The organism is Furfurilactobacillus sp. W61-4, from assembly GCF_057545565.1.
Map to the genome: position 1 here is coordinate 230,687 of NZ_BAAJNZ010000003.1, position 57,671 is coordinate 288,357.

Genomic DNA, 57,671 nt, shown 5'->3' on the forward strand with positions numbered 1-57,671 from the left:
AATAGATTAAAAAACTACCCGATCAGGGTTACTTTCCATACCCCATCTGAGTAGCTTTTCACAGTTCTTTCACTTAACTTGTGCTAAGGCAGTGTCGATTGATTCATCACCACTCGCCATTTCGATCACGCGCTTAATTGTTTGATCATACGTTGGCAGCGCAGCTAAGACCGCCGCCACATCGGCAATTGGATTGGTGGTTGCCGATAATTTTCCAATCGAAATTTTCCCTGTCCCTGTCGCTTCAGTCAACGTGGCCGGCTGTAAAATCGTGTAATCTAAGGTAGTCTGATTAACTAAATAATTATCTGCAAAAAACTTTGCGACATTGTAATCCATGATATTAGCTAAACCACCTTCATGCCATTTATCAGGTTCTAAGGCATGCAGCGAACTAAGCATGATGTATCGTTTAATCCCGTTTTTCTCCGCTGCTTGCATTGTCTTGACTGCCCCAAACGCATCCGTTTGCAGTAAATCTCGACCTCGTGAACCAGCGGCGAAATAGACGACATCCACCTGGCCGATCACTTCGGCAATATCGTTCATGTCTGCCTGTAAATCTAACTTCACGGCGGTGACCAACTCATTTTCCCTTAACACCACATTTTCCGGATGTCGGGCTCCCGCGATAACCTCATGTCCATCGGCAACTAGCTTTTGAATTAATGCAGACGCCACCCGTCCAGTTCCACCAGCAATAAATATTTTCATAATTCGTTATCCTTTCAATTACTAAGTGCTACTACACCAATCGACGAACTTCATTCGGATAAGTGAGCTTTAACAGCCAACCTGTCGATGCTTCAACGCCGCCATTATAAACCTTTTTCAGCTAACTCACTTTCTTATGCATCATGAACCACTTTACCCATCCAAGTCTAGTCATCTGCATTCCGATTAACTAGACGGCTTCATATTGGCCCTTTATCGCATCCCGATGCTACTGTTTTTACCTTCAGTTGACGAATAAAACTGATAAAATAATGCCATCAATACATGTGGGAGTCGCCTAACTTATGAAACTTATTATTTCGCCAGCCAAGAAAATGGTTATCAATACCGATGACTTTGCACCCCGTAGCACACCAACCTTTCTAGTTGAAGCACGACAGTTACACAAGCAACTTCAATCATTATCTTATGCTGAATTAAAGTCATTGTGGCATTGCAGTGACAACGTAGCTCAGACTAACTACCGCTTATTACAGCAAGCCGATTTGGACCAAGCCTTAACACCAGCCATCATGGCTTTCTCTGGCATTCAATACCAATATATGGCCCCCGACTTGTTCACGGCACCGGCATTATCTTATATCCAAACGCACCTACGAATTTTATCTGGACTATACGGTATTTTACGACCCTTTGATGGTGTCGTTCCATATCGATTAGAAATGCAAGCCCCGCTACAGACGGCACAAACACATAATCTATACGATTTTTGGGGTGATCGTTTATACACCGCCTTGCAACCCGCGTCAGAACCCATTATTAATCTTGCTTCCAATGAATATGTCAAGTCAATTCGGCCCTATTTACGCCCTAACGACCAACTGGTAGATATTAAATTCGCTCATCTAGTTGACGGTAAATTGAAAACGCGGGCTACTTTGGCCAAAATGGCACGCGGCTCAATGGTACGTTTTATCGCGGAAAATCAGCTGGAAAGCGTCGCCGATTTGACAACTTTTAATGATCCAAATTATCAATACGATCCCGTAAGATCCACCGATTCAACATTGGTCTTTATTGCCACCAAAGGTAATTAACGAGCGGACCAGCTGCTATCACGGCGGGAATTTCTGTGGGACCTCCCATGTTGTGCAGTGCACGGCGCCACCTATCCTTATACTATTTCGCTGGCTGATTGTACTAAAGCACCCTTCCCAAAAGTCAAATACGCCTTAGCTCACCACTATTCAAAAATGCCGGGTTGAAGAAGTCTTAACAGCTTCTCCAACCCGGCTATTCGTTTCTAATAAACATTACTGGTCAATACTGACTTTTAACCACAATAATCATCGCTGAGTTCTACGGGCAATGTCACTTTGATGTAACCGGACGGGTTCGTTTTAACACAAAATTTCCCGTCGCTAACGCTAAGCTAATGCCGACGCCTAGGGGAAGAAACGCCGAATAATTCAAATGACACACCTCAAAGACCATAAATAACGCCATTAATGGCGCTTGCTGTGAAGTCGCCAGCAAGGACGCCGCGCCGATGACCGCATACTGCCAGATTTGAATACCAGGAATAAATAAGCTAGCAATAAAACCAACTAACATCCCTAAAACTGCGCCTAAAGAAATCGATGGCGTTAACGTCCCACCTGAGGCCCCTGACTTAAGGGTAAACACAGTGACAAAAGCTTTTGCTAACGCCCCCATCAGCAAGAGGCTTGTCATCGCGCTAGTTTGACTATGAAAAGCTGTTTCGGCCAATGCCCGGCCATTCCCCATGATCTGTGGAAAATACATCGCAATCAACCCGGTCACCAAACTGATGACTGGCAATTGCCATAAGATTCGTTGCTTAGTCGCCCGTGTCCGTCCGGCCCACTGAAAGGCCTGACGAAAATAGGCACCCGTAATCCCACAGAGTGGTGCCAAAATAATCACAACTGGCAATGATGCCACGGCAAACTTTGTGCGACCGACTAAGTAATATGGACCAAACCCACGCAATAGCGATCCCATCAACATGGCAACTGTCGACATGGTTAAACTTACCACCACGGTTCGTTTAGTCACCTTTTTCAATAAAATTTCTACGCAAAAGAACATCCCGGTTATGGGGGCTATGTAAATACCGGCAAAGCCAGCTCCGGCAGCCGACGCAATCAGTAGTTGTCGATCATCTTCGCTCACTTGGATGTGCCGAAACTTTTTTAGCCCATCGATCCAAGTCTGTGCGATCAACGCCCCTAATTGCCGCGGTGCCACTTCTCGTCCAACTGGTGCGCCCGTAGCGACGTAAAAGATTTGAGTAAAAATATCAATGAGTGTCGCCGGAATTGGCATCCGTTTGCCGGCAACGCCATCACTAATCCCCACGACTGGTTTCAAATGAACGCTACTGTACCACCACAACATCGCGGCAATTCCCCCACCCAACACGAGCGAGATCAGTCGGTGCACGGGCGAAATAAAGATCGCCGCCGGATGAAGCGCGTTTTCCTCAAAGCTCAAAAAAACATGTTCAATGAGATCTAAAAAAGAACCCAATGTTAATGCACCAATCCCAATTAGCAGCCCTAATCCTAAGGTCGAAATGGCGATGATGCCTTGTTCTCGTTGTTTATTCATTCGTACAGGTACTTCCTTTCACCATCGCCTAATCAGGCCTTGAGGCTAACATAGGGGTATGTAGACCACATAATTGCGAACTTTCTAAAATAGAATACCACGCCATCTGATCTACATCACCAAAAGCATCATACTGATTAATAATGCTTGATAACTCGTTAACCCACTCATTTTACTTGACCGCCAACTTGGCAATCACGTTCAACGTCCACCGTCGATACTGAAGATATAGCGCCGTGAAACGACCATCACTATTTTGCTCCCACGGCTTCGGCCGGCCAGAAAAATGTAACACCACCGTATTAGCCATCACCCACTGTAAATCATGATCGCCACGGCTACGCAACTGATAGGTCGTAAATTTGCGCGTGTCATAATTCCATATTTCCTCTGGCACCTCTAAAATATGGGACCCATATAAGAAATTTAATACATCTTGATCTGGTAAAAGTAGCTGACCACGATATCGGTCAATCGTCTGTTGAATGTCTGCGGCTTTAATTATTTTTCGTGTTTGACTCAAATCCATCAATAGGAGACCCGTATTAAAATACTTCGTCGCCGTGTTTAAGCGCAAATTATTGAGCGGCGTAACGGCGTCAATTAATCCGGTATGCGCCGCGGCCGCCATCATGGCAGTACCAAGATCCAGTTGCCACAATTTTGTTAAGTCATTAATAATCAACGTGTCTGGATCAATGTAAATGACCCGTGTGACTGATTGTGGCAACAAGTCGCCTGCCAATAAGCGAAAGTACATTTCCTGTGGATAGTTATGAATCGTGTCAATCGCTTGTGTGCCGAACACCTGATCAACTTGAATGGCTGAAAATGTCCAATCTAAATGAGTAACGAACTGCGATAGTTGCGTTAATTCATTTTTGGTAATTGATTGATGCAATAACCACACATGGCAAGTGATATCCGGATTATTATCCGCTAGAGAAAGTAAGGCTGTCTTGAGTGGTAACAGATACTGTGTGTTCAGTGTGACTAATAAATTAATTTCCATCATGATTATCCTTAAAATCGCTTTATCGATATGATCTTCGGTCAATGTTAACCATTTCTTAGCGTCTGATACTGCCTGCTGTCATTTTAAAAGGCGGCCGTGAAAACCGCCAAATCGGTTAGTTGCTGAAAACCAGTTTTCTCATAAAATTTTTGCGCACCACTATGCGGACGAGTCATCAACATCATCGAATGAATGTCTTGTTTAACTAGCGCGCTTTGAATCTCGTTAATCAGCTGTTGCCCAAGTCCCTGTTGTTGATAATTTGGCGCAATAAAAAATTCTTCAATATAGTATTCAAATCCTTCATACCATGGTTTGATAAAGCCATAACTCACTGCAATGACGTGCTCGTTCTCAATCCCTAAGTAGCCCATAAAATAGTTATTGGCGACATGCTTTCTAAGCATCGCGGCCACCCGTGTTACATCAAAAGTTTCTGACCACGGCGCTTGTGAAAACACTTGGACGTATAGTTGAACGATTTCATCAAAATAACGTGGTTCATACCTGATCACTTTCATTTACGGCCTCTTTACGCTTCATTAATCGAGATAACTTAGACCCATTTAACTACACTTCATCTGATTTCTCCAGACGTTTCACGTGAAACAAATCAATTTAAAAATCGAGACTCAGAGCGAAACAAGCCGGTGATGTCGAGCACTAGCTGGGACTGAGTGGTTGGCGCTCTTTGCCAATTAGGCAGGGCTTGTGCAGCTCGACAAAGAAAAAACGCATCTACCATTGCGTTGATGCGTTTACTAGCCTACTGTGAGCTTCAAGGAATCGGCAGTTGGTCAAAATCATACTGAGAGGACTTAACTATGTTAGCTGACACTTTAATCATTATTGATTTGCAGAATGGCATCGTTGGTAATCATTCTGATCTACCAGCCTTTTTGACTAGAATTAACCAACGCATCCTTGAATATCGAAGGGCTGGAAAACCAATTCTATTTATTCAACATAACGATCAAGCAGTTAAATATGGCACCGCCGCTTGGCAATTAGTCACCGGATTAGACCGCCAGCAAACAGACATCGTGATTGAGAAATGTCATCCCAATGCCTTCCTACAAACGGACCTTCTCTTTCAACTTAACACTCGCCAACTGCACACCATCGAAATATGCGGGGCACAAACTGAGTACTGCGTGGATGCCACAATAAAAGGCGCTCACACCCTTGGATATCAAGTTTACATGCAACATCAGATGAATACCACCGATGACAACACCTACACGACCGCGACTCAAACGGTTGCTTTTTATGAGCATATCTGGGAGCAGCGGTTTGTGACGTTTATAGAATGAGTTCTCTTTCAATAAAAGCATTGATTAAATCTATTATACTGTGATCATTTCCTGCCACTCATCAAAACATGATTATTAATTCTCGCGACGCTTCAATCACTGAATGCTTACTGTCAACATCGCCGCATTCCATACATATAAGCAGATGCCTTCACTTATGATACGGACTTCCCGCATTAATCATAAACGCACGGTAGATTTGCTCCGTCAACACGAGCCGCATTAATTGATGCGGTAGCGTAAACCGCCCAAATGAAATCTGTGTATCGGCACGCTTCAAAACAGCTGAGGTTAGTCCTAGCGAGCCACCGATAACAAATGTAATATTTGAGTGACCATACGTACTCAACTCATCAATTTCTTTCGCAAAGGCTTCGGAAGTTCGTTCTTGGCCTTTAATCGCGAGGGCATAAACATACTCACGATCTTTGATATGTTCCAAAATTCGGGCCCCTTCCTTAGCCATCACTTGTTCCATTTCTGATTGACTCAAGGTTTCAGGGGCTTTTTCGTCGGGCACTTCAACAATCTCAAATGTACAGAACTTGCTGAGCCGTTTGGTATATTCCTCAATGCCTTGTTTAAAATACTTTTCTTTTAATTTCCCCACACCAATAATCTTAATTTTCACAAGAATCCTCCCACCGAAAAGCAACTAACAGTTTGACAAGCTAATAGATTGCTTTAGATTTCCTTAATCTTTGTAACCAAAAGTTTAAACATTTCGTGCAATTCTAACGGGCGTGCTTAGTCACAATGAATAAAAGTTATCCACAGTTTTCCACAAGGGCTCTCGGAGCGAACACGTTCGTTTAAAGTACTGATATAACAGCTTTTTTAAATCGAACAAACCTAAAACGCGAAAGTTATCCACCGCGTTTTTCGAGGGTGTGGATAACTTTTTCCACGGAAAACAAATCCCGATTTTTCGGCGTTTATTTCAGATTCACAAACTTATCCACAGTTTTCCACATACTTTTCCACTTCTGTGCAAAACAATTTTATCATTGCAATTTAGTACCCGAACCCCTTTATTTTTCCATTTCGTCTTTGTTCGGTTTATGCATTGATTTCATTAGTCAATAAGTGAAAAAAGTGTTCATGTAAAAAAATAACATTCGGATTTGTAATCCTACTATTCAAAAATTAAACACAGCTCAAATGACATGTTTACTTAATCAGCTCATTTACCTTTTGTCTAATTGCATATTACCAAAAAAAATTGCATAAAGTGTGTTAAATTTCGCCACATTACGTTATCTTACACAACAAAGCGTGGTTGCATAATTATTTGTATTCTTCAAGGAAACTAAGTGTGGCGCCGTTCAAAAACCCTCTTGATCCCCGGCCTAAGGCATCTTATCAGGATTTTTAACCCTCCCAAAATTCATATTGTTTAAACAATTTCGTTGAGAAATCATCGAATTCACAAAGTAATCCAGCCCCGTCCCATGATTTACCGCATAGAAAAAGGCCATCCATCGATGACCTTTTTGTTTTACTTTGTTTGATTGGTTAAATCACTTGTACTCTCACTTAATGTCACCGTGCCAGTTTTAAGACTGCCATCACGGTAATATTCCACCGAAACTTTGTCGCCAATTTTATGGTCATAGAGCACATCGCGTAAATCAGCCTGTGAGGTGATCTTCTTACCATCCATCTTGGTAATCACATCATACTTCTTCAAGCCTGATTTCTCCGCAGCTGAACCACTGTAAACCTTCATGATGACCACACCACCAGTTACACTGTTTGGTAGTTTTAGAGTGCTAGATTGGCTGTTGCTGTCCACATTAGAGAGATCTACCAGACCGACACCTAATGCTGGTCGCACAACTTTACCATTCGTAATGAGTTGATTGATTATAGAAACCACTTCATTAGATGGAATCGCAAAGCCGATCCCTTCAACTGACGTGCCACTAGAAGACGAGGCTAACTTCATTGAGTTAATGCCAATCACCTGTCCGGCTAAGTTCACCAAGGCGCCCCCGGAGTTACCAGGGTTAATCGCCGCATCCGTCTGAATAACCGTTGCATCACCAGTTTGGTTCCCAGATTCATTTTCGACAGGCACCGTCCGTTTTGTCGCGGAGATAATCCCTTCGGTGACTGATGTCGCATATTGCGATCCCAATGGCGAACCAATTGCGAGCACCGATTGTCCAGCTTGAATAGCCGTCGAGTCACCAAATTGAGCAACCGTTGAAACTTCATCTGCTTTAACGCGAATCACGGCTAAATCAGTCGTTGAGTCCGTTCCGACTAACTTACCTGATATCTTCTTTCCGTTACTCAAAATGATCTCTAGGGCACTAGATCCGGACACGACATGATTATTCGTCACGATATAAGCATCGCTCCCGGACTTCTTATAAACAACGCCTGAGCCTTCGCTAGCTGCCTCTAAAGAGTTGTCAGAACTACTGCTACTACTGCTGCCAGAGTTAGACGAAGAACCACCGCCAAAAATACCATACAGTCCACTTTCACTATTGGAAGATTGTTTCTGCAGGTTAACTACCGAAACAACCGCATTTTTGACTTTGCTAAAGGCTTTAGTCGCGTCAGAGTTCGTCTTAACTGTGACATTAGCCACCTTGGTTGTCCCATTTTTATAAGATGTATCGCCACCGTTGGCATTATTGATTGCACTTGCGCCACCATAAGCGATCCCCCCGCCCAACAAACCAGCAACGAGGGCGACAATCCCAACCTTGACTAATCCACGATTGGATTGTTTAGGCCCTTGTGGTTGTGGCCCGCTGTTTGATTGATTATTCATGTCATTATAATCCATAGGCAATTTGCGGTAACCCGCCTACCTCCTCATTTCTTATTAGTCTTATTATACCGTTCCAGCTTAAAAACCACTTAAAGCTGTCCCTGGACTTGCTAAAAATTTAAAGAAAACGCCCCTCAACCACTTTAACACCTAAAAAATAAACACTTGAACATCTCTGTCCAAGTGTTTCACGTGAAACATATTCAAAGGGTCGTCAGATCTGTTGCGGCATCAGGATCAGTATCCAACAAGTGAAAATCATGTTCAACGCCATAATCCTTTTCAGTCATCATCGAGGCCACCGTCAGATGAGCTAGGGCCTTCATGTTGTTTTCACGACTAAGGTGCCCTAAGTAAATCCGTTTCGTCCGATTTCCCAGCACTTCCATTAACGCATTAGCACCATCTTCATTAGACAAGTGACCCGTATCACCTAAAATTCGTTGTTTTAATGACCACGGATATGCCCCCATCCGTAACATATCCATATCATGATTACATTCAAATAAGTACCCATCGGCGTTTTTAATCACACCAGCCATTCGTTCCGAGACGTATCCCGTATCTGTCAGAATCACAAAGGATTTACCCCCACAATGCATTTCATAAAATTGTGGATCAATTGCATCGTGGGAAACGGGAAAACTCTGCACATCTAGTTCATCCAATGCCTGGATTTCGCCGGCTTCCAAGTCAAATTTTTGTTCTAACGGGATTTTGCCCACCTTGCCAGCAATAGCTGACCAGGTTTTTTCATTAGCGTAAACATTGATCCCATATTTACGCGCTAGTACACCCACGCTCTTCGCATGATCGGTATGTTCATGCGTCACGAATAAACTATCGACATCATGTAAATCCCTGCCAATGCTGTGCATTAATTCATTAATCTTTTTTCCGGATAAGCCTGCGTCAACTAACACTTTATGCGTCGGCGTTTCGATATAAGTCACATTACCAGAGCTACCACTGGCTAAAACACTAATTTTCATCGCATCCGTTGATGATGCAACCGTCGGATCCAATCCCAATTGTGGTGTATTCAAATTAATCACAAAGCCATCTCCATCACAATTAAATTTATGTCGTTTAAAATCACATCTCATCGTAACACGAATTGATCGATTATGTGGAAGTCACAAGCTTTTTTTAATTTCCGGCAGAGCTAACGTCAACGTTACTTTGATCAACGGTCGGGGACTGAGCATTATCCGAGCTTGCACGACTATTAATTGCCCCATTTGTCACCGCTGTTGTTGAATCCGTCGACTTCATCACCGCGCCAGTGAAGGCATTAACGCGCTTAATAACAACATTATTTGTACTCTTAGAACGTAATGCAATGAACCACGTTGGCACATACACATTATTGTCAGAAACACGTAATAATCGCGAATAAGCTAGTCTCGACCAAACAACTCGACTATTGTTCGGTAATTCATTGTACTGATACAACCAGATTAACGCTTTTTGTTGACTAATGGTGGTGGTCTTTTCCCGTAACGGTTCTACGTTGCTAACGTAGGATTGCGTATACCCAATAACCTGATTTTTATCTCCCACCCGAAAACGTAATTGACCAGATGGCGCCATAATCGTGCCAGAAGGGACAACCTGAACGTAGACAACCTCATTAGCTGCTACGCGAGACAGTTCCGCACTATAGACATAATCATTACCTGCTGTGACGTTAGCCCCACTTTTAATGAACCGATTAAGTTGGGTTTGCGGAGACTTAGGGTTAATAACCAATGTCTGATGTAAGGTGCTCGTCATTTCAGTCGAGGTAAACCGATACTCTTGGTAGGTTAAATTTTGCGCACCCGTTTTTAACCGAGCCAAGCCCGTCTTGCCGGAGACATAGTAACCTTGAGCCTCTTTATTCGACAACGTACTAAAGGTAATGCCATCACCACGCATTTCCCGCAAAATCGTCGTCGCAGAATTCGCACTTCGCGGTGAGGTTTCCTTCACCGTTGCATCACTTTGCTGCCATGAAATTAATAAAAAGATATCAATCGCAATAAATGCAATTAAAAATATCCATTGAATGCGGCGAAAGTTCATGTTGAATTCCTTTCCTTAACAGTCTCACCAATCTTCAGCTAACAAATTACTCACCTAATAAATCTGTATAAACTTGCCACTTACCGGCCACATAGACGTAGTAGGTTGGTTGTAAATCCACGACTTGATTTGAATCAGAATTGCTCTCCCATTGATACCCCAGGACAATATCTTTAACTTTATTTGCCGGTGTTCCGGCTGCCGCAAGTTGATTCATAACCGTCAACGTGCTCGGTAATGTTACACGACTCGTAGAATCCGTCGGTAATGGTACTTGTAAATTCGTCAAAGTAAAGTTAATTTCTTGCGTTCCAGCCTGGTCGTGTTTGACCTGGACAGCCCCAAAATCGGTCTGGTTAAAGATGGGAAATCCTTCAACAAAAGAGCGATAGGTCACCTGATGGCCATTATGTTCATTATCAAAATAACGAATCGTATCCAACGGTAAGCCAACCTTAGACAAACCATTAAAGCTCTTGATTAAGTTATTCCCTAAGTCTCGAGTCATCTTTTGATTAGCATTATAGTCCTCAAATTGAACCGCCCCAGTTTTATTGGTGACGGTCATTCGCTTATAAGTGCCCGCCAAGTAAATCGTATGCCCTGCGGTGCGATGGACCGTTACTGACGTTGACTCACCGGTATTGAGTAGCGATGTGACAAAGAAACTAGCGCTCTGTTTACCGACCAAGTAACTGTAACGCGGTATGCGCACCGGGTACTCATAGTAAGTTAACGTATGATCATTAGCGGCGTGTTCGGTCACCCGATACCGTTGATTGGCTTTGCTCAATAACTGGCGAATTTGGCTTAAGTCCTGCCGACGGACATGAATTTGATAGATCGATTGATTATCGTCATTCAATAAATACAGACGTCCAGCAGCGTGAGTTGAAAAGACAATTCGCGAAAATTTGGCGGTCGGTGACATCAACAACTTTTGTCCATAAGAGCGGTTAAAAATTCCGCGTCCAATGTTGTCCGCATACACAAGCTGGACCATCCCATGACGATTTAGCAACTTTTGATAAGCGTTCACATCGCCCTGGCTAATCTTGCGAAAGTCGCTCATTTGCCACTTTTCAACGACGCTTTTAAGAGACGTCACCAAATTAATCTTCGGATTATAGACCGTTTCAGACCGACCTTGCTGGTTGGTCACAACCACTTGGGTTGGCAAAAAAATATCATCAATGGCTCGGGTCGTCACCGTTGAGTGCGTTGCCCCTGTACTAGCGGCTCCATTCAACCGTGTACGATCATAGCGAGCCGGATTGGTCCAAATCAAAAAGGATAAAATGATGCTAATAATCACTAATAAGAATAAGGCAACCGGTAGACTGCCTGAACGAATTTTATTCCACATCCCAGTCATCCTCCTCAAACTGCTCGAATGGCAATGAAATATAGAACGTCGATCCCTTGCCTTCAGTACTGTCAACCCAGATACGTCCGCCTAACATCTGAATGACTTCTTTAGAGATGGCTAGCCCTAAGCCAGTCCCTCCCTGGGCCCGAGATCGCGCCTTATCAACACGGTAAAAACGATCAAAGATGTGGGTCAGATCTTTCCGCGGAATTCCTAATCCTTGGTCAGAAATACTCATGATGACTTGATTATGCGTTTCTAGCAAACGACAGGTAATGATCCCGCCATCAGGAGAGTACTTAATCGCATTGTTCATCAAATTATCAACCACTTGCGTAAAGCGATCGGTATCAATCTCAACCCAAAGATCCTTATCGGTGAAGTCTCGTTCAATCTGATAGTGCTTTTGATGATGTGGACTGTCTTCATTCTTGAGCATCATTTCAAAGCGGTTCAAGATATAATTAAACAACTCATTGAGGTTTACGGTTTCCAATTCCAGCTTGGTAGTGCCTGAGTCCATGCGACTCAACGCCAAAAGATCATTAACCATTCGAATCATCCGCTCAGTTTCATCTTGGGCCACTTTCAAGAAATTCGGGGCCACTTTAGGATCTTGCCATGCCCCATCAACCAAGGCGTCAATATACGAATTGACCGAAGTTAGCGGCGTCCGTAATTCATGTGACACGTTAGAAACAAATTGCTTACGGTCTTGATCTTCCTTTTGCTGTTCAGTGACATCATGGAGCACGCAGACCAAACCGGAGATAAACCCAGACTCACGTTGAATGAGTGAAAAAGTCGCATGTAAAATCAAATCACGACCTTCTTCAGACAAATCCAAAGAAACCTCATCCTGGCTCTCTAACAGCTCTCGTAACGTATACTGATCACGAATGTGTAACAAATCCAAAATGGATGTGTTCTCAGCCTCATCTTCTTCAACATTCAAGAACTCACGAGCAGCTGAGTTGATAATGTTGACGGTTCCGCGTCGATCAGTGGCGATCACACCATCGCTCATATGGGCAAGCACAGAGTCCAACCGACGACGTTCAGCCTCCGTTGATTCTTGTGCTTCTTCCACCCGAACCGACAAATTGTTAACGGCGCTGGCTAATTGGCCTAATTCATCTGTTCCGTAGACACGAACTTGACCAGAATAGTCCCCTTGCGCAATCTGGACCGTTTGACGTTTCATTTCATCAATTGGTCGGGTTATTGCCCGGGAAATAACAATCGACATAAACAGTCCTAAGACAATGGCGATTAGCGCCGCTGACAAATAGATTAGTGTGATGTTGTTGATGTTTTCATAAACACCTTCCAATGAAGCACGAATGTATAAAACACCAACTAAATTATTGCCATTACTACCAGAAGCATTCAGCAACGGTACGATCGAAATATAATAACGATTATTATCCCGCGTATCGTAAATATCCCGTTGATACGATCGGTTATTATAGATAGCGTTCTTGACATTGCTGTCCGTTGTTTTTTGACCAACAATCGTTTGGTCATTGATATTACTCGTACCACGGACAGTTCCTTTATTATCAATCACGCGAATTTCAGTAATGTTTGCGTTGTTAACATCTGACAAAATACTTCTAATTCGCGAATTCGCTGACGTTGTATTACTGCGAATTAATTGATCCGACAGCGAATTATCAATATAAGCTGGCAGTTGAATCTGTTGTTTGAAATTGCTCAAATTCTGCTGTTCTAATTGACGTACGAAAAAAGCCCCGACGATTTCGAGCGTAATCAACAACATCAGGGCAAATACAAGCGCAATTTTAAAATTAATTGATTGAAAAAAACGAATCTTCTTATTCACAATCAGAAGAGCTCCTCAATTTCTGATTAGTCGGTTTCCGGGTTTCTCAGGTAATAACCGACGCCACGACGCGTAACTAACCATGATGGATGACTAGGCGTATCTTCAACTTTTTCCCGTAACCGCCGCATCGTCACGTCAACTGTCCGCACATCACCGAAGTAATCATATCCCCAGACAGTCTGCAACAAGTGTTCACGTGTCATGACTTGCCCAATATGCTGTGCTAAATAATAAAGCAATTCAAACTCACGGTGAGTCAATTCAATGTCATCACCACGTTTAGACACCATATAAGCATCTGGATCGATTTTTAAATCACCGACCTCGATCGTATTGGACTCAGACTCCGCCGCCGCGGAATTCTTGACTACCGTATCTTGACGACGCAGATTTGCTTTCACCCGCGCAACTAACTCACGATTCGAAAATGGTTTGGTCACATAGTCATCGGCACCCAACTCGAGCCCCAATACTTTGTCGATTTCGGAATCTTTAGCGGTCACCATAATGATTGGCGTCGTATATTTAGTCCGAACCCGACGTGCAACTTCTAAGCCATCGATTTTAGGTAACATCAAATCCAGCAGGATCAAATCAGGTTGTTCTTCATCAACCTTTTCAATAGCTTCTTCGCCATCAGCAGCGGTCACAACATCGTAACCTTCTTTTTCCAAATTAAATTTAATGATATCGGAAATGGGTTTTTCATCATCGACTACTAAAATTTTACTCATGCAAATTCCCCTCCAACAGGGTCTGTAATTAATTTTAATTCACGGTCAACGCCGTCAGGTAACTTACGGCAACTTTCTACATTATATCACAGACCCGCAGCTTCACGTCGAGCTCCGGTGTCGGCTGAGTACACTAACAATGTTCATGTTGATACTGTTTCGGTGACTCGCCCGTTATTTGCCGGAAAACCTTCGCAAAATGGCTCTGATCACTGAAATGTAAGTCATAGGCGACATCCATGATCGACTGTTTTTCCAACAACTGTTTAGCTAAGAGTACCTTACGTTGCAAAATATATCGCTTCAATGTCCATCCCGTCTGTTGATGAAAATGACGCGAGAGATAATCCTTTGAGCGTCCTAGTCGAGTTGCAATATCCGCCACAGTTAGCCGTGTCATTAAATGACTGTCAACGTCTTCGCTGATCTGGTTAATCAATTGATCACCATGCTGACTTAAATCTCCTTCTGCTAGCAAATTTAACTCATTGAACAACGCCGCTTGCGCCTGTTTGATTGTCAGCTGGTCTCGTTGTAGCTGTTGCCACCAACGTGCCACTTTGTTGGCATAACGCTGGATGGGAGCCCCATTTTCTAGCTGCCGGCCAAAGACCAACCCAGCAAGCAAAGACACCCCAATCGTTTGTTGTCGCCCCTTCGTCATTTTATCCCACTGATCAACCATTACTTGCTTCACCATTCCCCAATCTCGCTGACTAATCGCCATTAATAGGTGATAAAGTGGTTGCGTGTTTTTTTGACATTCAGCGACCACCACCGATCGCATTAGAATTGGAATCGATCCTAGCAGCGCTACATAAAGGCAAAGTGCGCTCAAACGCAATTGTGCCAACTTCATACTTGAAATTGCAATCCCACATAAGATCCGTTGCTCGTTTAAACGAAAGCAAAATCCATGTCGATGCGTCGTCGAACTTTCCAACAACACCACTTGTCGACCGGCAACCTTATGCGGCGCCTCCTTCAAAAAATCCCGAGCCACCTCGTCCAACTCAATTCCTGCTAACTGCCCCTTAATTTGACCATACCCATCAATTTCAACTAGCTGAATGGTCATTAAGCGACCCAGTTCACCCTCAATTATTGCCCGTCGATCTTTCATTAAACTTTCTCCCCAAAACGTCGCCTTTTTACCAATTAGTCGGTTTTTTCCTCGTCTACAACTAGTGAACCACTTAAACTGTAATCGTTAAATAAACCATGCCATTAATTGCTTGCTGATCGTTTAAGGGGGTCAAAAATGATGTTTGACACTAAAAAGATTCACGCGCAAAACAAACTTAATCACGTCATGGTTCACAAAACCGTCAAGCACTACTTCGATTCATTGAATCAACCTATTCACGCAAACTTCGTCACTGATTTCTTCTGCGAAGAATCCTACATCCGGTTTGAGCATCAAGAACGCGCTGGACGTGCTGCAATTTTAGAGCTACTACAATCTAACCAGCTTAGCCGGGTTCAATCACTAACCGATTTGAACATCGATATCCCGTCATTAGATCTTGTCGCGCTAGTTCACGGCCATGTCATGATTGAAACTGACAATCATTTAACGGAGCCCTATACGTTTACGATGACACTAGTTTCCGATCGATTAATTTGTGATCATTACAATAATCAGTGGCTGATTCATCGGCTCAACTATCAACCAATGTAAAATCTTGTGAGTATCACGACACGCGCTTTCAAACAACTTATTCGATCAATCAATCAGCTGACGTGAGATTTTTTTGAAAAAGTTATTGTCAGCCTTGGGGAGCGTATGATACTATATACAAGTTGAATTGATATGGATCGCTAGCTCAGCTGGCAGAGCAACGGACTCTTAATCCGTGGGTCCAGGGTTCGATCCCCTGGCGATCCATCAAAGACGATTAACCAGTTTTCACGATGCGATAAAACGCCGTGGTTACTGGTTTTTTTGTGTATTTAGCTATCATTGAGTTTCACTGGAATTCATCAAAATACAGCCAAAAAGGTAGCCAAAAGATTGAGCAGATTCCTTTTAAAATATGCATTCCTGACACTATCGAATTTTGACTAGCAAGGCAATTACAAACACCATCTAGATCCAACCTAACTAAACAAATTGCCTGTGTGGGGCATGAGCTGTGTATCTTGTTGGTACGCAGTTTTTTAGTTTCAAAAGCTTCAATATAGCTGTTTTAACCCTTAAATAGGGCCGAGGGGAAGCCAAATACATAAAAACGGGGATGATTTTACTCATCTCCGCCTGTTTGTTTGTCATTCTTGGCAAACCTGATATAATATTGTCATTGGAAAGGCAAAGAGAACCCTTCTAAAAACTCTCTTTGCCCGCTGGGATAAGTGTTATTGGGTAGCTAGTCACTTAATTGTGACTAGCTTTTTTTATTGTCTCGTATGCTTTAGCAAACAATAATGCCGCCTTAGCCAAGACATAAACGGACACAGCGAACTATATCACATTCCCGCAAACTCCTTAAACTGAGTGTCATCCGTCCTCACCCCTTTACTAGGATTGGTGAGAGTGTGAACGGGTAACACTGTACCAGCTAGACCGCCAGCAAGTAATGAGCTGATTGACGACCGTAATCACAGCATACATAAACGAGTACCAAATTAAAACAACTTTTGCAGCCACCTAGCTAGTACAGATCAGGCGGCTTTTATTCGTCCAATACAAACGATTCAGCAAACTGTCACAGTGCCCGTTTCTTTTTACGGTAGTATGTGTGTTCACTATAAATACCTGAGTATCAAACACGTCACCAAGGTTCATATAGCGAGCAGTCAGAATCTCCTTTAGCTCAGGTTCGCATAGTTCTATGGATTGTTTAATTTGTGCTAACTCTTGCTTAGCGTCCAGTTGCTTAACAATCTGATCTTCATTATGGTTCCTAGTGTTCTTAGCGTGTGGCATCCCATCAAAGGTCATTGAGCGCAAATCTGACAGGGTACAACGTGCTCGCCTCATCAGACTGGGGATATTTTGTAATTCATGCTTAGCAACTGGAATCAGTTCAACATCATTTACCGTCTTAAGTGTCACTGATTAGTACCCTCGGAATGCTTCGGTGAAGTGCAATAATACGGTTCGTTTATGGTTATAAAACGAGGTTTCAGAATAGCCTGAACTCACGACCACCTCTACACCGCTTGTTTCTCTAGGATCCATGTAACTAACAACCATTTAAAATTTCCTGATCCCGAAGCCTACACAGCTCAATTGCAAACTTTATTTGCCCCAGTTCCGTTTGAGCGTCTAGTTGTTTAATCGTCCGATCCTCTACACGATTCCTAACACTACGGCCTCCATGTGGTACCTGATCAAAAGTAACAGAATAATATCACCATAATGTTGTTGGCTTTGTCAGATTAAAAGAACCCGTTTCAATTTGACATGGTATGTGCATGTAAGTACCTTTTTCTGATATTCCTTTGACAAGATTAGGATGCGCTAATTTCTTATCCCACTCAGATGCCTCAGATAATCTGATGAAGTTACACCAAAATCCGCCACAGTGACACAAGTGCAAACCGAGCCAAAAATCCCGTAACCTTTGCCGAAATCACCCTAAATGGGTGGTGTCATCGCAGTGGCTACGGGATTCAATTAACTCTCATTTGTTGAACTAAAGACTGATCAATCGATGTTTATCAGTCTTTAAATGTCCTACTTCTTCTTAATAATAAAGCTAACAAGTCCAATTAGTGCTGCACCTAAAACGCCTAGAATAGAAGTGCCTAAACTGTTATAACCCGTTTGAGGTAATGCGTTGTTATTTGATGATTGTGAATTTGCTGTGACACTTGAATCTGTCGCTTTACTTGAATCTACAGCTTTACTTGAGTCTGTGGATTTGCTCTGATCTCCAGTCTTGCCTGGGTTTACAGATTTACTTGGTTTCACATTTTCGCTTGGGTCTACATTCTTACTTGGATTGACGGTTTTGCTTGGATCCACAGTTTTACTTGGTTTCGTATCATTATTTTTTGTGTAAACATAGGTGACTGTTTGTTCCTGATCGGTGAAAGCACCCGACTTCTTCCCTTGAACTTCTTTAAATGTATACCCATCAATATCTTTTTGTTCTGTCGTATAGTCATCACCAACATTCCCGGTTTTTACAACATCATCGGAAATTTTGGCATCTTTATCGTCAACGTATTTAGCAGTAACTGTACCTAAGCTATTGGCAACCCGACTGTCAATAACGCCACCATTCGCTTTGTCGTAACCAATTTTGAAGTAAGCATTACCAGGATAAGTCGTTTTAAAAGACACAGTAATGGTGTAATTCATATCTGCTGTAGGGGTAATCGTCTTTTTATAGTGCTTATCAACATGACTCTTATCCGCAACTATTTTATCCCCATTAAAATCAATGTATCCATTTCCATCATTATGCCCGGTCGGGTCACTTGGATCGCTATAGAATTGAGCGTAAATTAGATCTAAATCATATTTATGCCCTTGTTTCATCGCGATTGTTTTCTGCGCCGTAAATGTTGTGTCGCCCATATTGCCCACTTGGACCAAAGCGGCTCTTTGCCCCGAAGTTGTATCCGTACCCTGGATAAAGATTTGATTAACGTCAGGTTGGACATTTGACGTATACGCCAGAATTTTCCAGCCAGTACTAATATCGATTGTTGATTTAGCTGGTTGTGCCGCCATAGTGCTTCTGAGCACGGCTAATATTTTGTGCGTTAACTGACGCGGGTATCGATAAACCAATCCCAGCCAGAACAATAGCACTGGTCATAATGATTTTAGAAATTCGATTAATGCGATTTGCATTCATAATATTCTCTCCCAAATTTTGAATTTACAGACAAGGTCTACAACTACAATTAATTCCCCACAGATTGACAAATTTCGTCGCCTTTTTGCTATCGTCACGAATTGCACTGAACTTGATGCTTTTGTCTCTCTATAGGACCTTTTTAATAGTGGTATACCGCTGCTCTTGGTATCACAAACAGAACCAATCAAGTACACGTTAAAACCCAATCAGCTTTTTCGTTTCTCACAATAAGCAGGTCTCCCTTCTATTTGTGCGCCTAGCACATGGTTATTAATTTCAACAATCGTTCTGCGACAATTAAACAACTTTTATGTGAAGCATTGCCCTCAAATTAAAGTGCCTCACAACATAATCTTGAGGGCGCTGGTTGGTAGGGGGTCGCTTAGCCGACAAGGAGATTATCGAAAAAAGATGATTTTAAAACGCAATAATGATTTATGACGATAGTATTTTTCAGACATAATGCTAAAAAGATATGGTTAGCCTCTCATATTTTTAAGCCGGCTTATTTTAAGGGGGGCAATGAGCCAGTTACACGTGGTAAAAATAACAAAGATATAGTTCAGACCCTATTTCTTTTTTATTTATGGAATAACTCGCTGAACTAATCCTCTGGTTAATAACTCAACGATGGCTTTGATCAACAGCCAGCGATCAATTCGACCCAGTCGAAACAGTTTAATAACTAATGGTAAGAAAATATTTTGAGGAGGCTAATTTTGATGATAAAAAAGTCGATTATTGAACAAATTGAAGCGGCGGCATCAAAAGCAGATGAAGTACGTCAACGAAGGAGTCAATTTCGCCAACAACGTCACTTGGCTTATTACCAAGGCTTGATATTGGTTTTAATTCAAGCCAAACCAGGCATCTCACCCAGTGAGCTCGCCCAACTGTTACACACGCCAAGGCCACGTGTGTCTGGTCAAACTGCCAAACTAATTTTATTAGGTTATGTCGAGGATGTTCAGAACCATGTCGATCGTCGTGTGCATCAACTTTTGGTAACGCCAGCAGGCGCCAAACTTGCAGATTCAATTGCACCAGCACTGGGACTCGAATAAGGAACAGCAGTAACCATCGCGATCCATTTTTCGTTTTAAAAAATAAACACCGTGAGTTCAGAATGGCAATCTGCTTTTCTTAACTCACGGTGTTTATTTGACATGAACAAACCAATCAAACCTGATATGATTTTTCATCGGAAGAAACGGTACCGGCTAAAAATCCGGCGATCGCTTTGCTGAACTCAGTAGATGTGGTCTGGACTATCCTCACCTAGCTGAATGTGTTCACCCAGTATCAGTATTTACATTTTAAAAAGTTTAGTTAAATACTTATCGATAAATATATCATTAACAATTTCTGGAACTTCGTCTAAGTCAGTCACGTTCCCCTTAAATTCAATCAGTTCGGCAGACAAATTTTCTCGGTCAACATCCTGTTTATCTGTCACCACTAGGTCACAAGCAGCCCAATCTGACCAATCCTGCAGTAATTGAACTTGCGCACCTAATTGTGTGAACAAATGAATCAAATCCAACACATAGCTTAAGACCAACGTTGCCGAATATTTTTTAACGAATATTCCAATCGTAATTTCTACATTTAGATTGGCCAACTTATATAAGAACAAATCTGTGTATAAACTAACGATAATTTTCGTTGAGGGTCGCGATAGACTCGATTTTGGCAAGACTGATGCCGTTAGCGCTTGCTCAATTGCCTGAAACGTTTCTTCTAATAATTTACGTGGATACCGCTGATAGATATCAGTAACGTAAGCCTCAATTCCACCAGGAACATAGTAATAAAAGGTAATGATCTGTAAAACCGCTTTAGACACTTCAGCCGGTCCTGACTTCCGATAAAATAACGTTCGCATCGTTTGATCGACATTTTGCGTAATTTTTCTAATATGCCTTTCGCAAAATGCTTGCCATTGATCCAAAACGGGATTATCAACACTAACTAGTCGTGAAATGATGAAAACGGTCAAAATTTCAGTCGCCTCAACTGGCTGATCCACTGAGTGCAAATTTCCAGCAATTTGTAGCTGACTCATCAATTGATTCATTGGCGATAACCACGGAATCGGTCGATGTTTTTCATAATGATCTCGATCAAATCGCTTTAAAACTTTAAGAAAAAGGCCGAGCCGACCCGTTTTAATCTTGGTCGCCGGTTCATTTACCAAAGCTAAACACGCTGCTGCCCATTGCCGTTCATCATTCGTAACCACGATTTCCGTTACGTTATCACCGGTCGTTAATAACAAGTCATACAACTCGTAAAACAGAAAAACTTGCTGACTTAAAGGCCCAATTAATTTTTTTTGATGAATGACTAAGCCCAAACTAGATAAAGTCTTGTTTAATTGTTGAACCTGACGATAATACTCCGTCTTACTCAAAAATAATCGTGTATAAACATTGGCTTTTGTTTGTTCACAATGAAACATCGCATTTAAAACGATAAATTTTGTCGAGCGTCGCATGAGAAACGCCAACGACTTATTAAGGTTAACAATGTCGGCTTTGTTCTTTAAAAAAACATGATGTACGCTTTGCTCTAGTGACCAACCTTGACCGCCAAATGTATGGTTGATCTGCATAATTAACCGATTAATGGTTTGACTGCTGCATTGCATTGTTTCGCTGAGGGCTCGTTTATCAGTGATGCCTTTTAAAACAATTGCTTTTAACAGGGTCATCATTTTTTGGTCCTGTTTACTTAATAACTCTGTAAACTGCATCCGGCACCTCCAACAAGTTTGTTTTTAGTCGTAACGACTTTATTTTTCGTTGAGTTTCACTTATATCCTCATTTATGAAGCTTAGCCAATGTGCGGTGGCCTTTCGTTAAAGTTACAACCATCGCCTTATGCCCCGCCGCCTTCTTCCGTAGAGGTATCTGCCATTTAGTTAGCGGAGCCATACTAAAATCACGTTGCCGATACAATATTCGTCCATGAGTACTGGTTCGAATTGTCAGGGTTACGTGGCTGATAATTCGCGCTTTGGCATTAACAACGATCAATTGCCGTACACCATGTTCAACCGGTGTCATCATCCGCAAACTAAGCCGCCGATTCTTCCATAAGATGTGACTGTAAGATAGCTCAATGCTTTTAAGATAAGTAACGCGGTTTCGCACTAATCCATTTGAATGAACTGTGCCAGAAACAGCCAGTGCTCCTAAATAAGTCCCATGTTGATATTTTGGCGCTTTCAAATGAAACGTCACGATTTGATTTCCATGGGCCTTAACTTTAATTTGCTTACTAGTCGGACCGATGATAAATCGACGAAAGCTGTTTTGCTTGTCTAATTTACCTGTAGATCGGTTATGGTACGTAATCGTCCCCTTCGCGCTAGTTGATGATCCGAGCAAACGCGTATTAACAACTAACTGATGTTTCCCGTTATTATGAATGAGCGCAGCAATCTGATACTTATGCCCACCTTTCACGAAGAGTGAATAATAATCCGTAACGCCTCGCTTTTGTGGTAAGCCATATTGAAGTGGCATCACACTAAACGAGTCTTTTCCAGCCGCAGAAACAACATAATTTCCCACAAATAGCATTGCCATTATTAACGTCAAGCAAGTCACCAATATCCTAACGCGCATTTCACTCACCTTTAAGCAACTAATCACCGGAGCGAACCGTCCAATCAAGCGTCGTCTGATATTGTCCCATCGTCTTTGGCATTTGATTCAAAATCAATTGAAGTGCGTTCCCCTGATGGTCATTCCAAACGAGGTTAGGCAGTACCCCACGGCTTTTTTCCACAATTAATGGATCTGCAGTCAAGGGCGTTAATTTGCCAGTAACTGCCGGCGCTAACAAGCGGGCGTTCAATGTTTCTTGCGCGCCGTTATTGATAATTGGCGTTACTTGAGATAACTCTAACTGGGCGGGCGTTTTTTTGAGCCGATTATCAACCACTTTTACGACTGGATTAGGCACCTCATGAAGGCTGTAGCGACCGGCGGAGAAAACATTGCCAAAATTAAATGCTTTGGCGGGTTCGATTTGAATACCAGAGAATGACCACCCGACATAGGCACTACTCTTATGAACCGGCGAAACGTAATGTTGAGCAAACAAAATGTAATCATTGCGAATTGAAGCCGCCAACTTAATGGCTGGATCTCCATCCGGGTCCGTTGTTAAATGTTTCAAGAGCTCTGGATCACTGACATCTAGTTTGCCTGAAAAGCTAATTTTGATCACCCGGTTCATCAAAGCGCTGGGTATCCGAGCCACTAACTGATACTGCCCATCAGCGACTGTGATATCAAACTGTCCTGTAAGATCGGTACCTGTTGTAACATCTTTAATTGTGATGCCACTTTCTTTAACATTAGCCAAGGGGGGCAAATCACCCGTTAACTTAAATGCGTTAAGCGCAGCAGAACTGGGTTGATTAGGTAACGTTTGAATGGCATCCCAGCTGATTTTAAATTGCTGATCTTTGTTTTTATTATCCACACCAGTTATTTCAGGGTCTGGCAAATCAACAGGAGAGACCGCTGCTGGAAACAGGCTCGTATAGGCGACATCAAGTGAGATATAACTACTTGGCTTCTGAATAATCATGTAGTAAATCCCGTCTTTGTCGGTTGTAAATTGTTCTGAAAATCGTGATGTTGCTTGCGTACTATCACCAGTACCGCGATTAGCAGTAATATACAGAGCTCCCGTCTCGTTGTAGGCCTTGGCATCATAAAATAAAATCTTACTGTCTGCTGGACCCCGGCCACCATCATACTGATTCATATTCATCACGCTAAATTTATTCCAAGAAAGCGCGCCATACGTCCAAGTTCCCGAAACCTGAACTGGAGTATTCGTCCCTGCCTTTACGAATTGAACCGTATTCACATACGTTGCACCACTCTTAAGTCCACCACCAAATGTACTTTGAAAGAGAAATTTATCCGGCACATGCCAATCAGCGGTGAACGTATACATCGTTGCATTGCGAATCGTGTTATCGCTTCGAGAAGCCAAAATCGTGTAAATCATATCTAGCTCTTGACCCTTGTAATAGCCAATGTGCGTCACTCGCATCGCGTAAGGACCCGGATACGCCGGCGAAATCCCATTTGGTAGCTGCATGCCCGTTTTTTCATCATAATAACGGGTGTCCTTAGTCAATAACGGCGTAAATGCATTTTTACCAGGAACTGCCACGTTATTTGATTGAATACTTGGGACCTGACTGACCCCATTCACGAAGACTGGTTGAAAATCAGACCAAGCGTGCTCCCCCACATTTTTTAACTGGGCTTGTGCACCAACATCACGTTTGACCCGCGACTTGGCTTCGTTTTGCGAGTGTCGCGGCTGGGTTTCCAGATTAGAACTAAGCACCGCTAATGGATCCTTAACGAGGCTAGCATTTGAATCACCGCTAATTAAATCATCCGACGTGCCTGTACCACTAGTTTGGCTCATGGAAGTTTCAGTGACCTGCTCTTTCGCAAAAATCGTTGTCGTGATTGACAGTCCGACTAGGCCAGCCGTTAACAAACTCAAGATAACAATTGCTGTCTTATCAAACATTGACTTTGTGAATTTCATATTGATTTCACCTGACTTCATCATTACAAATTGCGTTCGTGAACTATCTCTAACGATTGCCTAATTGTTCACGCTGCCGACGCCGATAAACCAGCACAATAATTAATAGCAACAACAGGAGTAATAATCCCAAAAGAATGTACTTTACTAATGGGTGGGCCCGATTGTAATAACCTAATGAATCACGCCACGTAATGTGAAAATCCCGTTCTAAGTGCCAGCGACCATTGACCGCTTTAGCATCGATTCGTAAACGATAAATGCCGGGTAAAATACTTTTATTCTGCCAATAATTGGTGAATGAAAAGTTGGAATTAGGTGCCATTTCATAATTCTTGACGTGTGTCTGGCCAACCTTTTTACCATCCCTTTTCCGATTGATAGTTGAATCGATTTTCATGCCACTAATAATAGCTGGTCGCGGATTGTGTAAAATACTTTTGACGACGATTTTTTGACGTAATTTAGCCGGCTTCTTAATTGAACCCAATTGTAATTTTGGTCGAGCAGTTTGCTGTTGCTCTTTTAAAACCACCGGCATGGCATAAGCGAAACGATTACTGATTGTGACGCCCTTATGCCGATTGTGGACCTTTCTGGACAGCACTTGAACGTAAAAGCCCCCAAGGATGACGCCTTTGAAGTGATGCTTAGGCACTTTGACCGTGAAGGTTAAGTATTGGACTTTTCCAGGAGCCAGTTTGCGTCGCTGACTTTTCTCGACGACTAACTGACTAAACGGTTGCTTCAATGTTTTATCTACTGGGATTCGCTGGCGATCTAGAGAAATATTACCTGCATCGTTGGTATACGCTGTTCGCGGGATAACTTTAATTGTTTGCTCACGATTAGCTAGATTGATTACTTTTAGCGTTAATTTCTGCCTTTGACGCGGCACTACATGCACATCAAAAATATTATTCTTCACCAGTTGATTCTGGGGATAAACAGGGGCCAGCGCCAGATTAATCCCCGGATCAGTCTGGGTATCCGCTCGCGCAACAATCACCTGACATAACATCACTAAGATAAGGATCATTAGGCCATATGATTTGCGTAAATTAATTGCTTGATAATGCCCCCCAATTTCCATAGCTCGTCTCCCTATTAAGTCATTAAATTTAACAAAAGGGGAATTGCTGTTAACAACAATCCCCCTAAGACAGGTAATTACCTTAATTACTTTCCGCAGTGACGGCTGCGTTTAACGTCCAAGTAATTGGTGCACTATATTGACCGGTTGGAATGTTTCCAGGCATATCTAAGCTGGCCGTTTGTGGTTTATCGTAGTAAACCAACGTGGAGTTACTTCCCCGACCTTCGTTTGCTTGGATAACCGTTTGGGCCGTGTTATTAGAAATCAGTGATGGCGTTAGCAATGATGGCATCCCATTACCAGTGTTCCGCCCATTCTTTTGTTTCAAATTAATCTGCCAATCATTGCCCCCCGCAAACTTAGGATCTTGTGACGTAAATTTATCAACGGCAGCGGTTAATTTCCACGTATGTCCTTCGCCTTTAGCTCCAGGCGTCCGTGAGTCAGTAACCTTAAGCAACCCAGCGTTATTTCCGTCGTCATCAATAATTCCTTGGTTACTAATCAATGGCAAACCCTTAACTGGACTAGCTGTTTGAACTGTTCCACCGAAGTTCATATCTGGCACTGCCTCAAGGACCAGATACCCCGTCAGAACATTGACTACCGCATCAGATTTCCCCGTGGCTGTCCCCGTATCTCCATTCGGTTCCGTGTTGGCCTGTGCTGGCAAGTAACTGTCAGCCCGAGCTACATTAGTTCCTGTAACCCCCATCATTCCAAAACTAGAAAGTAACAACACTGTCGCAGCTAACTTTTTCGAAATCATAAACACCCTCCTTTCAATGAAGTTAGGCTAGCATAGTTTCACAAACCTCACCATGTGCAACAGGTTCCTCATTTTGAGGCAAAAAACACCACTTTATGGAAAATAATCAACAAACTGTCGATCACAAATCAACTTGAATCGTGCCCCAAAACAAACAAATTGCACCGTAATTTATGATGAACAATTGACAATAAAGTAGCGATCATACGCGAATTGGTCTAGATGTTTTGCGCTAGGTGGCCTTGCTTAACCACGGATAATTTTGATAATCTGATCATCTTGGTCTAGTGCCTGAAAAATTTCGACAGCCCTCAAATCGTTGACCAAGCGACCGCAGTCAATCCTAAAAATAAGCCACCAATCCAGAAAGCAGCTAGTGAACCACCGCCAATCCATAACATTAATGACGCACTGATAGCGCCAAGAACAAAAAAGATCGTTAGCAATAAATAGCGGCCTAAATTTTGTGAGTTTGATTTGCCGAATAGGAATAAAACAACTTCAGAAGCTAATCCTTTAATATTTCCTGATACATACAAATTGACATAGCTCTGGCCCTCCATTGTATTGAACAATGTCCACTGCATCGATACAACAAAAGCAATCACGGGTAGCACTAGGTGTGGGTGCAAAATCACCATTGGCAGCCCCACAATTCCAAAGGTAATTGCTTCAATAACGAGCACACCTAGATAAAAGCGATCGTCTTTCAATCGTTGCTCAACAAAGAGCCGGCATAAATTAGTAAAGACAACTCCGGCAAAAAAAGCGACTACTGCCACAAATTTATAAACTGCCTGCGCAACATCACGGTTATACAAATCATAAATACCAATAATCAAGTTGCCACTTTGCGCAACGGGGAAAGCATTATATTTAATAAATGTAAAGGCGTCCATCGCGCCACCAATAAACGTCAAGAAAAGTCCAAATCCTCTTTTTGTGTGGAATGCTGTTTGCATCTACATCCCCCCTTATTTCATTGCTAATCCCCCTTTCTGGCGGGAATTATTCATCATAATCTTCATCCAAGGCCTTCATCGAACACGGTAGCTCGTACTTGTCTGATCCGAGGCTCTAAAACCATTTTCTAGTTGTACTTCGATCGGTAAGCGGCCCGTTTTAGTATTACCAGCATGACCAACATAAGTATGGGGTTGCCCGTAAGCGGTATCCTCTTTTCTTTCACTGGCGATCGTCTGCACCGTCTCATCAGTCGCATAACGATAGTGTCCGTTAGTTAAGAACGGTCGGTCTGCTGGTGGTTGTCGTAGACCTGCCGCAGCTTGTAACTCTTGAGCTACATGATCCTGACTATCCGGATAAACTTCGACCATACTTCGGCCACTCGTATCAAAGGTTCGCCACTGGAAAGTCAGCCGTTTGATCTGATAGTGTTGGAACGTTGCATGCTGCTTCATTAAATTAACCAATTCGCCTTCTGTTAGGTTCGTTCGTAATTGCCCCTTTAAATCATGCATAACTTGATTACCATGAGCTACGAGTTGTCCCTGATTTAATTGTTTAATCAATGCACATAAAACGGCTTGCTGTCGAAAACCGCGATATTGATCATTATCCACATGCCGTTCTCTAGCGTAAGCTAATGCGCGTGCACCGCTCATTGGCTGCATCCCGGCCTTAAATTTAACCGGTCGTCCCCAATAGTTTTGTCCGATGAAAGGGCGATCAACTTTCACCTTAAGTGGACCAACGTCATCAATCGCTTTAATAAAACCATCCCAGTTGACCGTGGTGTAATAATCGATCGGTAATTTCAAAAAATGCTCCACCGTCGCTACCGCAGCAGCATCGCCGCCATAGGTATAGGCTGCCTCAATGCGTTGATATCCGTGATATTGTTGTGAATAAATCTTCGTGAAAGTATCCCGTAATAGGCTACATAGCGTGATCGTTTTCGTATGCCGATTCACCACTGCCACCATCATGCCATCGGTACGCGTCGTTGAAAGCCGACGTTTCCCACTATTGTCTAAACCGAGCAATAAAAATGTGGTCACCGACTGTTTCGCTAAAGGCTGGTGCCGTTCAATCACATTCTTTTCATGAAAAGAATGTAGCATCCGGAAAAATTGGATTCCTTCAACCGTAAAAGCAATGAGAATTACACAGCAAAGCGTTATGACAAGCGCAATTAATCGCTTACGTCGTTGATTGTGCATTTGAAGGCGATTCATCGTTTCAATTCCCCCGTTCTTATTCGGACTGCATATCGTGTTTAAATTGATTCGTGATTTCAATCGTTTTCTGCATAATTTGTTGCATCGTCCGCTCGCTTCTAGGTTGATTGAGATAATAAACTCGCACAACCTCACCCGGCGTGCCGCCTAAAACATAGACAACGTCCGATAATCGCACCGCTTCTTCGATATTGTGGGTCACCATGATAATGGATTTAGTTTGAAGTAAATCTTGCTCCCACAATCGAATAAAATCTTGGCTGAGCTGCTGACCGATTAATACATCTAATGCGGAAAACGGCTCATCAAGTAAAAGTAAGTCTGGATGCACAGCTAATGCCCGTGCAAACCCTACGCGTTGCTTCATGCCGCCTGATAGTTCATGTGGGTAGACATCGTCTAAACCAACTAAACCAATCAACTCGATTAATTGTGTTACGCGATCATTGATCGTTTGCTCACTTAACCCTGGTTGACCTTCAAGACCGAAAGCAATGTTTTTACGAACGGTTAACCAAGGAAAAAGCGCAAAGTTTTGAAACACCATACTCATTTGGCGACTAGGTTCAGTTACGAGTTTATGCTCAAAAGTCACAAAACCGGCAGTTGGCTTCATCAAACCAGCAATCATCCGCAATAGCGTTGACTTACCGACACCTGAATGACCTAAAATACTAACAAATTGATGTCCCGACACCTGTAGACAGATATTATTTAAGACCGTTTTTTCTATTGCCTGTTCTCGTTGAACAAACGTTTTCGACACGCGTTCAACCGTTAATAAAACTTCATTTTTCATTTCAATTACCCTCCCGACTCAATAGTGGAATCGTCGTTCAGCAAACCGATACAGTGGCTGCCAGACAAAGATGACGCAAAGGCCAACCATGCCACAAATAATCAAGACACCAGTTGCCTCGGCTGGCTTATTATCAACATTTTTAGCTACATAAGCTCCTAGACCAGAAAGGGCATATGTTTTAGTGCCCCATGTAATTAACTCAGCGGCAATATCCGCATTCCAAGCAGCTCCAGCAGCGTTAATAATCGCTGTAATGAGGTAAGGAAAGATGGATGGAATGAGAAACTGGGTCCACCATCGCCAACCGGTTAAGTGAAAAACATGGGTGACCTCATGAATGTCATTTGGAATCGCAAGATAGCCAGCAATGACATTAAAGAAGAAATACCACTGCGTCCCAGTCATGATCAGTGGCAACACCCACCATTGATGACTAGAACCAGTTACCGCAATAATGACAACCACGATCGGGACGTAGACATCAGAGGGAATTGAACCAACCACTTGTCCGATTGGTTGAATACGGCTCAACCGGGTAGGTGTACTGGCTACCCAAATCGCCAGTGGAATAAAAATCACCGCAGACATCATCACAGCTAACACGACGCGTCCTGTTGTCAGCAGTGTCCAATCAAGCAAGATTTGCCATTTAGGCCAGTCTAAATAGCCAGCCAAAAAAACAGCCAACCAAGTTATTAACCCGGCTAAAATGCCATACCATAAGATCGTCCACAGAGTCGCTAACCTTTTCAAACGTTGAATTATTCTTGTGATCTGCTGCATAATCCACGTTTGCGGTAGCGTGAACAGCCACCAAATTCTGATTGATCGGCCTACACGTTGGCAGTCGTTGGGTAACTTGGCCCCCTTCAATAAATCATAAATAGCTGATTGCGGGGAAAATGATTCCGCACTACTAGTGCCGTATTTGTAGTTGGCTGTCGCTTTAATCAAGGGCTGAAAAATGAGCACATTTACGACCAAAACACAAACGACCATCGCTGCAACTGCACTTAGAACCGCGCCAAAATTAGATCGATCTAAAGCAATCTGTAAATAGGAACCAATTCCCGGTAAAATAAGTGTTTCTGTTCGTGGGACCGCTACTGAGGCTTGCTCACAGGCAACAAGGGCAAACCAAGCAGCCGATTGAGAAATGACGACATTCCATAAAATTCCCGGTGTCGCATAAGGTAACTCCAATCGCCAAAAACGTTGCCACCGATTACAACCAAATTGATCAGTTACCTCCAGAAGCTCGTGTGGAGTCACCCGCAACGATTGGTAAAGCGATAGCATGATGTTCCATGCCTGAGCAGTAAAAACACCAAAGATCGCAACGGCTTCTACACCGAGGACATTATTGGGAAACAACCCCATGAACCACGCGGTAGTGAACGTTAAAAAACCTAACAGTGGAACGGATTCCAATAAATTGACTAATGGCAAAATGACCTGCCGCGCCGGTCTGCATCGCGCCGCCAGAACACCAAAGATAATCGAGAATAGTAGTGACCACAGTAGGCCAATAAACAAGCGCGTTGTCGTTCTCAACGAGGCTTCTGCTAAATTGGCTAAAGTAAAATAGCTGGCCTGCCGCGTTGTATCTAAATAATGTTGTGTAGGTAATTGACCTAGTGGGACATCCATTCGGGCTACAGACCATCCCACCATGACTAACAGCCCCATACTAATCCCAAGCAAAATAAATGTACCCGCAGCGGAGTGCCTTTTTTTGGTTTCTTGTAACCTCATCATGATAATTCCCTTCTTTCGCTAAGCTCCGCTTGGGTGAGACAAAAACTCACGGAAAAACAGGCCAGGTGTTGTTCAAGTACTAGTAGAGACTCAGCCGTTCATGGACTGTGACACTGGCCAAGTCTCAGCTAGACACAAGCAACCGCCCGTCTAGCCAAACAAAAACGACCCATCAGCAACAACTAGCTGATGAGTCGTAAAACAAAAATGGACCGCGATATTTAAACCAGCGCATTCATTGAGTTTTAGCACTTTAAGACGTAAGACATGTCTAGTTATCTTGAAAAAGCCTTAATTCGGCAATTTCTGCTTTACTCATTACTGTCTCTCGACATTTCTGGGCGATAACCTATGTTCTTAAAGTAACCTCACCTAATTGCAACCTAATAATTATTGATTCCGGAATCAACAGCCCCATCCTAATGCCGTAAAAATTGACCGTCAACGGCAAACGCCAAAATCGTGCCCAAATTTACCAATTATTTACTTTTTCTTTATAATTACTATAATTAAATAATTATGAAAATTTAGCTGCTCACCATTTAGTATTGCCCGATTTAAGCCGATAATGCCGAGATATATTGAGGGCAATGCCAATGCCACCAGCTAACGCAAGTGTTGAAGAACCGCCGTAACTAATGAATGGCAAAGTAACACCGGTTATTGGCAGGGCACCGATAACCCCGCCGGCATTAAATAGCGTCTGGACTGTGATCCAAGTACCCAAACCAAAACAAAAGCATCGTTCAAACAGCGTTGATGATCGATTTCCCAATCGAATCAAATGGCCAACCAGCATCCCCAAAATAATTAATATGATCAAGACGGCAACTGCACCCAATTCCTCGCTAATCACAGCGAGAATAAAATCTGTATTCGGCTCAGGCAAATAGCCTTGCTTTTGAATACCTGCACCTAATCCGCAGCCAAACAAGCCACCATTACTAACTGCCAAGTAGGAATTAACTAACTGATTGCCGATCGTGCGTCGCGTACCAAATGGATCAACAAAGGCAGCAAACCGTTGTAATTGGTAGTGATGTAACCAAAAAGTACTGTGTACGTTCACATGATCTAAAACCACGATCATGACGATATACATCGCGAATAATCCACTGATAATCAGGCTTGGTGCACGTCGCCATTGTCCACTCGCCAGAACCATAATTAAAATACAACTCATGTTAATGGCAAAACCGCCCGTTTCCGGTTGAGCCAACACAAGCAAGCCTTGAATAAAAAGTAGTATCAAGGCTGGTTTTACATGGTGCCAATAATGTTGTTGATTTAAAGCAAGATGGCTACTCAAATAATTTGCAAAAAAAATAATAATAAAGAGCTTTAAAAACTCTTCAGGTTGTATATTGATGGGGCCAATCGTCAGCCAACTTTTAGCCCCGTTGACGGTGCCACCCACAAGTAGTACTAAAACAAGCATCCCCGTCACCACCGCAGCAAAACTTAACAGTACGCGCCAAGATCGAAGTACTTGTAATTTAATTGCGTAACCACTACTTGCCACACCAAACCCCAACAAAACATAAAAGATTTGTTTATGTAAAGCCGCCGTTGCTAAGTTTACGCCACCAATATTGACGCTGGACGAATAAACCATCACTACCCCAAGTAGGCTCAATACCACATAAGGGATCGCAATCCATAAATCAAGCTGTGCCTTTTTACCCATTTTTCAGCCTCCTCAACCGTTTAACGAAACTTCCCAGGTGTGGCGAAAATAGAGCGAACATCTGGGTATTGGGTAGATAAAACAAGGCCAATCCCGATGAAATTCCCAATCAATGCTGATCCCCCTTGACTGATAAAAGGGAGCGGGATCCCGGTTAAAGGCAACAAACCAATGGTCATGCCGATATTTTCAAAGGTATGAAATAACAGCATTGATACCACGCCAGTAGCAACATAGACATAAAAGAGTCGCTTACTAACTAGCGCGGAGCGAATAATCAGATAAAACAAATACATAAAAATCATTAACAAACTGAGTCCGCCAATAAACCCTGTTACTTCACCGACAACCGAAAAAATCATGTCAGATTCTCTAACCGGCACATAGACGAGATGTCGAACACCGCTACCCCATACACCACCAGAACCGATCGCTTTAATACTTTGCCATAACTGATAGCTCTGATTAGCCTGATCACCACTGGGGTTTAGCCAAGCATTAATTCGGGCAAATTGATATGGCTGAAAACCCACATAACTTAACAGTTGTTGCCCACGATTAGACGTGGCCGCCCATAGCAACAATGCCCCGATAGTGCCGCCAATTAGCCCCAGTCGCCATAAAAATTTAGGTCGACATTGAGATATGATGAGAAAACCAACGAACATCGCCATAAAGACCATCGTAGTGCCAAAGTCGTTAATCAGCTTTAGCATTGCAATAATCGGTAATGTATATAAAACCATGACACCTAGGAGGTGCCAGTCATCTGCTGAACTAAGATGAGGCCCGTTATGATGATCCTTAACTAATAGGCGTGCCATCATCAAAATGAAGACTGGTTTCATGACTTCTGCTGGTTGAAAGGTCACCGGACCAAAGGCAAACCAACTTTTAGCGCCAGTTTGCACAAAATAGGCGCGGCTATAAAAAAATAAAACTAATACTAATAAGGCCAAGCCACAAAAATAACCAAGCGGCGCCCACCGAGTTAATTGTGTCTCACTCAACCGCATGACAATTGCGGCAACGCTGGCTCCTAAGACGTACCACACTCCTTGCATAAGCAATGTTTTGCTGACACTAATTGGCCTAAGATCGTGCAGACAAGCAACATAAAGTGTCGCCATGCTGACCACAAAAAGTAGTAACAAACACAAGACAATTCCCCAGCCATAATTACCTACCTGTTCATTACTGACCGAGTGGATCGTATACTTCGGCTTCATCTCATCACCCCTTATAAAGATTTAGCTAATAATTAAAATAACGTAATCATTATGTATAATAAAACAAGCAAATTCATCATTTGTGGCAATTTATTTAGCGTTTATTAAACCGTATAACCAGATCGTAACTTCTGTTCCAGATTTGTTTTTTCATTCATTACTTGAGACTAATCAAATAACACCTTGAATCAGAAAAAAACTGACTGCTTCCCGAAGTGGGAAACAGCCAGTCTATGCAAATTTCACTGATAAAAACTCATATTATATTGATCCGTAACCTAGTCTTGCACTGCATCAGGCCCAGTCACTCGATCGTGATTAAACGTTAATAAGAGACCTAAACCAAAGATGATGATAAAGCCAACTAACATCAAAATACTGGATGAAATATTAACTGCCAAACCATTGATGCTGTATGCTAGGCCCCTCAATAAGTATGTCCCCGGTAAACCTTTAGCCAAGAGCTGATACATCGTCGACAACATTGCGTTAGGCAGTAAACCACCAGAAATAATCAGTTGCAGGAATAACAGTAACCCAGTTAGTAACAATCCCCAAACATGTAACCAGCGGAATAATAACTCATTGATCGCAGTAAAGGCCAAGCCACTGAGGATCAGTAGCACAATAGTCACTATCGTATTAGCTAAAGTAGCTCCCATCAATTTTAAAATCAAGACCGTGCCTACCGCTTGTAAACTAATTAAGCCAGTCATTTTCAACCAGCGCAGGCCTAAAGCTTGATCAAACATTGCTGGTCGCTGCCGACCATAAACGACGATCATCAAGGCTCCGACAAAGGAAATAAACAACGCTAACATTGGTGCGAACACAGAGACTAACGGTCCATTCAAGGAATCGTGCTGCATTTGATTATTGATTGGCGTCACCATTTGTTTGACATTACCAGAACCACTATTAATCGTTTGTAGTTGGCGACTACCATCTGCCAATTTAAGATTTAATTGCCCTAAGCCACCATTGAGTTGACCCAAACCATTACCCAGCTGACCAGCGCCATCATTCAATTGATTCGTGCCTTGCCCTAGCTGACCAGCGCCTGAGGCTAACTTAGCTGCCCCATCATTTAGCTTGCCACTATTGGCCGTTAACTGCTGACCACCAGCAGCTGCTTGCTGAGCACCCGCGGCTAGTTGATGCACACCAGCAGTCAAAGTTGGCACCTGGCCGTTCAATTGGGCCAAACCACCACTAACCGCTTGCGCACCATTCGTTAGTTTGCCGTTCTGACTAGCTAATTGATTAGACCCATCCGCCACCTGCTTGAGTCCATCACGTAGTTGACTCATCGCTTGGACAGCACCCATGGTATCTAATGAATTGCCCTGACGTGTCAACGCGGTTTCAACCGTCACTAATCCATTTTGCAAGGTTGTAATCGCGGTCTGCGCACCATTTAACACTGCTGGAGCACCTTGTTGCTCATCAGCAAGTTGGTTAATTCCTTGTTTAAGTCGTGCAATTTGTGGCGCGAGACCACTGAGACCCTCCAATTGATTTTGAACGTCTTTCATTGGTTCCGAAATGCCTGACAGCGAGTTACCCGCTGCACCTAAGCTCGCTTTCATTTGGAGGGCCGCGTTACCACCTTCACTTAAACTTTGACCACTATTAGCCACAGAGGTTCCCACAGCCGTTAACTTACTAGATAGACTCAACAACTGTCCCATCAGCTGCGGATCTTGCTTCATTGCAGCAAGTAAGGCTGGATTCTTCATGAGGGCTGGTACCATCGCTTTAATATCCGTTAAATTACGACCAGCTACCGTCAATTGACTGGCAACAGAGGCCGAATTTCCGGTCGAAAACACCTTATCGTTAAGCACACCTAAATTGGTACCAGCAGTTTGTAATTGCGTACCAGCACCAGTTGCCGCGTCACGGACACTGAGTAAGTCTTGTTTCAACGCGCCTTCATCAAGGTTAACCGTCGACCCATTGACACCTTGGTTAAGCTCAGCAATTCCCTGCTTGACTTGAATAATACCATCGTTTAGCCGGTTAAGATTCGGTTGTCCAGCGGCCAATTCTTGGTTGATTTCACCGGCAGCACCCGCCAATGCGTCGCGAAGTTTAGTCGATCCTGCTAGCAACTGACCGTTCCCATTATTGATCGCACTTACGCCATTTGTGTACGCGTTAATACCATTGGCCAGTTGTCCGCTACCTGCTGCTAATTGATTCACGCCAACACCTAAGGGCCCTGTCGCTTGATTAAGCGTACCTAAACCAGCCGCTAATTGGTTATTACCAATTGCTAGTTGACCCACACCACTCGTATAAGCACTAACACCGCTAGCTAGTTGTTCACTCCCTGCTTTAAACGTCACCATGTTATCCGCCAGTAAACGTAACCCTTGACTAAGCTGTTGCCCACCAGCGTCTAACTGATCGGCGCCATCACTGAGCTGTTGTGTGCCATGGTGAGCTTGCTTAATGCCCGATCCCATTTGTTTAACGACCCCTAGTAAGGCTTGATCATAAGAAACTTGCACATTTTGAATCACATTGCCACGAATGGTATCGGCAACCTGCTTAGTAATCATGTGTGAAGCGAAGTTATTGTGATCTGACAACGCCACTTGAATTTCACTTTGGCGCGGATGACGGTTTAAAACCGACGTCACATTTTCGGAAAAATTTTTAGGTAACGTCAATTTCATTAAATAGTTGCCTTGACGCAATTCCTGATTCGCCTTGGCTTCAGTAACAAAATGCCAACGAACCGTATGATTTTTTGCCAATTGTTTTTGGACGGCACTCCCAATCGCAACCTTTTGCCCTTTGAAGTCAGCCGTTTTGTCGTGATCGACTAAGGCCACATCGATATGTTGTAACTGATGAACTTGTTCATACTTTACTAAGCTAAGTGATATAGCTAGCAAGCCTAATGGCAGGCCGATTGTTAGCAAACCTAATTTAACCCACTGTGACATTGATTTCGTTTTTGACATCTCAAACGCCCCTTGTTAATGTATGGTGTATACGGTATATGACATATACTATTTGAATGAGTATCACTATCTACTTTTCCAATAGCTATGTCAAGTACCGTTTGCTGATGTTAGAATGGCAATATCATGAATGACAATAAATCAAAAAACAACGAGGCTTGTTAACACCATGGACAAACAGGCAATGTTAGAGCAATATATCTCGCTCTACATGACGACTTTTAAATATATTGGTGATCTGGTTTCCGAACCAATGAAAGAATATGGCATCTCTTTTGAACAATTTTTAATGATGCGTGATCTTGCCAATGGTCAACAATTGGCCGTTTCAGAATTGGCCAAAAAACGCGGGGTAACCAAGGGCGCCATTTCCAGACAACTCAAAATTTTAATGAATCAGAATTATGTTCTTCAAGCTAGAAGTGACGTAGATCGTCGTATTTTCTATTTACATCTCACTTCAACCGGTGAGGCACTCACTGTGAAAATTAACGCCGTTATTTTACAACGTTTCTCCAACTGGTTAGACATTATCGGTGAACACGATGCCAATGAATTACGCCGGATTATGGACCGGGTCGGCCATGACATCATTGAGCAAGAGCAAGACGATTCAACACCAAAAAGTTAGCTAATTAAAAAGACGTCTTTTCCGGAATTTTTTGGGGAAATGACGTCTTTTTAATCATGCTTCGGGATCAAATTGCGCGCTATTTTTTAAAGTAAGCGTTCGTAAAATCTAGTGTTTGTCCGAATGAATGGGTCTGAATGCCCTTCACCTGTGGATTTATCAGATAACTATTGGCAGAATGATACAGCGGGAGCACAACGGCATCATTGAGCAAAATTTGTTGCGCCTGCTTAAGGTCTTGATAACGTTTGGGTGCATTTGCCGCATCCTTGCCTTCAGCATCTTTGATTAGCCGATCATATGTTGGATTGCTATAGCCACCATGATCATGCGCGTAGCCAGTGGTAAATTGTTCCAACACGACCGCTGGATCAGCCTCTGCTTCCCAACCACCGGTCGTCAGTTGGAAGTTATAAGACATCAACGAAGCAAACAAATTCTTGGCTGGAATGTTTTGCGTCTCGATTTTGACGCCAGGGAGATTTTTCGCCAATGTTGATTGCAAATACTCAGTCACCCGTTTGCCAGTATCAGTATCTGCACTCTGCAGCTTTAACGTAAATGTCTTTTGGTGTAACTGATCTTGCGCTAATTTCAAATAGTGACGAGCCTTGGTCCGATCGTAATAGGTTTCCTTGCCTAACTCATCGTTAATATCTTTCCCTGTTTTTGGATTAACCGCATTTCCGCGAGCTAGGTAGCCCGTATTGGGCGTTGAACCATCCTGTAAAATGTCCTGAGTAAACTGTTGACGATTAACCGCGTAGAAGAGTGCCTTTCGAAAATTACGATTAGCCAATTCAGGATGTTGCTCATTAGTTAAATCAATTTCGATATTCGACACCCCATATGTCGAAATCTTTTTATAACCAGGTTTGTTTTGATACTGTTTAACAAAATCACCGGATAATGGGATCACATCGGCTGCTTTACTGTTGTATAAATCGGTGGCGCTTGAGGTGCTCTTAACCACAGACTCATTAATCCGCGCCAAATGGACCTTTTTTGCACCATAGTAATCTGGATTTTTTACATAATGCCATTTTAGACTCGTACTCGTCCAGTCTTTCAATTCAAACGGACCATTAGCAAGCACATATTTGGCCGAACTGCCGTATTTCTTACCCGCCTTTTCAACGAAGGCCTTATTCTGCGGAAAGAAGTTTGTTTCCGTCAGACTATTGAGGAAGTATGGATTCGCGGTTGCCAATTTAACCGTTAACTCATACTTGCCGTGCGCCGCCACCCCTAACTCACGAACTGGTTTCTTTCCCAGCGAGATGTCTTTGGCATTCGCAATATCAAAAAATTTAGAGGCACTCTGCGAAGCCGTCTTCGGATTAACCACCCGCTGCCATGCATAGACAAAATCGGCCGCAGTTACTGGCGTTCCGTTACTCCATTTAGCATTATGACGCAGGTGAATCGTGTAGGTGAGCCCGTCATGACTGATTGTAGGTAGCTTAGTCGCAATCGCTGGAATGACCTTATTCTTGTTACCGAGTTGATAAAGTCCTTGTTGGAAATTATAAATTTGATCATCACTAACCACATCGTAACTCTTAGCCGAGTCGATGGTCGGGACTTCAGCCGCCACGACTACTTTCAATGTTTGATGTTTAGTCGCTTGCGCCGCTGCCTGTTTATTTCCACAAGCCGCTGCCACCGTTAGTAAAACGACCGAAGCCGAAATCAAAGCCAATAATTTTGTTCGTTTCATCTTAAAAATTCCCCCGTTTGCGATTAACTCATGTGTCAATTACCTAGTCCGACACATGTAGGTCACCCCGCCGGCCGTTGCTCGCAAATCATGTGCTTGTTGCATGAACCTAACCTCCTCTAATTAACCGTCATCACCAAACCAACAACTAGGACAAAACAGACGCGAATGGTGCCAAGATCGACACAAAAATCGAGCAGAGCAAAAAAGCACTTCTCCAATCAGAGAAGTGCTTTCACACGGTACCATTCTACAATTCGCCCCTATTTTCACAGAAACGCTCGCTAACCATCAACAATTAAGTAATGGTGTGCATTGATAATGGTTGCCGCCCCATGTAGTTACTCATGCAACTACAAACGATCATAAAGCCATTGGTACTAGCGCGCTTCTGGCATCACTTTCACCAAGTGTGATGCTCGCTGCACGGAAGACTTGCACGTTCCCGCCCTAATCATTTCGCCTGTTGATAAACTTGTTGACATTATTTCTACGCTAATTGTTTTATCATGTCAAGCTCATTTTAAATTAATAATCACTTTTCACTGATCACACTTAATCGTTGCTTACCATTGGTGAAAAGCCTCCATCTGACTCAAACGATAGAAAAACATTTGATCCTGCCCTTTAGGACGCCAAAGATTACTGAGCAGGACAAGGCCATTTTGACCATCATTTGAGATGACAAACATATCGGAAAATCCGTAACCAATCCCATTAGCAATGACATAACCTGTTGGCCGATTGTAAACACCGCCACCATAACTACTAGTACTTCCAGGTGTTCTTAATTGGTTAACATCCGCTGTCGATACAATTCGCCCTGTGCAAATAGCCGCTTCTGCGCGAAATAAATCTAACGGAGACATGTACAAATTTCCAGAACCTAATTCACGCGTCTGTTTTCCTGCCGTGAAGTCGGTGGTCTTTGTCCGTCGATACTCGATGGCATTGGTCTTAGGATTGCCTGCATACCCTATTGCTAGTCGTGGTGACTTAGTGAGACTTTGCTGGTAACTAAATGAAGTTTGCTTTAAAGCTAGTGGTTTAACAAATTCATGTTCATACCACCATTGATAATCATGCCCCGTTTGTTTTTGAATAATCCCACACAATAAATTGTAATTAATTGACTGGTAGTCCCACTTGCCAGATTTGGACGCATTAAATGCCAAGTGTCGCGACAAATAATTAGCTTCCTGCGCAGCGGGCAAGGCTTGCTTAGTCGTGGCAGTCGGTCCCTCTAGTCCAGTTGTCATATCCAGCATTTGCCGAATCGTAATATTTTTAGCATTAGGTACTTTTGGATACCAGCGGCTTAATCGATCTGTCAGCTTTAATTGACCGTTAGCGATCACCCTCATTACAAGCGCGGCCGTCATCGACTTTTGCGTTGAATTAATCAAATATTGCATTGCCGTGGTATTTTTAATTTTTGCGGCCACATTGGCGTAACCAGCAGCTTGATAGTAAACCACCTGCCCATTACGAACCATTAAAGCCGTACCCACCCAATTGTTTTGCTGCAATAATTGTTTAAATTTAGCTACTCGTTGTGGCACCGTTAATTGTGGATTTGACGGTTGTGGAACCGTTGCTTGCGCTTGCTGTGTTTGGGTTGGCCGATCGGCATGCACAGTAGATACCCCAACCTCGCCGCTCAACAACCCGACACCTATCAGCCCAATAGTTAGACTCTTTTTGATCGACATATGTAATCCTCGTTGTTTCACGTGAAACCACGTTGCTGGTTACACTTATTTTTAACCTAATGATCCATGTTATAAACTTAAACATCAGCTAATACCTGAATTAATTTACAATAAAAAGTATATAATTTTTATTTTAACGAACATAATTAACCGATAGTTCTAGTAACTAGCGCAAGAAATCAGACAAAAAACGACATCTCAATTTCCAAACAAGAAATGAGCTGCCGTGTAATAATTTTGTTGAATTAGGATATTTTACAACGCTACTGCGCAACTTTAGCAATTCGTCCCTGTTCAATATAGACAGATAGAATCGCAATGTCGGCGGGGTTGACCCCTGAAATCCGACTCGCTTGAGCCAGTGTTTCTGGCCGAATTTTCAGTAACTTCTGCCGACCTTCAGTGGCTAATCCCTCAATCGCTTCATAATCGATATTAGCAGGAATGGCTTTAGCTTCCATGCGCTTTAACTTGGCGATTTTTTCCTCGGCCTTTTTAATGTAACCAGCATACTTTAATTCGATCTCAACTTGCTCGATCACCCGATGATCCAATGGCTGATCTGGTTCAGGAATAAATTGTAACAAGTCTTGATAAGTGACTTCTGGTCGCCGTAAAAAGTCGGCCGCCAACACGCCATCTTTTAATGGCGCGTCATCATGTTCAGCCAACCAAGCGTTCACCTGATAAGTAGGCTTTACACGGACCTGTTGCAGGCGTGTCAGTTCCGCTTCAATTGCCGTCTGTTTCGCCTCAAATTGAGTGAAGCAATCTTCACTAATTAAGCCCAATTCGTGCCCCATCGCTGTTAACCGTAAGTCTGCATTATCATGCCGCAAAATCAATCGATATTCGGCCCGACTTGTTAATAGTCGATAAGGTTCTTTCGTACCCTTAGTCACCAAGTCGTCAATCATGACACCGATATAAGCATCAGACCGCTTTAACGTAAAATCAGCTTGACCCAAGGCACGGCGACCCGCATTAATGCCGGCAATCAATCCTTGTCCAGCAGCCTCTTCATAGCCTGAGGTGCCATTCATCTGACCGGCGGTGTATAAATTCTTAATGAGCTTTGTTTCTAACGTATTCCGCAGTTGATATGGCGCGACCACGTCGTATTCGATCGCATAGCCTGGTCGCATCATTTCTGCATCTTCCAGTCCCTTAATGGAGTGCACAATCTGCTGCTGAATTTCCTCTGGCATCGAGGTCGACAACCCTTGAACATACCATTCATCCGTTCGACGACCTTCGGGTTCCAAAAACAATTGATGACGACTCTTGTCCGCAAATCGAACAATTTTGTCTTCAATTGATGGGCAATAGCGTGGTCCAACCCCTTCGATGACGCCAGAAAACATCGGCGCCCGCGATAAATTCTCGCGAATAATATCATGCGTATGTTCATTGGTATAAGTCAACCAACAGCTTAACTGATTCGCAACGGTTAGGTAATCTGAATCTGGTGTCTCAAAACTAAAATGATTCGGCTGTTCATCACCGGGTTGCTCTTCGGTTTCATCATAGTGAATTGTGCCACCGTCCACTCGCGGTGGTGTTCCTGTCTTAAATCGTTCCAAATCAAACCCTAGGGCTTCAAGATTCTCCGATAATTCAATGGATGGTTGAGAATTATTCGGGCCTGATGAGTACATCAACTCACCAATAATAATCTTACCGCGTGAAGCAGTCCCAGCAGTCAAAACAACAGATTTGGCGCGATATTGAGCACCCGTTGCCGTTTGGACACCTTGACAGATACCATCTTCGACTAACAGTGAAGTAACGACTCCTTGCCGCAAGGTTAAATTAGGTTCCTTTTCCATCGTTAGCTTCATTTCTTCATGATAAGCATGTTTATCAGCTTGCGCACGTAAAGCACGTACAGCCGGGCCTTTACCCGTGTTTAGCATCCGCATCTGGACATACGTTTTATCAATGTTATGCGCCATTTCTCCGCCCAGCGCATCGATTTCACGAACGACGATTCCCTTAGCAGGACCACCTACTGATGGATTACATGGCATAAAAGCAACCATCTCCAATGAAATTGTCATTAATAATGTTTTATTACCCATTCGAGCAGCAGCCAGCGCTGCTTCAGAACCTGCATGGCCAGCGCCGACAACAATCACATCGTAGGCGCCCGCCTGATATGGCTTTCCTTTTGAAATCATCTAGTTTACCCTTTCGCTTCCACACCAATATTTAATCGAATTGTTTCATGTGAAACAGACTATTTTCCTAAACAAAATTGCGAGAACAATTGTGTTAACAATTCGTCCTGAACTGAATCCCCAGTAATCTCACCGAGCAAATCCCAAGCACGGGTCATATCAATTTGGACTAAATCAACTGGCATTCCTGCTGCAATCCCGCTCATTACATCGTCTAATGAAGCGGATGCTTGCTTCAACAAGCCGATGTGCCGCGCATTAGTGACCATCACCGTCGTTTGACTATTTTCAATTCCACCAAAAAATAGCGTGGCAATTTGATCTTCAAGTTGTGACAAGCCGTCATTCGTCAAAACAGAGGTTCCGATCACACTATCATCGCCGACGAGCGTTTGTAAATTAGCTAAATCAACCTGTTGAGGAAGATCCGTTTTATTTAAAATAACGATTCGTTTTTGACCAGCCGTCGCCTCAATCAGCTCGCGATCTTCACTTGTTAACGCTTCACTACCATTGATAACTAATAACGTTAAATCCGCAGTTGCCAGCGCTTGTTTAGATCGTTCAACACCAATCTTTTCGACTTTATCATCTGTCTCATGGATTCCCGCGGTGTCTACCAACTTCAAGGGCACCCCCTTCACGTTGACATATTCTTCAATGACATCTCGCGTCGTTCCGGCAACGTCAGTCACGATCGCTTTGTCTTCATGAAGTAGATGATTTAGGAGGCTTGACTTACCAACATTAGGTCGACCAACAATCGCCGTTGCTAGGCCTTCACGAAGCACCTTACCTTGCTGGGCCGTTTCTAACAACTCGCTAATGCGGACTTTGACGTCTTGTGCCTTTTCTAATAACAACTTAGTGGTCATCGTTTCCACATCATCATATTCGGGATAGTCAATATTAACTTCTACCTGTGCTAAAACATCTAAGATATCTTGGCGCAGCTGCCGAATCAACGTTGCCAAATTACCATCCAGTTGATTTAATGCCACTTTCATCGAACGGTCCGTCTTAGCTCGAATTAAATCCATCACAGCTTCAGCTTGAGATAAGTCAATCCGTCCGTTTAAAAACGCTCGCTTCGTGAATTCACCCGGTTCGGCTAGCCGGGCACCGTGACTTAGCAACAGTTGTAAGATACGATTTGTCGCCACAATCCCACCATGACAGTTGATTTCAATGACATCTTCTCTAGTAAATGTCTTGGGGGCCCGCATGACAGACACCATCACTTCATCGACTTCTTCATCGGTATCCGGGTCAATAATGTGTCCATAATTAATGGTATGACTCGCAACTTGCGCTAAATCACGGCCTTTAAAAACCCGTTGCGCAGTTGATAAAGCTGCTTCGCCACTCAAACGAACAATTGAAATTGCCCCTTCACCAGGTGGCGTTGAAATCGCTGCGATCGTATCAAACTCAGTAATTGTTTGTGACATATTTCCTCGACTTCCCTGCATAGTAGACTATGTGACTTAATCCACGGCATAAAAAAAGTGCCACCTCACGCGTCATTACACGTGAGCAAAGCACTTTGACTACTTTAACTCTAATTGTTTGTTTTGAATGTGTTCATCTTAAAAGCGTCGTTGCCATTTGTCAACTACTTCTGTTTTAGAACAGAGCGTGAGCCAGGCTGTTTTGAGTCCGAGCAACAACTGGCAATCATGGACGGGTGGGTTTTACCCGTTAGTGATTGTTGGTTGTGCACAGGACTCAGGCCTGGCAAGCGCGTTTACGCCAGTAAGCAGAACTTGACGTCATTTACCTTAAATCCTGCTACCGTGGCGAAATGACAACGGCTCGTCGTGGCTCGCGGCCTTGCGAACTCGTGACCACATAATCATGGTGCGCTAACTCAGTATGAATCACTTTACGCTCAAAAGCTGGCATCGAATCGAGCAAAGCCGGTTCACCACTTGCGATGACCTCCCGCGCAGTATTATCGGCCAAACGTCTTAGCGTATTAGCCCGTCGTTCTCGATAACCAGCCACATCAAGTAACAAATCAAAATGTTGCAGTCCCAAACGTAGCATAAACGTGGTTCCTAAAACTTGCAGGGCATTGATCGTTCGTCCATGACGTCCGATCAAGAGACCTTCTTGCTGCGTGGTAAAAGTTAAGGTAGCACTTCGATGATCTGCTTCGGCATCCACTTCAGCTTCAATACCCATTTGAGCTAGCAAGGTTAGCAAATAATTAGCCAATGCTTCCATACTTTGATCCACTTTTGCTTGGTTTAGCCGTTGTCGTTCCCGCACTGCTGCTGGCGACAATGTTGTGTGCGTTGGATGTGGATGGTCTCCTTCACGCCGGCGAACATCCGCTTGGGCATCCACGTCACGTTCTAACTCTTCCGTCCGCTTAGTCACTACCGGATCGGTCGGTCGAAGGACTTCACGAACTGGACGCTTAGCCTGTGGTCGCGCGGCGCTGACCGCTGCTGACTGCTGTGGTAGCTCACTTGCTTCTTGAATGCCAGTGCTTTGATTTAAATTAGTCACTTGAATGGGTTTAATCGTCAAATCCACAATTGCCGGTTGTTTCAGCCGTCCAAACCAACCGTGAACTGGTTCACTAATCACCGTCACCGTGACTTGTTCCCGACTAATTTGAATTTTTTTTAAGCCATTTTGGATAGCTTCTTCCACTGTTGTTCCTTGATACTGCGTCACGGTAATCCCTCCAAGTCTCAACCAAAAACTTGAGTTTATTGTAGCATGGACGACGAATGAAACTGCGAAAAATCATTTTTTTACAGGTAATAAAGGTAAAATTCGCTCAATCAAAGCTTCCGCCAAAGCAGTTTTACTCATCATCGGTAACGATTCCGGTGCTTGGTGAGGACGTAAAATTGTCACCTCGTTTGTATCTGCATTAAACCCACGATCTTTTTTTGAAACATCATTAGCTACCAACATCGCTAACTGTTTCTCAGTTAACTTGTGCGTGGCATTTTCGATTAATTGCTGTGTCTCAGCTGCAAAGCCAACCATCACCTGTTGTTTACGCTGACCGGCTAATGTTTTCAAAATGTCCGGATTTTTAATTAATGACAAGGTCATCTGGTCATTGTCTGTCGTTTTTTTGATCTTTTGTTCGGCGACAGTTGCTGGGCGAAAGTCGGCCACTGCTGCTGCCATAACAATCACATCTAATGTCGAAAATTGCTGTTGAATCGCCGTTAACATCTCTTGCGCACTTTCTACCGGCACTAATGTTACACCTGCAGGAATCGCTCGATCATGGACCGTACTGACCAAAATAACTTTTGCTCCCTGATCGGCTGCGGCGCTTGCTAGTGCATAACCCATTTTTCCGGAAGAATCATTGCTGATATAACGAACAGGATCCAGCCGCTCTTTAGTCCCACCAGCAGTCACCAATACCGTCCGGCCCTGTAATTGACCAGTCTTTAAAGCAACTTGGTAGCGGATAAAATCAACAATCGCCGCTGGGTCAGGTAATCGGCCACGACCGGCGTATCCTTCTGCCAGCATCCCCACAGCAGGTTCCATAATGATCACGCCATCCTGGCGCAACTGTGCTAAGTTTCGCTGTGTTACGGGTGCCTGCCACATATGTTCATTCATTGCCGGGAAAACTAATTTCGGTGCAGTAGTGGCTAACAAGGCGGCCGTCACCGCGTCATCAGCGATGCCATTAGCTAATTTAGCTAAAACGTTAGCCGTCGCGGGAACGACAACGGCTAAATCTGACCAATCGGCTAATTCGATATGCGGTACCAATTGATTGGTCGCCTGGTCAAATAAGTCAACCAATACCCGCTGCTTGGTCAAAACGGCAAAGGTTTGGGGCGTGACAAATTCAGTAGCACTTTGGGTCATTGCGACTCTCACCTTAGCGCCTTGTTTAATTAACCCTCGAACAACCGTCGCCGCTTTATAGACAGCAATTCCACCAGTAATATAGACAGCAATCTGTTGATCCTTTAACATCTTGTTTCCTCCGTATAAACCTGATGATTCATTTCGCACGCCAAGCTCGTACCAGACTACTGAGGGCGAGTAAAACAGTGATAATTAATCCAGACACTGGCAAAAAGTAGATTCCAATTAACGCGATCGTCAAACCCGCGTACAAGGTCCAGGCATGATAGCCTGATTGTTTGCCGGTAAATGGTGCGTCGGAACTCGTTCGTTGAAAATCGTGAACCATTTTTGTATAGCTTAGCGACCACAGTAACTGAACCCCAACATACAGCCATTCACTCAACCGCGCATTGGGAAATGAACCAACAAACGATGTTACCCAGGGGAAAAAGCTGAGCCACAACAACCAGAGAACATTGTCCCAATAAAGCTGCGTCGTAATACGCTTGGTGTTGTTGAACAATTCATGGTGGGTATACCAAACGACCATGATAAACGTAAAACTAATCACGTAAGCTAGAAATTTACTTCGTTGCGCCAACAGTGCGGCTAAGTTTGTACCATTCGGTATGGCAATTTGCAACACGATTAAAGTCACAATAATCGCAATAATGCCGTCAGTAAACCCCAATAATCGCTCACGATTCATGGTGATAGCTGGACCAAGTCGGCTCAAATGAGGAATAACCGAACTTACCGTTAATAACAAGATTCCGCCAATACCAAAGAATGGTGACCAAAAGCAGAGTACCATGCTAAGTAGAACGACTAAATAATGAAAGCTGATTAAACCGCGGGTTGCACCACCAACACGATAGAGCGCCTCCTTTTGCTTGGGATTAGTTCGTGCGAGCGCAAAAACCAATAAATTGTATGTTGACAACCAGATTAGCGAAATGAATAAATAGCTAAATTCAGGCAAAAAGTGACTCGGATATCGACCGACCCACACCGTCGCTAACGGTAACAAGGACATACTAAAAATCCATAGGGTATTGGCAAAATAGACCCGAGTATCAATCAATTGAGCTAAATTAATTAAGTTATGATGATTATACCAAGTCACAAAAATTAACCCAAAGCTAACCACATACGCAGCGATAAGGCCCGTCTGCGCAAATATTGCCGTGAACGTTGGTTTAGTTGGTGCGCTAATTTCTAAAACGAGCAAGGTGACCTCAATGGCAATGATGGCGTCAGAGAATGCACTGAAGCGTGCTTTATTCATACTAAGCATCTCCATTTGATGTTTCTTCCATCATAAGTGTACGTGCAATTCACCAACAAAACTACTGAAAATCATTTGTATTTATTATCAATCATTCAAAATTAAATTGCCCCATAGACAAATCGCCGGCGAAAACGTCCATGCCGCTAATCAGTTGTTCCGTTTTAGGTTCAAAATAGAAAATTATTCCCATTGAACGGTCAAATGTGATAATATTTGTTCTTGTCACACGTTTGTAAGGCTAGTCGTCTTGAACTATTAATAATCAGCGGCTATTCTTTAACCAACGTGATGCTAAAATACTTTTATTTTTTATAATTTCTAGTGAATTTTCATAAAAAGTTAGGAGTGCAATTCTATTGGCAAAAACAGTTCAACCTTCACAAGCAGACATTGACCGGCTGACGACGTTACTTATTCATGGTCATTTAACCGACATTTATGCCCTGCAAAAAGTTAACGTGGGCGCCGCAGATTTAACTAAACTCAGTCTTCGCGATATTTTACTAATCACTGAAATTGGTCTCGAACCAAATATTACATCCTCAAAATTAAGTCGGATGTTCAGAATCTCTAGTCCTTTATTATCCACCCGGATTACCGCATTGATGCGCCTTGAATTGGTGCAACAATCTGAAGATTTAACCGATCGGCGCGTGCATAATTTAACGCTTTTGCCAAAGGGAACTGAAATCTTCGATGCTTGGTATGCACGGTTGCAAGAATTGGCCAAGCAAATTCTAACCGTCTTTCCTCGAGAGAATGTTGACAATCTTGAGTCAAACATTGACTTCCTTCTCAACACCATTAATGGATACCTCAAAGATATTTAATTATGTCAGTAGCTCATGGTTCAGGTAATACCTGAGCAAAAAAACAGCCCCGCTCCATTTTTTGGAGTAAGGCTGTTTTTTTAATGCTTAGAGATTCTCATTACCGTCGCCGTGAACGACGGGCTTTTTTAATTGCTCGTTGCCGCGCTTGCTCTTGTGCTTTTTTAGCGGCTTGCTTCTCAGCACGCTCACGATTAATTTGCCAAGGATTTTGAATTAATAATGTCTGTCCTGCTTGGAACGCATTTGAAATCACCCAGTATAACGATAGCGCAGTTGGCACTGACAAGGCGGTAAAGAAGATAATCACCGGCATCCCCCAGACCATGACTGCGTTCATTGAGTTGGTCTCCGGCTGACTCTTAACACTCAACCAAGAACTAACCCAAGTGAATAATGCCGCTAAAATCGGCAAAATGAAGTATGGGTCGCGATCACCTAAGTGCATCCACAAGAAGTTCCCCGTCTTTAATACTTCAGTCCGATAAATTGCTTGATACAACGCCCAGATAACTGGCAACTGCACTAACATTGGTAAACAGCCTGAAACAGGATTATAGCCAACTTCTGCATATAATTTCCGCGTTTCTTCCTGCAGTTTTTGTTGCGTTGCAGCATCACGAGAAGAATATTTCTTCTGTAATGCGGATATTTGTGGCTGAATTTCTTGCATCTTCCGCATGGAGCGCGTTTGATAAATCATTAACGGCAAGATGATAATTCGGATGATTAAGGTGATCCAAATGATCCCCATCCCATAGCCACCGAATTTACTCAGCCAGATAATAAATTGACTCATATTATACAGGATCGTATGATCCCAAAAGCCAGTGCTGTGACTTGTAATCGCTTGTTTCCCACACGCTGCTAGAAACAAACTGGCCGTGGCAATTAACGTTAATGCTAGTCCGCGGCGGCTCTTTTTACTGGCTCGATGTTCGCGTTGTTTCACGATGTTTTCCTCATCTTTTAAAGTCTAATGGTTTTTACTCAGCAGCCAGTAATTTGGCCAACCGTAATGCATGAACTAAATTTCGTTTCGTATCTGCCATCGATAGTCCATCGGCAGATGGTCTAGCAATCACTAAGAAATCAACATCTTGACGCAACATTGGTTTTAACTCCAATAATGACTGACGAATGCGTCGTTTAACCCAGTTACGGTGAACGGCGTTACCAATTTTCTTCCCAACCGAAATTCCCACTCGAAAATGCGGCTGTTGTGGCTTAGCTAAAGTATAGATAACAAATTGCCGGTTAGCCACGGAATTTCTGGTTTCAAAGACCGTTTGAAATTCACTTTCCTTTTTAATCCGGTAAGACTTTCTCACGCGTCCTCATCTCCTCCATGCCTGAAATCCAGTCAGTTAAAAATAAAAAAGGTCACTGAATAACTCAGTGGCCTGTTTTTATGCAGATAATACTTTTCTGCCCTTTTGGCGCCGACGTGCTAACACCTTACGGCCGTTACTTGTGCTCATCCGTTTCCGGAAACCGTGAACACGCTCGCGGTGACGTTTCTTTGGTTGGTAAGTTCTTTTCATGTGATTTGCACCTCCTTTATGGGATCGTCATGCCACAGATACCTGCGGGACGACCCACTCGGATATCCAGCGTTCTTGCTGACTGACCTAATTCAAAAATTAGCGCACGAAATAACTCGTGCAATTCTTAAACATAATATCATAGACAACCGCGCTTGAAAACAATGAATTTTTGTTTTAACGATCTCGATTTTAAAAAACCGTTGATTAACTTATCGAAGTTATCCACACCCCCTTCCACAAGTTTAGGGAAAACTATGACCGTATTTTGACCAAAACACCAGATATCGACAGGTGAATCCACGAAATAACAGGCTGTTATTAAAGTTATCCACATGTCCGTTTTCGTTTGTGGATAACTTTTACGAGGCCTTTACTCTCAGCTCTTTTTAATCACAATTACCGGTGGAAAACTTGTTTCACAGAGACGAAATTCGTTGAATTCCCGTTCCTGTGGAAAACTAATCCCCTTGTCTGTGGAACATTTTTGATTTACCTCTCCTTGCCTGTGGAAAACTTGTTTTCTTCATGCTAAAGTTGATTCTGCAGATTTTGATTTAGGCGAATTAGTCAGACGGCTTTCACAATTCAAGTTTATTCCGTCTGACATTATTATTTAGGAGGCATCGTTGTGGTTGACAAAGATACATTATGGGCCGGTTTGAAAAAAAGCTTTCAAGCTGATCTTTCTTCCGTAACCTACAAAACATGGGTTGCATCGGCTGAGCCGATCTCATTTCAGGCACCGCATTTTCGCCTACAAGTTCCCTCACAACTACATAAAGACTACTGGGAACGCACTTTAACACCAAAGCTCGTTGAATTTGCGTATTCTGACTTTCAGGCGGAATTGGAACCTGAATACATTATTGCCGGTCAAGTGCCGACTACGCCAGAACCCGCAACCACCATGGCCCCTAGACCGGTTCCGACCACCACGGCCAAGCGACAAAACTCGCTTAATGATAAGTACACCTTCGATGCCTTCATTATTGGTAAAGGAAACGAAATGGCCAATGCGGCTGCCCAAGCAGTCTCTGAAGAACCTGGGACTCTCTACAATCCATTGTTTTTATATGGCGGTGTTGGCTTAGGCAAAACCCATCTGATGCAAGCCATTGGCCATGCCATGATTGCTGTAAATCCTAACACCAACGTCATGTATGTCACTAGTGAGGAATTTACCAATGATATGGTGATGTCCATTCGTGACAAGACCCAAGAACAGTTCCGCCAAAAGTACCGATATGTCGACCTCTTATTAGTAGATGACATTCAATTCTTTGCTGATAAAGAAGGAACCCAAGAAGAGTTTTTCCATACGTTTGAGCAGTTATATAACAACAGTAAGCAAATCGTACTTACCTCCGATCGTTTGCCAAATGACATTCCCAAGCTGCAAGATCGTTTAGTCAGTCGTTTTAAATGGGGGCTATCTGTTGATATCACGGCGCCCGATTTGGAAACGCGAATTGCCATTTTGCGTAATAAGGCTGATCGTGAGCAGATCCAAATCCCCGATGACGCACTAAGTATTATTGCCAGTCAGGTGAATAGTAATGTGCGTGAATTAGAAGGCGCTTTGGCCCGCGTTCAGGCTTATTCGAAGCTACAGCATCATGAGATTGATGAAGACTTGGTTCATAAAGCTTTGAAGAGTTTGAATCTAGAAAACAAACCAACCTTGACGATTGAATTGATTCAACAAAAGGTTGCTGCCTACTTCGATGTTAATGTCATCGACTTAAAAGGTAAAAAACGGATGAAAGAAATTGTGGTTCCCCGTCAAATTGCCATGTACTTAGCTCGTGAGCTGACCAATTCATCCTTACCAAAAATCGGCAAGGCCTTTGGTGGCAAGGATCATACGACGGTATTACACTCTTGTGATAAGATTGCGGACGCGTTAACATCTGATCCAAAGTTATCTGAAAATATCCAACAGCTTAAAATTGAGATACAACGGCGTTAACAACTAGCGTATGATTAAAGTTGAGCTTTGACTTGGCTGTGGAAAAGCCGGCAAAAGAGTAGGTTGTTTTCCTCGAGTTATCCACATGGGGAAAACTCGGGTTCATCAGTCACCTTTTAGTTTTCCACAGCTTCCACATGCTCTACTACTACTACTGTCTTTATAATTAAATTAAGTAATGGGGCTTTGCCCCAACATTTACATAATCACTTGGGGGCACTGAAATGAAATTTACAGTCAATCGACAACAGTTCATTAAAAAACTCAATGATGTTTCACGAGCCATTTCAACGAAGACGACAATTCCGATTCTTACCGGATTAAAATTAGTTGTGACCGATCACGAAATTATCTTTACCGGTTCGGATACTGACATTTCCATTGAAACCACGTTACGTGGTGATGACGATGCCACGGAATTAACCGTTGAAGAACCTGGGCAAATTGTGTTATCAGCCCGCTTCTTTAGTGAAATTGTCAAACGACTGCCTGAAGCGACGATGACCATCTCCGTTAAAGAAGGTTTTCAAGCTAATATCACATCTGGTGCAGCAGCATTTACAATCAATGGCTTAGATGCGAATGGGTATCCGCATTTACCAGAAATTGATGGTACTGATGAAGTTAATCTGGCTGGCGATGTTTTTCGAGATATCATCAATACCACGGTTATTGCTGTCTCTAATCAAGAGAGTCGTCCGATCTTAACTGGGGTTCACTTCACACTTAACGGTGATCAATTTACAGCAGTTGCCACTGATTCCCATCGACTAAGTCAACGGAAAGTTACTTTGCCAGAAGCTGCCGCCGAGACGCACGATGTGATTATTCCTGGTAAGTCGCTGGTTGAATTATCCAGAATGATTAACGAAGATAGCCAAGATGTTAAAATGCGGTTATCAGAGAATCAAGTCCTCTTTATGTTAGGTGACACAGCGTTTTATTCTCGTTTACTAGAGGGGAATTACCCAGATACGTCACGGTTGATTCCAAGCGAATCAGAAACGACAATGGAGATTACAGCTCCTTCGCTACTATCAGCAATTGAGCGTGCTTCGTTACTGTCACATGAAAGTCGTAATAATGTCGTTAAACTGACGTTGAAAGCGAATGAAAATTTAGCCACAATTTTTGGTAACTCGCCTGATGTTGGGGCGGTTGAAGAAAACTTGTCAGTGGTCACATTAGCTGGTAATGATTTGGAAATCTCATTTAACCCTGACTACTTAAAAGATGCGTTACGATCTTTTGGTCAATCGCAAATTAAGCTGAGCTTCACATCTGCTTTGCGACCATTTACGTTAGTTCCAAGTGAAGATGGCGATAACTTTATTCAACTCATCACGCCTGTTCGAACATTCTAACTTCAATTGAATTAGTTGATTGCCAACGAGTACCAACATAAATAGCACTGTTTCCCGATCTTTTAGGAAGCAGTGCTATTTTCGTTGGCTGGAATTGGTAGGAGTTTGGGGCTAGCTATTGGAGCAAAGTTCGTCTCGCATCTACTTACATCACAATCCCTTTATCACCATTCAGTGGTGGTGATAAAAGATCATCGAGTTATTAACGTCTGAAATCGCCTCTGAGGGATTTTAGGGGATGGGCAGTATCGAGTATTTAAAAACCCTTAAAACGAACGCTAGGCCGTTAAAAATGGTTTATCGATTGTTTTTCACTATTGAAACCGGTATAATATTTACTGTAAGTAAGGATGGTGTTGATTGTGAAAAAAGAAGTATTAATCAAGACAGCCTTCATTACTTTGGGACAATTATTGAAAGAGGAATCGGTTATCGATTCCGGCGGTCAGGCAAAGTGGTATCTCAAAGATCATGCGGTTGCCATTAACGGTGAACCGGATGATCGACGGGGACGAAAGTTATATCCTGGCGATTCAGTTGATGTCCCGGATGTAGGGCTATTTTTTATACGACAAAATCAAGCGAACACAACTTCAGAAAAGGATGCGTAATGTACTTAGAAAGTTTGCATCTGAAGGATTTTCGTAATTATTCGACCCTCGATGTAGACTTTGATCAAGGAGTTAACATCTTACTAGGGGAAAACGCGCAAGGAAAGACGAACTTATTAGAGGCAATCTATGTATTGGCATTGACGCGGTCGCATCGAACCGCTAATGATCGCGATCTAATTGGTTGGCAAGCTGACGAGGCATTGGTAGCTGGTCGCGTCCGAAAAGCCAATACGACCACGCCCTTAGAACTCACCTTTAGCAAAAAAGGGAAAAAAGCCAAGGTTAATCATCTCGAACAGGCGCGATTATCGGGATACATTGGTCAACTTAATGTGATCTTATTTGCTCCGGAGGATCTAGCGTTAGTCAAGGGTTCACCCTCGATTCGTCGTCATTTTATCGACCAAGAGTTTGGCCAGATGAGTCCTAAGTATCTTTACAATGCAGGGCAATATCGGACCATCCTGCGCCAGCGAAACAATTATTTGCGGCAATTACAGCGGAAACAGGCAAAAGATTTGGTCTTTCTTGGCGTTTTAAGTGATCAGTTGGCAGCTTTTGGGGCTGAATTAGTTGTTGCGCGGTTGACGTTTCTCAAGCAGTTGGAAAAGTGGGCGCAAGGCGTACATGAGGTAATTTCTCAAGCACGTGAAGAGTTGACATTTGACTATATTAATCAAATCAAGGCGACGCCTGAGGCCTCCGTTGAGAGTTTGTATCAGGCCTACCAAACGGCTTTTGAACGGCAGCAACAAAAGGAAATTGAACAAGGCACAACGCTGATTGGCCCCCATCGCGATGATTTACACTTTTTAGTGAACGGAAAAAATGTTCAAACATTTGGCTCTCAGGGACAACAGCGAACAACGGCGCTATCTGTAAAGCTAGCCGAAATTGACCTGATGAAGGCGATCACTGGTGAGTATCCAGTGTTGTTATTAGACGATGTGTTGAGTGAACTTGACGATGCCCGGCAAACGCATCTACTGCGGTCTATTCAAGATCGCGTGCAGACGTTTTTAACCACGACGTCGCTCAGTGGAATTACACGAAAACTAATTAATCCACCGACTGTCTTTAACGTCAGTGGTGGGCAATTACGGCCGGATTCATCGGAAGCTTGATTGAGTAGTTGGAAGAATGACAGGAGGAATGAACGTGGCTGAAGATAACGAACAGCAATTAACACAGGCACAACGTGAGCAAGCTGAGCAGGCGGAAGCCGATCAGGCCTCAAAAGTTGCGTCAGGGGATGCTGCGACTCGAGAAGCAGAAGCTGGTCAGTATAACGCGGATCAGATTCAAGTTTTAGAAGGACTCGAAGCCGTCCGTAAACGTCCTGGGATGTATATCGGGACCACCACGTCGCAAGGACTCCATCATCTGGTATGGGAAATTGTTGATAATGGTATCGACGAGGCCTTAGCTGGTTTTGCAAATGAAATCAACGTGGTCGTGGAAAAAGATAATTCCATTACCGTCACAGATAATGGCCGGGGCATTCCAGTTGATATTCAAAAGAAGACTGGTAAACCAGCGTTAGAGACTGTTTTCACGATCCTGCATGCCGGCGGTAAGTTCGGCGGTGGCGGTTATAAAGTTTCTGGTGGTTTGCACGGGGTTGGTGCCTCGGTAGTTAACGCGTTGTCATCAGAACTCGACGTTCGAGTAATGCGGAACGGTAAAGTGTATTACATGGACTTCGCCACGGGGCGCGTCAAAACGCCAATGAAAGTGATCGGTGAGGCAGACCCTCACGCGCACGGGACGATTGTGCACTTTAAACCCGACGACGATATTTTCCGTGAAACGACAACTTATGATATTAAAATTTTAACGACGCGTATTCGTGAACTAGCCTTTTTGAATAAAGGGTTGAAGATCACAATTGAAGACAAACGGCCTGAAGAAGCCACGTTTGCGGCCTTTCACTATGAAGGTGGCATTAAACAGTATGTCGAGTATTTGGACAAAGGTAAAGATGTCTTATTTAACGATCCAGTCTATGTTGAAGGCACCCAAAAGGGCATTGTTGTCGAAGTCAGTTTGCAATATACCGATGACTTCCACAGCAACTTGCTGACGTTTACGAACAATATTCACACGTACGAAGGCGGGACCCACGAGACCGGATTTAAATCGGCACTGACCCGGGTCATTAACGATTACGGGCATAAGAGTGGGCAATTAAAAGATAATGATGATCCTTTATCTGGTGATGATGTACGTGAAGGTTTAACCGCCGTTGTCTCAATTAAACATCCTGATCCGCAATTTGAGGGGCAAACCAAGACTAAGCTTGGTAATTCGGATGCACGAACTGCGACAGATCATCTATTCAGTGACACGTTTAGTCGGTTTATGATGGAAAATCCCGATACGGCTAGAAAGATTGTCGATAAGGGAATTCTGGCTTCTAAGGCACGAGTTGCGGCTAAACGGGCGCGGGAAGTAACGCGGAAGAAGTCGGGACTAGAAATCTCGAATCTTCCTGGTAAATTGGCTGATAACACATCGAAGGATCCGGCAATTTCAGAATTATTTATTGTCGAAGGGGATTCTGCCGGTGGCTCAGCTAAACAGGGACGTTCACGGTTAA

The 57,671-nt window shown here is 43.2% G+C and carries 47 protein-coding genes, 1 tRNA gene and 1 riboswitch (1 of these 49 cut by a window edge); of the genes, 12 read left to right on the forward strand and 36 right to left on the reverse strand.

Annotation, left to right across the window (positions count from 1 at the left end):
- Window positions 1-69 precede the first annotated feature (69 nt).
- The gene (locus tag AC27FN_RS05350; RefSeq protein ID WP_487167060.1) at window positions 70-717 is read right to left on the reverse strand and encodes an SDR family oxidoreductase; all 648 of its coding nucleotides are present in this window, start codon (window positions 715-717) and stop codon (window positions 70-72) included.
- 302 nt (window positions 718-1,019) lie between these two features.
- Between AC27FN_RS05350 and yaaA (AC27FN_RS05355) the strand changes: the two genes are divergently transcribed.
- Complete coding sequence (yaaA, locus tag AC27FN_RS05355) at window positions 1,020-1,772, forward strand: peroxide stress protein YaaA (protein ID WP_487166982.1); 753 nt, start codon at window positions 1,020-1,022, stop codon at window positions 1,770-1,772.
- A 274-nt stretch (window positions 1,773-2,046) separates the two neighbouring features.
- Here yaaA (AC27FN_RS05355) and AC27FN_RS05360 read toward each other — a convergent pair whose 3' ends face one another.
- From AC27FN_RS05360 to AC27FN_RS05370, 3 genes are all read right to left on the reverse strand, one after another.
- Window positions 2,047-3,309 (reverse strand): chloride channel protein, encoded by a 1,263-nt coding sequence (locus AC27FN_RS05360; RefSeq protein WP_487166983.1) that lies wholly within the window; start codon window positions 3,307-3,309, stop codon window positions 2,047-2,049.
- 172 nt (window positions 3,310-3,481) lie between these two features.
- Window positions 3,482-4,324 (reverse strand): glycosyltransferase family 8 protein, encoded by an 843-nt coding sequence (locus tag AC27FN_RS05365; RefSeq protein ID WP_487166984.1) that lies wholly within the window; start codon window positions 4,322-4,324, stop codon window positions 3,482-3,484.
- Between the two features lie 83 nt (window positions 4,325-4,407).
- The gene (locus AC27FN_RS05370) at window positions 4,408-4,845 is read right to left on the reverse strand and encodes a GNAT family N-acetyltransferase (protein ID WP_487166985.1); all 438 of its coding nucleotides are present in this window, start codon (window positions 4,843-4,845) and stop codon (window positions 4,408-4,410) included.
- 303 nt (window positions 4,846-5,148) lie between these two features.
- Between AC27FN_RS05370 and AC27FN_RS05375 the strand changes: the two genes are divergently transcribed.
- Window positions 5,149-5,637 carry an isochorismatase family protein gene (locus tag AC27FN_RS05375; protein WP_487166986.1) on the forward strand — a complete coding sequence of 163 codons (489 nt, stop codon included), beginning with the start codon at window positions 5,149-5,151 and terminating at the stop codon, window positions 5,635-5,637.
- A gap of 151 nt (window positions 5,638-5,788) precedes the next feature.
- Here AC27FN_RS05375 and rlmH read toward each other — a convergent pair whose 3' ends face one another.
- The 8 genes from rlmH to AC27FN_RS05415 all read right to left on the reverse strand — a co-directional run bounded on the left by rlmH (window position 5,789) and on the right by AC27FN_RS05415 (window position 15,567).
- Complete coding sequence (gene rlmH / locus AC27FN_RS05380; RefSeq protein WP_487166987.1) at window positions 5,789-6,268, reverse strand: 23S rRNA (pseudouridine(1915)-N(3))-methyltransferase RlmH; 480 nt, start codon at window positions 6,266-6,268, stop codon at window positions 5,789-5,791.
- Between the two features lie 867 nt (window positions 6,269-7,135).
- Entirely contained in the window at window positions 7,136-8,440 is a 1,305-nt protein-coding gene (locus AC27FN_RS05385; protein WP_487167061.1) for a S1C family serine protease, read from the reverse strand.
- Between the two features lie 188 nt (window positions 8,441-8,628).
- Window positions 8,629-9,417: an MBL fold metallo-hydrolase gene (locus tag AC27FN_RS05390; RefSeq protein WP_487167062.1), complete on the reverse strand. Its 789-nt coding sequence runs from the start codon at window positions 9,415-9,417 to the stop codon at window positions 8,629-8,631.
- A gap of 157 nt (window positions 9,418-9,574) precedes the next feature.
- Window positions 9,575-10,492 (reverse strand): two-component system regulatory protein YycI, encoded by a 918-nt coding sequence (locus tag AC27FN_RS05395; RefSeq protein ID WP_487166988.1) that lies wholly within the window; start codon window positions 10,490-10,492, stop codon window positions 9,575-9,577.
- 46 nt (window positions 10,493-10,538) lie between these two features.
- The gene (locus tag AC27FN_RS05400; RefSeq protein ID WP_487166989.1) at window positions 10,539-11,858 is read right to left on the reverse strand and encodes a YycH family regulatory protein; all 1,320 of its coding nucleotides are present in this window, start codon (window positions 11,856-11,858) and stop codon (window positions 10,539-10,541) included.
- Window positions 11,848-13,707 carry a cell wall metabolism sensor histidine kinase WalK gene (gene walK / locus AC27FN_RS05405; RefSeq protein ID WP_487166990.1) on the reverse strand — a complete coding sequence of 620 codons (1,860 nt, stop codon included), beginning with the start codon at window positions 13,705-13,707 and terminating at the stop codon, window positions 11,848-11,850. Before walK ends, AC27FN_RS05400 begins: the two co-directional genes overlap by 11 nt.
- Before the next feature lie 26 nt (window positions 13,708-13,733).
- Entirely contained in the window at window positions 13,734-14,444 is a 711-nt protein-coding gene (yycF, locus tag AC27FN_RS05410) for a response regulator YycF (protein ID WP_407882643.1), read from the reverse strand.
- Between the two features lie 133 nt (window positions 14,445-14,577).
- A complete protein-coding gene (locus AC27FN_RS05415; protein WP_487166991.1) occupies window positions 14,578-15,567 on the reverse strand; it encodes a helix-turn-helix domain-containing protein in 990 nt (329 codons plus the stop codon).
- A gap of 138 nt (window positions 15,568-15,705) precedes the next feature.
- Here AC27FN_RS05415 and AC27FN_RS05420 point away from each other — a divergent pair, with 138 nt between their 5' ends.
- Both AC27FN_RS05420 and AC27FN_RS05425 read left to right on the forward strand, forming a co-directional pair.
- The gene (locus AC27FN_RS05420; RefSeq protein ID WP_487166992.1) at window positions 15,706-16,125 is read left to right on the forward strand and encodes a hypothetical protein; all 420 of its coding nucleotides are present in this window, start codon (window positions 15,706-15,708) and stop codon (window positions 16,123-16,125) included.
- 134 nt (window positions 16,126-16,259) lie between these two features.
- A tRNA-Lys gene (locus tag AC27FN_RS05425) sits at window positions 16,260-16,332 on the forward strand.
- A gap of 1,791 nt (window positions 16,333-18,123) precedes the next feature.
- Here the strand turns inward: AC27FN_RS05425 and AC27FN_RS05430 are convergent.
- Both AC27FN_RS05430 and AC27FN_RS05435 read right to left on the reverse strand, forming a co-directional pair.
- A complete protein-coding gene (locus tag AC27FN_RS05430) occupies window positions 18,124-19,128 on the reverse strand; it encodes a MucBP domain-containing protein (RefSeq protein ID WP_487166993.1) in 1,005 nt (334 codons plus the stop codon).
- Window positions 19,109-19,255, reverse strand: a complete 147-nt coding sequence (locus AC27FN_RS05435) for a hypothetical protein (protein ID WP_487166994.1) — start codon at window positions 19,253-19,255, stop codon at window positions 19,109-19,111. Before AC27FN_RS05435 ends, AC27FN_RS05430 begins: the two co-directional genes overlap by 20 nt.
- 725 nt (window positions 19,256-19,980) lie before the next feature.
- On the opposite strand from AC27FN_RS05435, the gene AC27FN_RS05440 reads away from it, so the two are divergent.
- Entirely contained in the window at window positions 19,981-20,322 is a 342-nt protein-coding gene (locus tag AC27FN_RS05440; protein ID WP_487166995.1) for a MarR family winged helix-turn-helix transcriptional regulator, read from the forward strand.
- 245 nt (window positions 20,323-20,567) lie between these two features.
- Here AC27FN_RS05440 and AC27FN_RS05445 read toward each other — a convergent pair whose 3' ends face one another.
- The 12 genes from AC27FN_RS05445 to AC27FN_RS05500 form a co-directional block, all read right to left on the reverse strand.
- The gene (locus AC27FN_RS05445) at window positions 20,568-22,013 is read right to left on the reverse strand and encodes a helix-turn-helix domain-containing protein (protein WP_487166996.1); all 1,446 of its coding nucleotides are present in this window, start codon (window positions 22,011-22,013) and stop codon (window positions 20,568-20,570) included.
- A gap of 68 nt (window positions 22,014-22,081) precedes the next feature.
- Complete coding sequence (locus AC27FN_RS05450) at window positions 22,082-22,852, reverse strand: WxL protein peptidoglycan domain-containing protein (protein ID WP_487166997.1); 771 nt, start codon at window positions 22,850-22,852, stop codon at window positions 22,082-22,084.
- Between the two features lie 58 nt (window positions 22,853-22,910).
- A complete protein-coding gene (locus tag AC27FN_RS05455; protein ID WP_487166998.1) occupies window positions 22,911-24,851 on the reverse strand; it encodes a hypothetical protein in 1,941 nt (646 codons plus the stop codon).
- Window positions 24,852-24,900: 49 nt separating this feature from the next.
- Window positions 24,901-25,944: a WxLIP family cell surface protein gene (locus AC27FN_RS05460; protein WP_487166999.1), complete on the reverse strand. Its 1,044-nt coding sequence runs from the start codon at window positions 25,942-25,944 to the stop codon at window positions 24,901-24,903.
- 82 nt (window positions 25,945-26,026) lie between these two features.
- Complete coding sequence (locus AC27FN_RS05465; RefSeq protein WP_487167000.1) at window positions 26,027-26,716, reverse strand: WxL domain-containing protein; 690 nt, start codon at window positions 26,714-26,716, stop codon at window positions 26,027-26,029.
- Between the two features lie 311 nt (window positions 26,717-27,027).
- Complete coding sequence (locus AC27FN_RS05470) at window positions 27,028-27,678, reverse strand: YoaK family protein (protein ID WP_487167001.1); 651 nt, start codon at window positions 27,676-27,678, stop codon at window positions 27,028-27,030.
- A gap of 75 nt (window positions 27,679-27,753) precedes the next feature.
- Entirely contained in the window at window positions 27,754-28,914 is a 1,161-nt protein-coding gene (locus AC27FN_RS05475; protein ID WP_487167002.1) for an LCP family protein, read from the reverse strand.
- Window positions 28,915-28,933: 19 nt separating this feature from the next.
- Window positions 28,934-29,716 carry an ABC transporter ATP-binding protein gene (locus AC27FN_RS05480; protein ID WP_487167003.1) on the reverse strand — a complete coding sequence of 261 codons (783 nt, stop codon included), beginning with the start codon at window positions 29,714-29,716 and terminating at the stop codon, window positions 28,934-28,936.
- 18 nt (window positions 29,717-29,734) lie between these two features.
- Window positions 29,735-31,477, reverse strand: a complete 1,743-nt coding sequence (locus AC27FN_RS05485) for an ABC transporter permease subunit (protein ID WP_487167004.1) — start codon at window positions 31,475-31,477, stop codon at window positions 29,735-29,737.
- Between the two features lie 224 nt (window positions 31,478-31,701).
- Window positions 31,702-31,864: riboswitch (M-box (ykoK) riboswitch) on the reverse strand.
- Window positions 31,865-32,012: 148 nt separating this feature from the next.
- Window positions 32,013-33,164, reverse strand: a complete 1,152-nt coding sequence (locus AC27FN_RS05490; protein ID WP_487167005.1) for an FtsW/RodA/SpoVE family cell cycle protein — start codon at window positions 33,162-33,164, stop codon at window positions 32,013-32,015.
- A 20-nt stretch (window positions 33,165-33,184) separates the two neighbouring features.
- The gene (locus AC27FN_RS05495) at window positions 33,185-34,393 is read right to left on the reverse strand and encodes an FtsW/RodA/SpoVE family cell cycle protein (protein ID WP_487167006.1); all 1,209 of its coding nucleotides are present in this window, start codon (window positions 34,391-34,393) and stop codon (window positions 33,185-33,187) included.
- Window positions 34,394-34,671: 278 nt separating this feature from the next.
- Window positions 34,672-37,368 carry a YhgE/Pip family protein gene (locus AC27FN_RS05500; protein WP_487167007.1) on the reverse strand — a complete coding sequence of 899 codons (2,697 nt, stop codon included), beginning with the start codon at window positions 37,366-37,368 and terminating at the stop codon, window positions 34,672-34,674.
- A gap of 169 nt (window positions 37,369-37,537) precedes the next feature.
- On the opposite strand from AC27FN_RS05500, the gene AC27FN_RS05505 reads away from it, so the two are divergent.
- A complete protein-coding gene (locus AC27FN_RS05505) occupies window positions 37,538-37,999 on the forward strand; it encodes a MarR family winged helix-turn-helix transcriptional regulator (protein WP_487167008.1) in 462 nt (153 codons plus the stop codon).
- A gap of 79 nt (window positions 38,000-38,078) precedes the next feature.
- Here the strand turns inward: AC27FN_RS05505 and AC27FN_RS05510 are convergent, their stop codons facing one another.
- From AC27FN_RS05510 to AC27FN_RS05540, 7 genes are all read right to left on the reverse strand, one after another.
- A complete protein-coding gene (locus AC27FN_RS05510) occupies window positions 38,079-39,719 on the reverse strand; it encodes a peptide ABC transporter substrate-binding protein (RefSeq protein WP_487167009.1) in 1,641 nt (546 codons plus the stop codon).
- Between the two features lie 566 nt (window positions 39,720-40,285).
- Complete coding sequence (locus AC27FN_RS05515) at window positions 40,286-41,431, reverse strand: serine hydrolase domain-containing protein (RefSeq protein WP_487167010.1); 1,146 nt, start codon at window positions 41,429-41,431, stop codon at window positions 40,286-40,288.
- Window positions 41,432-41,694: 263 nt separating this feature from the next.
- On the reverse strand, window positions 41,695-43,611 hold the full coding sequence (gene mnmG, locus AC27FN_RS05520) for a tRNA uridine-5-carboxymethylaminomethyl(34) synthesis enzyme MnmG (RefSeq protein WP_487167011.1): 1,917 nt from the start codon (window positions 43,609-43,611) through the stop codon (window positions 41,695-41,697).
- A gap of 59 nt (window positions 43,612-43,670) precedes the next feature.
- A complete protein-coding gene (gene mnmE / locus AC27FN_RS05525) occupies window positions 43,671-45,062 on the reverse strand; it encodes a tRNA uridine-5-carboxymethylaminomethyl(34) synthesis GTPase MnmE (RefSeq protein ID WP_487167012.1) in 1,392 nt (463 codons plus the stop codon).
- A gap of 340 nt (window positions 45,063-45,402) precedes the next feature.
- A complete protein-coding gene (gene jag, locus AC27FN_RS05530; protein ID WP_487167013.1) occupies window positions 45,403-46,299 on the reverse strand; it encodes an RNA-binding cell elongation regulator Jag/EloR in 897 nt (298 codons plus the stop codon).
- Between the two features lie 72 nt (window positions 46,300-46,371).
- Window positions 46,372-47,583 (reverse strand): bifunctional phosphopantothenoylcysteine decarboxylase/phosphopantothenate--cysteine ligase CoaBC, encoded by a 1,212-nt coding sequence (gene coaBC / locus AC27FN_RS05535; RefSeq protein ID WP_487167014.1) that lies wholly within the window; start codon window positions 47,581-47,583, stop codon window positions 46,372-46,374.
- A 28-nt stretch (window positions 47,584-47,611) separates the two neighbouring features.
- Window positions 47,612-48,745 (reverse strand): TMEM175 family protein, encoded by a 1,134-nt coding sequence (locus AC27FN_RS05540; RefSeq protein ID WP_487167015.1) that lies wholly within the window; start codon window positions 48,743-48,745, stop codon window positions 47,612-47,614.
- A 359-nt stretch (window positions 48,746-49,104) separates the two neighbouring features.
- Here AC27FN_RS05540 and AC27FN_RS05545 point away from each other — a divergent pair, with 359 nt between their 5' ends.
- Complete coding sequence (locus AC27FN_RS05545) at window positions 49,105-49,578, forward strand: MarR family winged helix-turn-helix transcriptional regulator (protein WP_487167016.1); 474 nt, start codon at window positions 49,105-49,107, stop codon at window positions 49,576-49,578.
- Between the two features lie 100 nt (window positions 49,579-49,678).
- Here AC27FN_RS05545 and AC27FN_RS05550 read toward each other — a convergent pair whose 3' ends face one another.
- The 3 genes from AC27FN_RS05550 to rpmH all read right to left on the reverse strand — a co-directional run bounded on the left by AC27FN_RS05550 (window position 49,679) and on the right by rpmH (window position 51,122).
- Entirely contained in the window at window positions 49,679-50,530 is an 852-nt protein-coding gene (locus AC27FN_RS05550) for a YidC/Oxa1 family membrane protein insertase (RefSeq protein ID WP_487167017.1), read from the reverse strand.
- A 34-nt stretch (window positions 50,531-50,564) separates the two neighbouring features.
- Window positions 50,565-50,909 (reverse strand): ribonuclease P protein component, encoded by a 345-nt coding sequence (rnpA, locus tag AC27FN_RS05555; protein WP_487167018.1) that lies wholly within the window; start codon window positions 50,907-50,909, stop codon window positions 50,565-50,567.
- Window positions 50,910-50,987: 78 nt separating this feature from the next.
- Window positions 50,988-51,122 (reverse strand): 50S ribosomal protein L34, encoded by a 135-nt coding sequence (rpmH, locus tag AC27FN_RS05560; protein WP_002828338.1) that lies wholly within the window; start codon window positions 51,120-51,122, stop codon window positions 50,988-50,990.
- 631 nt (window positions 51,123-51,753) lie between these two features.
- Here rpmH and dnaA point away from each other — a divergent pair.
- The 5 genes from dnaA to gyrB all read left to right on the forward strand — a co-directional run.
- On the forward strand, window positions 51,754-53,094 hold the full coding sequence (dnaA, locus tag AC27FN_RS05565) for a chromosomal replication initiator protein DnaA (protein WP_487167019.1): 1,341 nt from the start codon (window positions 51,754-51,756) through the stop codon (window positions 53,092-53,094).
- Between the two features lie 224 nt (window positions 53,095-53,318).
- The gene (gene dnaN / locus AC27FN_RS05570; RefSeq protein ID WP_487167020.1) at window positions 53,319-54,458 is read left to right on the forward strand and encodes a DNA polymerase III subunit beta; all 1,140 of its coding nucleotides are present in this window, start codon (window positions 53,319-53,321) and stop codon (window positions 54,456-54,458) included.
- A 350-nt stretch (window positions 54,459-54,808) separates the two neighbouring features.
- Window positions 54,809-55,069: a S4 domain-containing protein YaaA gene (yaaA, locus tag AC27FN_RS05575; protein ID WP_487167021.1), complete on the forward strand. Its 261-nt coding sequence runs from the start codon at window positions 54,809-54,811 to the stop codon at window positions 55,067-55,069.
- The gene (gene recF, locus AC27FN_RS05580; RefSeq protein ID WP_487167022.1) at window positions 55,069-56,196 is read left to right on the forward strand and encodes a DNA replication/repair protein RecF; all 1,128 of its coding nucleotides are present in this window, start codon (window positions 55,069-55,071) and stop codon (window positions 56,194-56,196) included. The genes yaaA (AC27FN_RS05575) and recF overlap by 1 nt, the downstream gene beginning before the upstream one ends.
- Window positions 56,197-56,230: 34 nt before the next feature.
- Window positions 56,231-57,671, forward strand: partial view of a DNA topoisomerase (ATP-hydrolyzing) subunit B gene (gene gyrB / locus AC27FN_RS05585; protein WP_487167023.1) — the 5' portion only. Its footprint extends 587 nt past the window's final position; 1,441 of the gene's 2,028 nt are visible here — the first part of the coding sequence; the start codon lies at window positions 56,231-56,233; its stop codon lies off the right edge, out of view.

What these genes read in the sequence shown, in the direction of transcription:
- AC27FN_RS05390 (WP_487167062.1), bottom strand. Translation starts at nt 9,417, where the DNA reads ATGAAAATTAGTGTTTTAGCCAGTGGTAGCTCTGGTAATGTGACTTAT.
- AC27FN_RS05465 (WP_487167000.1), bottom strand. Translation starts at nt 26,716, where the DNA reads ATGATTTCGAAAAAGTTAGCTGCGACAGTGTTGTTACTTTCTAGTTTT.
- mnmE (WP_487167012.1), bottom strand. Translation starts at nt 45,062, where the DNA reads ATGTCACAAACAATTACTGAGTTTGATACGATCGCAGCGATTTCAACG.
- AC27FN_RS05400 (WP_487166989.1), bottom strand. Translation starts at nt 11,858, where the DNA reads ATGTGGAATAAAATTCGTTCAGGCAGTCTACCGGTTGCCTTATTCTTA.
- AC27FN_RS05365 (WP_487166984.1), bottom strand. Translation starts at nt 4,324, where the DNA reads ATGATGGAAATTAATTTATTAGTCACACTGAACACACAGTATCTGTTA.
- AC27FN_RS05510 (WP_487167009.1), bottom strand. Translation starts at nt 39,719, where the DNA reads ATGAAACGAACAAAATTATTGGCTTTGATTTCGGCTTCGGTCGTTTTA.
- AC27FN_RS05430 (WP_487166993.1), bottom strand. Translation starts at nt 19,128, where the DNA reads ATGGCGGCACAACCAGCTAAATCAACAATCGATATTAGTACTGGCTGG.
- coaBC (WP_487167014.1), bottom strand. Translation starts at nt 47,583, where the DNA reads ATGTTAAAGGATCAACAGATTGCTGTCTATATTACTGGTGGAATTGCT.
- AC27FN_RS05470 (WP_487167001.1), bottom strand. Translation starts at nt 27,678, where the DNA reads ATGCAAACAGCATTCCACACAAAAAGAGGATTTGGACTTTTCTTGACG.
- AC27FN_RS05495 (WP_487167006.1), bottom strand. Translation starts at nt 34,393, where the DNA reads ATGAAGCCGAAGTATACGATCCACTCGGTCAGTAATGAACAGGTAGGT.
- AC27FN_RS05455 (WP_487166998.1), bottom strand. Translation starts at nt 24,851, where the DNA reads ATGAAATTCACAAAGTCAATGTTTGATAAGACAGCAATTGTTATCTTG.
- AC27FN_RS05445 (WP_487166996.1), bottom strand. Translation starts at nt 22,013, where the DNA reads ATGCAGTTTACAGAGTTATTAAGTAAACAGGACCAAAAAATGATGACC.
- yaaA (WP_487166982.1), top strand. Translation starts at nt 1,020, where the DNA reads ATGAAACTTATTATTTCGCCAGCCAAGAAAATGGTTATCAATACCGAT.
- AC27FN_RS05375 (WP_487166986.1), top strand. Translation starts at nt 5,149, where the DNA reads ATGTTAGCTGACACTTTAATCATTATTGATTTGCAGAATGGCATCGTT.
- AC27FN_RS05500 (WP_487167007.1), bottom strand. Translation starts at nt 37,368, where the DNA reads ATGTCAAAAACGAAATCAATGTCACAGTGGGTTAAATTAGGTTTGCTA.
- AC27FN_RS05385 (WP_487167061.1), bottom strand. Translation starts at nt 8,440, where the DNA reads ATGGATTATAATGACATGAATAATCAATCAAACAGCGGGCCACAACCA.
- AC27FN_RS05440 (WP_487166995.1), top strand. Translation starts at nt 19,981, where the DNA reads ATGATAAAAAAGTCGATTATTGAACAAATTGAAGCGGCGGCATCAAAA.
- AC27FN_RS05505 (WP_487167008.1), top strand. Translation starts at nt 37,538, where the DNA reads ATGGACAAACAGGCAATGTTAGAGCAATATATCTCGCTCTACATGACG.
- AC27FN_RS05540 (WP_487167015.1), bottom strand. Translation starts at nt 48,745, where the DNA reads ATGAATAAAGCACGCTTCAGTGCATTCTCTGACGCCATCATTGCCATT.
- AC27FN_RS05420 (WP_487166992.1), top strand. Translation starts at nt 15,706, where the DNA reads ATGATGTTTGACACTAAAAAGATTCACGCGCAAAACAAACTTAATCAC.
- AC27FN_RS05480 (WP_487167003.1), bottom strand. Translation starts at nt 29,716, where the DNA reads ATGAAAAATGAAGTTTTATTAACGGTTGAACGCGTGTCGAAAACGTTT.
- yaaA (WP_487167021.1), top strand. Translation starts at nt 54,809, where the DNA reads ATGGTGTTGATTGTGAAAAAAGAAGTATTAATCAAGACAGCCTTCATT.
- AC27FN_RS05515 (WP_487167010.1), bottom strand. Translation starts at nt 41,431, where the DNA reads ATGTCGATCAAAAAGAGTCTAACTATTGGGCTGATAGGTGTCGGGTTG.
- AC27FN_RS05370 (WP_487166985.1), bottom strand. Translation starts at nt 4,845, where the DNA reads ATGAAAGTGATCAGGTATGAACCACGTTATTTTGATGAAATCGTTCAA.
- AC27FN_RS05395 (WP_487166988.1), bottom strand. Translation starts at nt 10,492, where the DNA reads ATGAACTTTCGCCGCATTCAATGGATATTTTTAATTGCATTTATTGCG.
- rpmH (WP_002828338.1), bottom strand. Translation starts at nt 51,122, where the DNA reads ATGAAAAGAACTTACCAACCAAAGAAACGTCACCGCGAGCGTGTTCAC.
- AC27FN_RS05485 (WP_487167004.1), bottom strand. Translation starts at nt 31,477, where the DNA reads ATGATGAGGTTACAAGAAACCAAAAAAAGGCACTCCGCTGCGGGTACA.
- mnmG (WP_487167011.1), bottom strand. Translation starts at nt 43,611, where the DNA reads ATGATTTCAAAAGGAAAGCCATATCAGGCGGGCGCCTACGATGTGATT.
- AC27FN_RS05490 (WP_487167005.1), bottom strand. Translation starts at nt 33,164, where the DNA reads ATGGGTAAAAAGGCACAGCTTGATTTATGGATTGCGATCCCTTATGTG.
- recF (WP_487167022.1), top strand. Translation starts at nt 55,069, where the DNA reads ATGTACTTAGAAAGTTTGCATCTGAAGGATTTTCGTAATTATTCGACC.
- dnaN (WP_487167020.1), top strand. Translation starts at nt 53,319, where the DNA reads ATGAAATTTACAGTCAATCGACAACAGTTCATTAAAAAACTCAATGAT.
- AC27FN_RS05475 (WP_487167002.1), bottom strand. Translation starts at nt 28,914, where the DNA reads ATGAATCGCCTTCAAATGCACAATCAACGACGTAAGCGATTAATTGCG.
- AC27FN_RS05450 (WP_487166997.1), bottom strand. Translation starts at nt 22,852, where the DNA reads ATGGCAATGCTATTTGTGGGAAATTATGTTGTTTCTGCGGCTGGAAAA.
- AC27FN_RS05415 (WP_487166991.1), bottom strand. Translation starts at nt 15,567, where the DNA reads ATGAAAGATCGACGGGCAATAATTGAGGGTGAACTGGGTCGCTTAATG.
- AC27FN_RS05460 (WP_487166999.1), bottom strand. Translation starts at nt 25,944, where the DNA reads ATGGAAATTGGGGGGCATTATCAAGCAATTAATTTACGCAAATCATAT.
- AC27FN_RS05435 (WP_487166994.1), bottom strand. Translation starts at nt 19,255, where the DNA reads ATGAATGCAAATCGCATTAATCGAATTTCTAAAATCATTATGACCAGT.
- yycF (WP_407882643.1), bottom strand. Translation starts at nt 14,444, where the DNA reads ATGAGTAAAATTTTAGTAGTCGATGATGAAAAACCCATTTCCGATATC.
- AC27FN_RS05360 (WP_487166983.1), bottom strand. Translation starts at nt 3,309, where the DNA reads ATGAATAAACAACGAGAACAAGGCATCATCGCCATTTCGACCTTAGGA.